Here is a 55,684-nt window from a genome sequence, read left to right as displayed (position 1 = left end):
CGGACCTGGCCGTCGGCCTGGAGCAGCAGAAGGACCACCTGTTCCGCACCCGACAGGGCTGCAAGACTTCGCAAGAGCCCGTTCACGGCATGGGCCCTCAGCTTCCCTATCTGCCGGACTGGATCCGGGACATCGTGATCTGTGGCGGCTTCGGTCATGGTGGTGGTCATCTTGCTGTTCTGATCATTTGCCTAAAATACACCCGAAACACAATGGAAATTTAGGGCGTATTCAAGTAATTGCCGATTTGCGACAGAAATCGTGCATGTGCGCAAAATACATCGAAAGTTAGCTCTTGTCTTCCTTCAAGTTGATATGCCGGCCATCCGCAGATATCCACGCATCTGCACGCGGCTTGGCGCCGTCGCAGGCTGCCGCTATGATACAGCCGCCCGTTTCACATCCGTTTCCGGTACTCCAGCGCATGACCACAGAGCCCGCCGCCGCCTCCTCTGCCCCGGCCGCCACACCGCCGCGGCCGCGGGGTGATATCTGGATCCAGCGCCTGCTGGTGATCGAAGCGGCCTTTTGCCTGGCGCTGGCGGTGACGTCGGTGAAGCTGATCCCGTTCCGTCGGCTGGCTGCCTGGTCGTCGCGGCGGCCGGAAGGCGCGCGGCTGATGCCGCCGGATACCACCGATCTGAATGTCCTGAGGGCGGATCCGGACTGGCGCCAGTCCTGGCGTATCGGCCGGCTGGTGGCGGTGGCGGCCCGCAAGGTGCCGTTCAAGGCGGTCTGTCTGCCCCAGGCGCTTGCCGGGCAGAGCATGCTCAGGCGCCGCGGCGTGCCGGTGGAGATCGTCTATGGCGTGAAGCGCGATACCGAAACCGGCGGCATCGCCGCCCATGCCTGGCTGGAATATCGCGGCTGCGGGTTTCTGGGCCAGGAGGTGGCGCCGGACCATACCGAGATCGCCCGCTTCCCTGCCGATCGGGCCCGCCGCCCGGGCTGACCGGCGCGACCCGGCCGATATGGCCTTACGTCAGCCTCGTTGACGGATGACTTGACATGGGGCCGTGCCGGCGGCCATGCTCAACGAATGACGACCGCATCCTTCGCAGCCCTGCTGCCGGCCAACCTGCTTCGACTTCGCCGCCCGGCCTCCTGAGAGGTCGGGTGATCCGGCGTGTCTGCCGGCCGAAGTGATCCAGCATCCATCCGTCGTCTGAAGTCATCCCCCATGTGTACCGCCATGTCCAAGCCGCCGGCCTGTGCCGGTGGCTCGTTGCGACCTCGTCTCCACTCTCTGCCTCGTCTCCACTCTCTGCACGTCAATGTCCGGGACTATCTGGCCCGGTTCGATCTCGCGGGTCGACTTAGCGCCGGCGGCCGGCGCAGCTGACGCCGATCGCCCGCATCCGAATGACGGCCTTCGCCGGCGGCCCAGGGTCCGCCGCACCCCTAGCTCGTGCAGAGACGAGAGCTTTCCCCATGTTGACCACTCCGCAGACCAAATACCGTCCCGCCGCCGCCGTGCCCGACATGGCCGACCGGCAATGGCCTTCGCGCAGCATCACGGCCGCGCCGCGCTGGCTGTCCACCGATCTCCGCGACGGCAACCAGGCGCTGATGAACCCCATGGATGTCGGGGCCAAGCTGAAACTGTTCCGACATCTGGTCGCGATCGGCTTCAAGGAGATCGAGGTGGCCTTTCCTGCGGCCTCCGACACCGATTTCCGCGTCGTCCGGACGCTGATCGACGAGCGGCTGATCCCCGACGACGTCACCATCCAGGTGCTGACCCAGTCCCGCCCCGATCTGATCACCCGCACCTTCGAAGCGCTGGAGGGGGTACCGCGCGCCTGCGTGCATCTGTACAACGCCATCGCGCCGGAATTCCGGCGGATGGTGTTCAATGGCGGCCGGGCCGAAGTGAAGGCGCTGGCGGTGGAGGGCACGCGGCAGATCCTGGCCGAAATGGCCCGCCGGCCGGGCACCTGCTGGACCTATCAGTATTCCCCCGAGACCTTCAGCGCCACCGAGCCCGATTTCGCGATCGAGGTCTGCGCGGCCGTGATCGATCTGGTCCGGCCGACGCCGGACGCGAAGATGATCATCAACCTGCCGGCCACGGTCGAAGTCTCGACGCCCAATATCTATGCGGATCGGATCGAGCATCTCTGCCGCCGGATTCCCCGGCGCGACGCGGTGGTGATCAGCGTGCATCCGCATAACGACCGCGGTACCGGTGTCGCGGCTGCCGAGCTGGCGGTGATGGCGGGCGCCGAGCGGGTGGAAGGCTGCCTGTTCGGCAATGGCGAGCGCACGGGCAATGTCGATCTGGTCACGCTCGCGCTCAACCTCTACACCCAGGGCGTGGCGCCGGGGCTCGATTTCTCCGACATCGATGCCAGCGTGCGTGCGGCGACCGAGGCGACCGGCCTGCCGGTCCATCCGCGCCACCCCTATGCCGGCGACCTGGTCTTCACGGCCTTCTCCGGCTCGCATCAGGATGCCATCCGCAAGGGCTTCGCCGACTGGGAACGGCGCAATACCGGCATCTGGGATCTGCCCTATCTGCCGATCGATCCGGCCGATCTGGGCCGGTCCTACGAGGCGGTGATCCGGGTGAACGGCCAGTCGGGCAAGGCGGGGGCGAGCTGGGTGCTGGAGCATGCCCAGGGGCTGTAGCTGCCGCGCTTCGTGCAGATCGATTTTGCCCGCCGCCTGCAGCAGCTGGCCGACGATACCGGCCGCGAACTCTCCGCCGCCGATATCTGGCGGGCCTTTACCGACGCCTATATGGCCGATGCCGGCCCGGCCGCGCCCGACGCTGTCTGGAGGGTGCTGCGCAGCGAGGCCCATGCCCGACGCAGCGAGGGTGCGGCGGCGGGGTTCGCCGCTTATGTCGAAATCGGTGACGAGGCGGGAGCGAGGGCGATCGGCGCCGGTTTCGGCCGCGATCGCAGGGAGGCCGAAGCCCGGGCGGAATGCGCGGCGGCAGCGAAGATCCGGCCGGTCTGCTGAGCGGGTCGCCAGAGATGCCGGATCGTGGCAGGATGCGGCACCTCTGGTTATGCGGAAGAGCGGCAAAGGCGCGTCATGATCATGGGCGCGGGCGGGCCAGGCGGCTATCTCGCCGCCTGCCTTGCCGGGGTGGCGACCGACGTCTCGGCGGCGCTTTCGGCGCGCCTGGTCGCTCTTGTCACCCGGAAGGAGGTGGCAGAGTCGGCCGATCGCCCGGATCTCTGATCAGCGGCGGCCGCCGCCTGACCCCTTGCCGTTACCGGCTGCCCGCCTTCCTCATCTTCTCGTACCGCTTGTGCAGCCGGTCGCGGCGGAGCTTGGACAGGCGGCGGGTCCAGAAAATACCGTCCAGCTGGTCGATTTCGTGCTGGAGGCAGATGGCGAGCAGGCCGTCGGCCTCGGCCTCGTGTGCAGCGCCGGTCAGGTCCTGCCAGCCGAGGCGGATGCGGGCCGGGCGTTCCACCTCTTCGCTGACGCCGGGCATGGAGACGCTGCCTTCCTCGTGGATCACGGTCTCGTCTGACGACCAGGTGATGCGCGGGTTGACATAGATGCGCACGCCTTCCGGGTCGTCGGGCAGTTCGATCACCACCACGCGATGCAAAAGGCCCAGATGCGGGGCGGTGATGCCGATGCCGGGGGCGTCGCGCATCGTGTCCAGCAGGTCTTGGGCCAGCGCGTTGAGTGCGGCGTCGAAGCTGGTGACATCGGCCGCCGGCTGTGCGAGGCGCGGGTCGGGGATCATCACGATCGGGCGGACGGGCATCGGGGGCTCCTGAGACCGGAAGGGCGGACGGCGTGGGCAGGATGTGCCACGATGGCGGCCGCATCGCAAGCCGGCATCCCCGAAGCCTGCCCCCGCTTCGGGACCCGGTGCAATCATATGAGAGGGTCGCCCGATGCTCTACGCCGTGCTCTGCTATGACCGCGAGGACCTGACCGAAGCCTGGCCCGAGGATCGGATGGCCGGAACCATGGCGCGGCTGGAGGCGGTGCAGGCCGATCTGGCTGCCGCCGGCCGCCTGGGGCCGGTCGCACGGCTGATGCCGACGGCGCATGCGAAAACGGTGACCAAGAGCGAGACGCCGACGGTCACCGACGGCCCCTTCGCCGAGACCCGCGAACAGCTGCTGGGCTTCTTCATCATCGACTGTGCCGATGCGGCGGCGGCAGAGGCCGCGGCCGCTGATCTGGCGCGGGCCAATGCCAGCGGCACGGGGGTGTACGAACTCCGCCCGCTCCGTCTTCTGAAGCCGGGCGTGCTGCCATGATCGCGGGCGATCGCCCCCGCATCATCGGCTGGACGGTGGTGGCGATGATCGCCTTCGCGGCCAATTCGGTGTTGTGCCGCTGGGCGCTGGACCGGACCGCGATCGATCCCGCCGCCTTCACCGGCATCCGGCTCGCCTCGGGCGCGGCGATGCTGTGGCTTTGCCTCAGGGCGGGGCGGCCTGTGGCGCGGGTTGCCGGCTCTTGGGCGGGGGCCGCGGCGCTGTCGGCCTATGCCGCCGCCTTCTCTTTCGCCTATGTCGCTCTGCCGGCGGCATCGGGCGCCCTGCTGCTGTTCGGCGCGGTGCAGGTGACGATGATCACGGCCGGGCTGATCCGCGGCGAGCGGCTGCGGCGGCTGCAATGGCTGGGGATCGCGCTGGCCGCCGGCGGGCTGGTGGCTCTGCTGGCCCCCGAGGCGCAGGCACCAGATCCGGGGGTGCCTGCGCCCGATCCGGTCGCGGCGGCGCTGATGCTGGCAAGCGGCGCCGCCTGGGGTGCCTATTCACTGATCGGCCGGCGGAGCCGCGACCCGCTCGCCACCACCGCCGGTAATTTCATCCGCAGCCTGCCGCTGGCGCTGCTGCTGCTGGTGCCGGCGCTGCTGCGGATGGAGATCGATCCGGCGGGGATGGCGCTTGCGCTGGCCTCGGGCGCCGTCGCCTCGGGCCTCGGCTACGCCGTCTGGTATGCGGTGCTGCCGGCGCTGGGGGCGGCACAGGCGGCTTCGGTCCAGCTGTCGGTGCCGGTGATCGCGGCGCTGGGCGGCACGCTGCTGCTGGGCGAGGCGATCACCTGGCACCTGGTCGCCGTGGCCGTGGCGGTACTGGGCGGGATCGCGCTGGTGATCAGGCCTGCTGCACGCGGCTGAGGAAATCGCCCACCGCCTTTTGCAGCACCTCCTGTTCGTGCACCACCTCTTCGACCGAGCCGGTGACTTCGGTTGCGGCCCGGCCGGTTTCGCCGCTCGATCGCGCGACCTCGGCGATGATGTCCTGAACCTCGGCGGTGGCGGTCGCGACCTGCTGGACGGAGCCCGAGATTTCGCCGGTGGCGGCGCCCTGTTCCTCCACCGCGGCGGCGATGGCGGCACTGTCCTGGTCGACCCTGCGGATCGCAGCCTGAACCTGGCCCATCGACCCCGCCGCCTCGGCCGTACGGCGCTGAATGTCGGTGATGAGGGTGGTGATTTCCTCGGTCGCCTTCGAGGTCTGGTTGGCGAGGCTCTTCACCTCCGACGCCACGACCGCGAAACCCTTGCCGGCCTCTCCGGCCCGCGCCGCCTCGATCGTGGCGTTGAGCGCCAGAAGATTGGTCTGGGCGGCGATGGCGGTGATCAGGCCCACGACATCGCCGATGCGCCGCGCCGCCTCGACCAGCGCATCGAAGCTGCGGCCGGTGGCGGCCACCTGATCCACGGCTTCGCGGGCGCCGGTGGCGCTGGCCTGGACGCGGGCGCTGATTTCAGAGATCGAGGCCGCGAGTTCCTCGGTGGCGGCGGCGACGGTCTGAACGCTGGAGGCCGCCTCGGCCGTGGCACCGGCGCCGGTGGTGGCGCGCGCGCTGGCGGCATCGGCCAGTGCGCGCATATGGGCGGCGGTGTTCCTGAGCGTGTTGCCGGCATGGCTGATGCCGGCGAGTGCCGCGGTCACCTCTCCCTCGAAGCTGCGGCTGAGATCGTGGATGGTTTTTGCACGGGCGACGTCGCGGGCCCGGGCGGTGGCGGCTTCGGCTTCCAGCCGCCCGGCTTCGCGCGCGTTGATCCTCAGATCTTCAAGCGCGATCGCGAGGCGGCCGATCTCGTCGGGATTGCGGGGCGCCGGAACCGGGGTTTCGAAATCGTGCGCGCCCAACCGGCCGACCGCAGTCATCAGGGTCGATATCGGCCGGCGGAAGCGGCGGAGGATCACCACCAGGCCCAGAACCGACAGCGCCAGTGCCAGCACGAAGCCGGCAAGGGTGAGGCCGAGATTGACGGTGGCGGCCGACTGCCGGCCTTCCGCCAGCCGGACCGCCTCGTCGAGGGCGGCGGTGCTGATCGCCAGAATGGCGTCGAAGGGGCCGTTGCACATGGCGGTATAGGCACGGGCCTCCATGGCCGGCCCGCCGCTGCCGTCGAGGCCGGCGACCAGGGCATCCATGCGCGCCTGGGTGTCGGTCACCTGGGCACGGGCGGTGCCGATCCGGGCGGCGACCGTTGCCGGCGTGCCCGGCCGGGCGATCAGGGCATCGATGCCGGCAAGCGCCGCCCGCCAGCCACCGATGCCGGCGGCCCAGGTCGTGCGGGTCTCAGGCGGGATCGGCGTGCTGGCGGCCACCAGCGGCCGGAGCAGGGAGCACTGGCTGCCGAACTGGTCGCGCAGCTGCCAGGCGAAGCGGCGGATCTGAACCAGTTCGGCGATCGTCGGATCGGTCATGCGCAGCTCGTCGCCGATCAGATCGGACAGGGCGAGCATGGCGTTGACGCTGGCATAGACGCTCTCGCGCCAGGACGCGCTGTCGGCCAGCTGGCGCTGATCCCGCGGGCGGGCGGCCAGGCTGTCGATGGTCGCCCGCTTCGTCTGCATCGCGGCAATGGCGGCGGTGACGGCCTCGGTGCCGCGGCGGGCCTCGTCCCCGGTCATGCGCCGGGCGAAATCGATGGCGCCCGCCGCTGCGGCATCGGCCTTGTCACGGACCTGGGAAATCGTGGTCTGGGGCGCGTCTTCGGTGAGCAGGGCGGTCTGGACGGCCGCGATCTGGGCTCGGGTGTCGATCACGCCTGTGAACAGCGCCCGGTCGGTGCGGGCGGCATCCACCACCCGTTCGGCCGCGGCCCGATCCCACCAGGCATTGGCCGCCAGGATCGAGGCGGCCGCCAGCAGGCCGGCCAGCATGGCGAGCTGGATGGTGGTCAACAGCCCGGAAATCGATGTCCTGAACATCCCGCATCCCCCGCCCGGCGCCGCCTGGTTGTGTTTCTGCGGCCGTAGCTGAGTTTAGGAAGCAGGTGGTTACGTGGGTGTTAATGGTGTCGTGCCATGAAACCCTGACGGAAAGGCAGCCCGGGCGGCGGCGCGACGCTCTCAACACGCCGCCGTCCGGGCTGTAACACGCAGCCGGACCCGGACCGGCTGCGCGCGACCGGGGCCGGTCAGCGCGGGGGGAGGGGCTCCCGCGCCGGGACCCTGGTGTCGATACGGCCGGGCTCGTCCAGGAAGCGGATCGGCGTGCCGACATGGAGATTGCCTTCGGCATCGCGGATCAGCATCTCGCGGGCCTGAACCTGCGGCCGGGCGAAGGCCTCGGCCAGGTCCAGCAGGGGGGCGAAACACACGTCGCGGCCTTCGAACCAGGCCTCCCAATCGGCCCGGCTGCGGGTGCGGAAAACACCGCGCAGGAATGCCGTGGTCTCGGCATGGGCGGGGCCGGGCGGGCTGGAGGCGGCGGGGATCAGATCCTCGCGGCCGAGCGCCTTCAGCAGGGTTTCGACGAATTTATGCTCGCTGCCGCCCAGCACGATGTGGCGGCCGTCGGCAGTCTCGTAGATCTGATAGAACGAGCCGCCGCCCCATTGGCGCTGTTCCTTCACCACCGGCGGCCGACCGGTGGCGAACAGATCGCCGGTGGCATTGGGCAGCCAGGCCATGGTCGCATCCAGCATCGCCATGTCGATATAGTCGCCGCGCCCGGTGGTCGTCCGCCGCAGCAGCGCCATCAGCACGCCGGCCAGGCCCAGCAGGGCCGCATTGGCATCGGCGACGGGGATATGCGGATGGGTGGGCTTGCCGTCCTGACCCAGATTGAGGCTGAGCACGCCGGCCAGCGCCTCGACCGCGATGTCATGGGCCGGGCGGTCGCGATCGGGCCCCGTCTGGCCGAAGGCCGAGATCGCGCAATAGACGATGCGCGGGTTGATCGCCCTCACCGTCTCGTAATCGATGCCGAGACGGGCGGCGACGCCGGGGCGGAAGGCCTCGACCATCACATCGGCCTCGGCCAGCATTTCGAACAGCCGCGCCTTGTCGTCGGGATGTTTGAGGTCGAGCGTGACGCAGCGCTTGCCGCGATGGGTGTTGCGGAACCAGACGCTGGTGCCGCCGGCTTTGGCGCCGATGTCGCGGGTCGGCTCCCCCGCCGGCGGTTCGACCTTGATCACCTCGGCACCGTGATCGGCCATGACCATGGTGAGATACGGGCCGGGCAGGAACAGCGACAGGTCGACGACCTTGATGCCCTGAAGCTTCATGCCACGGCCCCTTCGGCACGCAGGGCGGCGATCGCGGCCGGATCGTAGCCAAGCTCGCCCAGCAGCGCATCGGTATCGGCACCGAGCCCGGGGCCAGGCTTTGCCTTCATCACCGCCCCATCCAGCCGGATGGGGTTGGAGAGCACCCGCATGCCCGGCTTTGCCGGATGGTCGACATTCTGGATGCCGCCGCGTTCGGCCAGGAACGGGTTGTCCAGCGCCTGGGCGAGGGAGAGCACCGGTGCCGCCGGCAGCCGGCCCGCGAAGGCGGCCACCCAGTCGGCCATGGTCCGGGTGGCGAAAACCGGATCCAGGATGGCGGCGAGGGCATCGCGGTTGCGGAAACGCGACGGCACGTCGGCGAAGCGCGGATCGGCGGCAAGATCGGGCAGGCCTGCGATCTCGCAGAGCGCATGCCAGAATTTGGGCAGCATGCACATCACATAGATCGCACCATCCGCCACCGGGAACTGCTCGCAGGGCACGACCGCGGGATGGCCGCCGCGCGGCCGCCGTTCGGTGGTGGTGCCCTCGTTCAGATACCAGATCGCCGGATAGGTCAGCTGGTGCACCGCGACATCGTAGAGGGTGACGTCGACATCGCGGCCGCGGCCGGTGCGCATGGCGCCGAACAGGGCCGAGGTCAGCGCGAAGGCGGTGGTCAGCCCGGTCAGATAGTCGACCACCGACAGGCCCATCCGGGTGCCGCCGCCTTCCGGGTCGCCGGTCAGCGCGATGAAGCCGGCTTCGGCCTGCATCAGATAGTCATAGGCCGGCCAGGCTGCGCGCGGGCCACTGCGGCCATAGCCCGACAGATGGGCGCAGACGATCGACGGCTTGACCGCTTTCAGCGCCTGATGGGTGATGCCCAGCTTGTCGGGCTGGTCGCCGCGCAGATTGTTCATCACCGCATCGGCGGTTCCGACCAGTTTTTCGAACACCGTCCGGCCGGCGGGGGATTTCAGGTCGAGCGCGATGCTGCGCTTGCCCAGGTTGAAGGTCTGGAAGAACTGGCTGTCGTTCTCGCCCAGGAAATGCGGGCCGCTCTGGCGGGCGCTGTCGCCGCCTTTCTGCGTACCTGAAGGCGTGGGCTCGATCTTGATGACCTCGGCGCCCATGTCGGAAAGATAGAGGCTGGCGAAGGGGCCGGCCCCGTACTGTTCGATCGCCAGCACCCGGATGCCGGCCAGCGGACGGTCGTCGTCCGCGGCCGGGCCGGTCGGGATGGCGGCGGTGGGGATGTCGCCGCCGATGGTCATGCCGGGTTCCGCGCGATCAGCTGCTTCGCGATGATCATGCGCTGGATCTCGTTGGTGCCTTCGCCGATGCACATCAGCGGCGCGTCGCGGAAATAGCGCTCGACGTCGTATTCCTTGGAATAGCCATAGCCGCCATGGATGCGCATCGCCTCCAGGCTGTTGGCGACCGCGGCTTCCGAGGCGAAATACTTGGCCATGCCGGCTTCCATGTCGCAGCGTTCGCCGCGGTCATAGGCGCGGGCGGCATCATAGGTCAGCAGGCGCGCCGCCTGCAGGCGGGTGGCCATCTCGCCCAGCTTCAGCTGGATCGCCTGATGTTCGCAGATCGGCTTGCCGAAGGTCTTGCGGATCTGGGCATAGCGCACCGAATCCTTCAGCGAGGCCGAGGCGAGGCCGCAGCCGCGGGCGGCGATGTTGATCCGGCCCAGTTCCAGCCCGCCCAGCGCTGCCTGCATGCCCTGGCCCTCGACGCCGCCGATCAGCCGGTCGGCCGGGATGCGATAGTCCTCGAAGACCAGTTCGGCCGAATCGATGCCCTTATAGCCCAGCTTCTCCAGCTTCTTCGACACCGTGAAGCCGGGGCCCTTCTCGGCGATGAACATCGACATGCCCTTGTGGCGCGGGTTCGCCTCGGGGTCGGTCTTGACCAGCAGCGCGAAGCACGAGCCTTCGATGCCGTTGGTGATCCAGGTCTTGGTGCCGTTGACGACATAGTGGTCGCCATCGCGCCGCGCCCGGGTGCGGATGCCCTGAAGATCGGTACCGGCATCGGGCTCGGTGAGGGCCAGGCCGCCGCGCAGTTCGCCGGTCGCGAATTTCGGCAGGTAATACGCCTTCTGTTCGGGCGTGCCCTGGCGGGCGACGCAGGCCGACATGATCAGATGGCTGTTGATGATGCCCGACAGCGACATCCAGGTCTCGGCGATGGTCTCGACGATCTTCGCATAGGTGGTGGCGTTCAGGCCAAGGCCGCCATACTCGACCGGAATCGTGGCGCCGAACAGGCCCAGCTCCTTCATCTGGGCGACGATCTCGTGCGGGTACTCATCGGCATGATCGAGCTTCAGCACATGGGGCCGCACATCGCGGGCGAGCCACTTGTCGATCGTGGCGAGGATCTCGCCGTCCTCGGTGTCTGCGGCAGCGGCGGTGGTCTGGTCAACCATGTCTCGGGTCTTTCGAAGGGGCCTGGAGCGGCAGGGGGCGGCGCCGTCTGGGGCGCCAAGGAAGCAACTTTAAATGTCCGGACAAATTATGGTCCGAAAAACGGCGCCGTCAATGCCCGACCGCAGCATGCGGTACAAAGCGCTGCCGGCGCCGCGGGAGCGGCCGTGATCAGCCTTCCGAAACCATCAGTTTCGCGATCTGGCCGACATCGGTGACGTCTTCGATCTCGTCGACCATGCGCTCGATCTCGGCGCGGCGGGCATCCGGCACCGGCGGCACCGCCCAGCCGCAGCAGCGGGCGAATTTGGCGCGGTTCTCGGCATCCGTGAGCGGCGCTTCCGGATGGCCGTACACCTGGGGCAGGTCGATCACCCTGGTGCCGCCCGATACCAGGCGGATGATCACCCGCTGCGGGGCAAGCGCGTTCTGATCGGGATTGCCGTCGTCGACCACGCTGATCCGCTTTGCATAGGCATGGATTTCGGGGTCGTTCAGCACGGTGTCGCCGGCGAATTCAGGCACGTCCACCCGGCCGCGCAGCAGCAGGGTGGCGGCCACGAAAGACAGGCACAGCTTGGCGTAATTGGCCGGCGGATTGTCCAGATCGGGCCGGCCGACCAGCCGCTTCACCAGCGGCGGCGCCTGGATCTCGACCGAGGCGATGTCGGCGGCGGTAACGCCCTCTGCCATCACCCGCCGCAGCCCGTCGAGCGCGCCATGGGTCAGGCGGCCGCTGGGGAAGGGCTTGTGCGACAGCCGGGCGATCTGCCAGACCCGGCCCAGCTCGTCGGGGATGACCTCGGGCGAATACCGGCCGAGTTCGAACAGGTTGTAATAGCCGTACTGGCCGGTGAGCACGTCATGCGGCCCGTCGAACCCCGCCTCGACCAGATCGGCCGAAGTGATGGCGGCGCGGGCGTTGAAGCCGATCTGCAGCGGCAGCAGGCCCGAGCCTTCGGCATGGGGTTGCAGCGTGCCGGCGCATTGGCCGTACTGGATGCCATAGGCATCGGCCATCTGGGCGGCGGTGAAGCCCGCGGCGCTGCCGATCGCCGAGACGGCGCCGAAGCCGCCGGCAACCGCCGGGCGGAAGAAGCGGATCGGCGCCGTGGTGGCGGAGCCCAGCAGACCCGACATGTCGACACCGACGGCAAGCGAGGTCAGCAGCTGGCGGCCATCGACCGGCCGGCCGCGGCCGCCGGCGCGTTCCGCCCAGGCGAAGAAGGCCGACAGGATGGTGGCCATCGGGTGGACGACGGCGCGCTCATGTACGCAATCATATTCCAGGCAATGGATCAGATAGGCATTCACCATGGCGGCCGAGGGGGCGGGCAGCTTCAGCCCGCTGCCCCAGACCGTCGCCTCTTCACCCCGGCCCCAGGCCTCTGCCGCCCTGGAGATGCGGGCAAAATGGGGACCCGAGGTGCCGGCCAGCCCGACACCGATGGTGTCGAGCAGGAAGGTCTTGGCCTTGGCCACGGCAAGCGGCGGCAGATGCTCGTAACGGGTGCGCGCCACATGTGTCGCGAAGGCGTCGACGATATCGGCCGGCAAGGCGGGTGGGGAGGCGACGGTCATCGGAGGCTCCGGTTCTTACTTGATCTGCATGTCGACGACCTTGCCGACGGTGGCGTTCCATTCCGCCACGCAGCCGGCACCGCAGCGTGCGGCCCATTTGGGCAGCACCGCCTCGACCAGCGCCTTGCGGCGCAGCGCTTCGTCCTCTGCGCCCGGGTCGACGCGGGTCATGCCGGCGGGCTCTCCCAGCGGGCAGGGGCCGGTGGTGTTGCAGGCGATGCCCATGGCGTCTTCGTCCATGTTCAGCTGCCACATCCGCTCATTGGCCTTGTTGAGTTCGGCGGTGATGAAGCTCTGGACGGCTTCGGGCAGCTTCTTCCAGCCGCCGATATTGGCGGCGGTGACGCCGGCGCCGAAATTGATCGGCAGGGTGTAGAGATAGCGCGCGCCCTCGTTCCACTTGGCGCTGTAGCCGCCCAGCGTGCCGGTGATCGCGCAGTCGATCGTCCCCTGGGCCAGCGCCTGCTGAACTTCGCCGAAGGCCATGTCGACGGGCGAGGCGCCGAAATAGCTGACGAAATCACCCTGCGAGGCGCCCGAGGTGCGGATGCGCTTGCCCTTGAGGTCGGCCAGGCCCTTGAGTTCGCTGCGGCAATAGAGGATCTGGCTCTGGAAGGACTGCATGGTCAGGATCTCGATGCCGAACTTCTTGTTCAGGGCATCGTTCAGCGCCGGGCGGAAGGCGTCCGAGACCTTGCGGAAGGTCGCCATGTCGGGCGACAGGCCGGCCAGGTCGGTGCCGTCGTTGATCGGCGCATCGCCGGCATGATGACCGAGCTGGGCGGTGGCGATCAGCGCCTGGCCGCGGCTCAGGATCCGGAAGACCTCGGGACCCTTGAGGCCAAGCTCGTTCCAGGGCTTGAAGTTGACCGAGATCGCCCCGCCCGAGGCCTCGGGCAGTTCCTTCGTCCAGAACGGCGCCTCGATCTGGCGGCTCTGGGTGGTGATGCCCAGATTGCCGATCACGGTGACGTCGGTCTTGGGCAGATCCTGCGCCGAGGCGGCCCCGGCGGCGAGGACGAGGCCGAGCCCCGCCCCGACGAGCACTTTCCCTGTCATGGTCTTGGTTTCCGTTCTTTTTTGAGGTGCCTGATGCTTGACGAGAGGCGGCCGGTCCGGGCCAAGGCCCGGCGGGCGGTTCATCCGCCCTTGAAGGCCGCCGGCAGCCAGAGGGCGAGATCGGGCCAGACGATCAGCAGCACGATCATCACCATCATGACGAAGAGGAAGGGCAGCGAGCCCGCGACCACATCGCGGAACGGCCCGCCGCCGCGTACCGCCTGCACGATGAACAGGTTCATGCCCACGGGCGGCGTGATCAGCGCGGCCTCGATCAGGATCACGAAGACGACGCCGAACCACAGCGGGTCGAACCCGGCCTGGACCACGATCGGCACGATGATCGGCGTGGTCGCGATCATCATCGACAGCGTGTCCATAAAGCAGCCGAGGATCAGATAGAGCAGGACGATCGCGCCCAGGATCATCAGCGGCGACAGGTCGAGATCGGCGATCAGGCCGGTGACGGCCGTGGTCAGCCCGATATTGACCATGACGAAGTTGAGGAAATAGGCCGCGAGCACGATGAACATGACCATGGCCGTGGTGCGTGCCGTGCCCTCGAAGGCGGCAAGCAGCGTGGCGCGGTCGAGCCTGCGGCGGAAGGCGGCGATGGCGAAGGCGCCGAGCAGGCCCAGCGCCGCGGCTTCGGTGGGGGTGGCGAGCCCGGCATAGATCGAGCCCACGACCAGCGCGAACAGGACCAGGATCGGCAGCAGGCCCAGCAGCCCCTTGAGCGTGGGGCGGTTGCCGGTCGACCGGCCGGCGAGGGCGGGATTGATCAGGCAGGACAGGGCGATGATGCCGGAAAACAGCGCCGCCATCAGCAGCCCGGGCACCATGCCGGCGGCGTAGAGATCGCCCACCGAGACATCGGCCAGCACGCCGTAGAGGATCATGTTGATCGAGGGCGGGATCAGAATGCCCAGCGTGCCGCCGGCCGCGAGAGAGCCCAGGAACAGCGACGGGTTATAACCCAGCCGGTTCATGTTCGGCACCGCCAGCGTGCTGATCGTCGCCGCGGTCGCGACCGACGAGCCGGAGGTGGCGGCAAACAGCGCGCAGGAGGCGATGTTGGTGTGCATGATGCCGCCGGGCACGCGGCTGACATAGGGGTCGATGCCGTCATAGGTCTCTGCCGCCACGCCCGAGCGGAGCAGCAGCTCACCCATCAGGATGAACATCGGCACCGAGGTCAGCAGGAAGTCGGTCGAGGCCCCCCACATGATGTCGCCCAGCGCCGGCAGCGGCGAGAGGAAGCCGTAGAGATCGCCCAGGATCACCGCCAGGATGCCCAGCGCCACGCCGACCGGCAGGCCCAGCGCCAGAAGGATCAGAAGGGAACCGCCTGCGACGCCGATCATCCTGCGGCCTCCATCTGAAGTTTGCCGGGCCTTGTGCCTGCATCCTGGGCCAGTTCCGCAACCTCTGCCCCTTCACCGCCGAAATCCGGCAGGCCGGCGATACGGCCGATCTCGGCATCGCGGCCACGGAAGAGGGCGACGAGGGCCAGCACCGCAAGCGCCAGGGCGATGAGCGCGAACCAGGTCATGCCCATGGCCCAGATCGCTTGCGGGATCCACTGTTCCAGGCCGAGCGGGGAATTGGAGATGGCCCCCAGCTCCGCGCTCTGGATGGTCAGGTCCCAGGCATACCAGGCGATGGCACCGGCAACCGGGACGGTGGCCAGGATGGCGAAAACGTCCATCAGCGACCGCAGCCGGCCGCGGGTCAGCTTGACCAGCGGGTCGATGCGGATATGGGCGCGTTCGACCAGCGCGAAGGACAGGCCGAAGGCGACGGTGGCGCCGAACAGATAGCGCGAGATTTCGAAGCTGTAGAAGGGACTGGCCGACCAGATGTTGCGGGCGACGACGTCCCCCGCAATCAGCAGGCCGGCCGCCAGAACCAGGATCCCGGCGATCCAGGCGGACCAGCGCGACAGTCGGATGATGAGGGTCATGAGGCCGGCCTCCTTCGGCTTGGCCGCAATCGCGGCCGATGGCTGCGGGGGCGAAGCGGGTGACCGCGAGCGCCGGCCTCAGGCCGGCGGCGGAACCTCGGCGGCGAAGTGGCGGGCCATGTCGAGCCGGCTGGTCACCCAGACATCGGGGCGGCTTGCCACATGGGCCATGAAACGGTCGAGCGCCCATATCCGGCCCGGGCGGCCGATGATGCGCAGATGCAGGCCCAGCGACATCATCCGCGGCGCCTCGGCCCCTTCCTCGTACAGCTGCTCGAAGGTCGCGATGGCATAGTCCAGCCACTGCTGCGGGGTATAGCCCGGCGCCAGCCAGAACTTCATGTCGTTGGTGTCGAGCGCATAGGGCATGATCACGATCGGCCTGGGGCCCTGGGCGGTCTCCACCACATCCCAGCGCGGCATGTCGTCGCTGTAATCGTCCATGTGATAGACGAAGCCTTCTTCGGCCAGCGTCTTGCGCAGGAAGGGGGTGTGCATGTAGCGCGACAGCCAGCCATGGGGGCGGGTGCCGGTGGTCGCCTCGATGCTGGCGATCGCCTTCTTCACGAAGTCGCGCTCACGCTCTTCGCCATAGCTGAACTGGTGGATCCAGCGCCAGCCATGCGAGCAGGCCTCGTGGCCGCCCTCTGCGATCGCCTTCGCCAGCTCCGGCGCCTGTTCCAGCGCGGTGGCGGCTGCCGTGAAAGTCACCTTGAAGCCGTAGCGGTCCAGCAGCTTCAGCACCCGGGGGGCGCCGGCGCGGATGCCGTATTCGTAATTGCTCTCGTTGCCGTAATTCCGGATCGGAATCTTCAGCGACACGCCCAGCTCGTCGACCGGCTCGGGGCCCTTGTCGCCGCGCGCGATCGACATCTCCGCACCCTCTTCGACGTTCACGACGATCGACATCGCGAGCCGCGCGCCGTTCGGCCAACGGAAGCTCATCCCAGATCCCCTGTATGTGTTATTTGTCCGGACAACTCTCAGGCCGTGACGGCATGATGTCAACCTGATTGTTTGCACGCCGAAGCAGGCCCCGCCACAATCGGCCGCCGGAAATCGCCGCACCTCGCGCGGGGGTGAAACCAGCCCGCGACGTCATGCGCGGGCCGCGGTGACCGGGAACCGGAGAGGCCAGGAGACGTGCCGATGTACATCCTGTTGTTGACCTATACCGCACCGCTCGATGCGGTGGATGCCGAGCTTGAGGCGCACAAGGCCTGGGTTGGCGAACATTTCGCCACCGGCGCCTTCGTGCTGGCCGGCCGGCGGGTGCCGCGCACCGGCGGCTTCATCCTGGCGACCGGGCTGGAGCGGGAGGCGCTGGACCGGATCATCGCCGCCGACCCCTTCGTGACCGCGGGTGTCGCGGTCTACGACGTCTACGAGGTGGCGCCGACCAAAGCGGCGGATGCGTTGAAGGGCCTGCTGCCGGCCGGCTGATCCCACCGCCTTGCCGCGGCGGGGCAATTGTCTATGCTTATTCCGATCCCGCGGCGCCGGCCGCGGGCCACCGGTTTCGGGATGCCCCGCCGTGCCAGACGCGCCCGCCGCCTCGCTCCATCAGCGCATCTATGGCGACATAGAGGGCGGCATTCTGGGCGGCCGGCTGAAGCCGGGGGATCGCATCCCCTCTGAACACGAGCTGATGGAGGTCTATGGCTGCTCGCGCATGACCGTGAGCAAGGCCCTGACCGCGCTGGCCGCGGCCGGGCTGATCGAACGGCGCCGCCGCGCCGGATCTTTCGTCACCCGTCCGCGGATCGAGCGGACGGTGATGGAGATCCAGGATTTCGCGGTGGAAGCGGCGCGTGCCGGGCGCAGCTACGGCTATGAGCAGCTGTCGCGCGAGGTGCTGCGCCTGCCCGAGGCGCAGGGCAGCGCCTTTCCGGTGCCGGCCGGCACGGAAGTGCTCAGGATGGAGGGGCTGCACCGGATCGACGGCGTGGCGGTGGCGCTGGAACGGCGGCTGGTGATGCTGGATGCCGTGCCGGCGGCGCGGGGCATGGATTTCACCGCCACGGCCCCCGGCCGCTGGCTGTTGCAGCAGGTGCCGTGGTCCGATGCCGTGCATGTGATCGGCGCCGGCCTGGCCGATGCGGTGACGGCGCGGCTGCTCAACCTCGATCGCGGCGACGCCCTGCTGATCCTGGATCGCGAAACCCGGCAGGGGGCGCGGACCATCACCCAGGTCCGCCTGTTCCACCCGGCGACGCTTTACCGATTCGTCGGCCGGTTCAGCCCGGGCACCGCCGGCGGCTGATCGGCGGCCAGGATCCTGAGGTCGGTTTTCAGCACCTTGCCGTAATTGTTCTTGGGCAGGGCGTCGATGAACACATAACGCTTCGGGCGCTTGAAGGCGGCGATCTGCTGCCGGCACCAGCGGTCGAGCGTGGCGGCATCGACCGGTTCACCGGCGGCGGCGACCACGAAGGCCACCACCCGCTCGCCCCAGTCGTCGTCATGCTCGCCGATCACCGCCACCTCGAACACGGCGGGATGCATCAGCAGCACTTCTTCCACCTCGCGCGGGTAGATGTTGGTGCCGCCCGAGATGATGACGTCCTTGGACCGGTCGGTGAGATATAGAAAGCCGTCCTCGTCGAGATGGCCCAGATCGCCGGTGTGCAGCCAGCCATCCTTCAGGGTCTCTGCCGTCGCCTCGGGGCGGTTCCAGTAGCCGCGCATGACGGTGGGCCCCTGGACGCAGATTTCGCCGGTCTCTCCCGGTGCCAGCTCCCGACCGTCTGCATCCCGGATGGTGACGGCGACCGCACCATGGGCGAAGCCGACCGAGGCGCGCCTGGCCTGCCAGTTCGGATGGCTGCGGTCCGCGACCAGCGCCCGCGGCAGGACCGAAATGGTCATGGGCGACTCGCCCTGGCCGTAGATCTGCACGAAGCGCGGCCCGAAGGCATCGACGGCGTCGTCGATATCGGCCGCATACATCGGGCCGCCGCCATAGATGATGGTGCGGATGCCGCTGCCGTCATAACCCGCGGCGCGGGCGGCGGTCACCAGGCGCTTGACCATGGTGGGGGCGGCGAAGAACACCAGATCGCCATGGCTGCGCGCCAGCGCCATGATTTCGGCGGGGTCGAAACCGTGCGAGGCGGGCACAAGATGTGCGCCACCCGCACGGATCTGCGCAAACATATAGAGCCCGGCGCCATGCGACATGGGGGCGGCGTAAAGCATATGGTCGCCGGCCCGCGCCTGATCGACGTCCAGCGCATAGCACAGCGTCATCTGGCGGAGGTTTTCGTGGGTGAGCATCACCCCCTTGGGCCGGCCGGTGGTGCCCGAGGTATAGAACAGCCAGGCCAGATCGTTCCGGTCGCAGGCGACCGGCGCGGTGCGCGGGCCATCCGTCGGCACCGGTGCGCCGAGGGGCAGTTCGGTGAGGTCCGGGCAGGCGCCCAGCACGTCGCCGGTGTCGGTGAAGGCCAGTTTCGCGCCGGAATCCTGCACGATCCACGCGGCCTCGGCCGGGTGGAGCTTGCCGTTGATCGGCACCGCGACGGCGCCGATCCACCAGCAGGCATGCAGGGTTTCAAGATAGGCGGCTGCGTTCCTGGCGAAGATCGCCACGCGGTCGCCCTTGCCGATGCCATGCGCCCGGGCCAGGTGGCGGGCGCGGTCCGACACCGCGCCCGCCAGGCCGTCATAGCTGTGATGCAGGCGATCGCCTTCGAACACCGCCGGCCGGTCGGGCCAGCAGAGGGCGGTCTGGTGGAGCCAGCTTGCGATGTTCATGCGGCGCCTCTCAATTCATGCGGCGCCTCTCAAGCCCGGTCGGCCTGGAGGATGGTGGCGTAGTTGGCGACTGCCGCGCCACCCATGTTGAAGGTGAGGCCCCATTCGGCCCCGGCCCGCTGCATCTCGCCGGCCTGGCCGGTAAGCTGACGGAAGCCGAGGGCGAGCATGGAGACACCGGTGGCGCCCACCGGATGGCCCTTGGCCTTGAGCCCGCCCGAAAGATTGACCGGCAGCCGGCCGTCGGCGAAGACGGTCCCGTCTTCCAGCGCCCGTGCGCCCTGACCCTGGGGTGCCAGGCCCATGGCTTCGTAGATCAGCAGTTCGGCGATGGTGAAGCAGTCATGGACCTCGGCGAAATCCAGCTGGTCCAGGCCGATGCCGGCGGCGGCATAGGCGGCACGGATCGCCCGCGCCGGGCCTTCGAAGGCGATCAGGTCGCGCCCGGCCATCGGCAGGGTGTCGGAGACCTGTTCGGCGGCGGCGATGCGCACCCTGCGGGCGGCCGAGGCGGCATGGCCCTGATCGCTGCTGAGCACGATGGCGGCGGCACCGTCGGTCACCAGCGAGCAGTCGCTGAGCCGGAGCGGCGGGGCGATCAGCTGGTTGCGCTCGCTCACCTCGCGGCAGAACTCGTAAGGCAGCGGCTTGTGCATCTGGGCCAGCGGGTTGGCCATGGCATTGGCATGGTTCTTCGCCGCGATCCGGGCCATGGCGTCCAGCGGATCACCATGGCGATCGGCATAGGCGCGGGCGGCGATGCCGAAGACCTGCGGGAAGCTGAGCGCGGCCTCTTCGGGGTCGTTCTGATAGCCGGCGCCGGCCAGTGCCCGGGTGACGTCTTCGGTGGTGCGGTGGGTCATCTTTTCGGCGCCGACCACCAGCACATTGCGGGCCTTGCCGGCGGCGATGCGCATCATGCCGGCCTGGAAGGCCGCCGCACCCGAGGCGCAGGCATTCTCGCAACGCGAGGCGGGGGTGAAGCGCAGGGCAGGATGGGCACCCTTGACCAGCGAGGAGGCGAAGCCGTCGGAAACCAGGCCCGAATTGAAATGGCCCAGATAGATCGCGTCGATCTCGGCCGGATCGATACCGGCCTCGTCGATCGCCTCCCGCGCGGCTTCGACGATCAGCTCTTCCAGGGTCTGGGACAGGCGGCCGAAACGGGTATGGCCGCTGCCGGTGATGTAGATCTGCGGGTCCATGGGCGCTCTCCGTGTCACGATCCGACCGATGTCGGTGGTGGTGTTGACCCGATAGGTAAACTTTTGCAGCGCGCCCGACAATCAGGGGATATACGTAGAAGGCTACGTAAGCGGGAGGCTGGCGATGCAGCCGGAAGATCTGTCCGGGGATTTGTCGACCGACGGGCTGGAGCTTGCCGGGTTCATGAACGCGCCGGTCGGCATCATGGTGCTGTCCCACCGCCGCATCCTGCGGGTGAATGCCGAAATCGAGGCGATTTTCGGCTGGCGCCGCGCCGAGCTGGAGGGGCAGTCGGTGCGCATGCTCTATCCCTCCACCGTCGATTACGAAAAGACCGGCGCCCGCTGGCATCGCTGGCTGGAGAACGGCCCCCGCTACGAGGATGAGCGGTTCATGCAGTGCAAAAGCGGCGAGATCATCTGGACCCGCGCCCGCGGCCGCACGCTCACCCCGGACGAGCCGTTCCGGCTGATCGTCTGGACCTTCGACCGGCTTGAAAACCGGGCGCCGGGCTCAGCGGCACTGACCCCGCGCGAACGCGAAGTGACCCGCTATGTCGTCAACGGCCTGACCAGCAGACAGATCGCCCAGGCGCTGGCCATCTCGCCGCGCACGGTGGAGGTGCATCGCAGCGCGATCATGCGCAAGCTGGGCGTCGCCAACACCGCGGAGCTGATCGCCAAGGTCATCGTGGAGCGGTGACCGCCGCCAGTTCAGCCAGCTGCCGTCGCCAGAAGCTGCCATGGCGGTGCAGGAAGATGCCGTCGGGGAAATGGTGGCGGGCGGCGTGGCTGATCGGGATCGCATCCCAGCCCAGATGTTCGACCGTCACCCTTGTGCCGTCCTCGACCGGGTCGAAGGCGACGAACACGCGGGTTTCCTGGTCGCTGGCGAAGCTTGCCTGGCGCCAGGTCAGGGCCAGGCGGCCGGGTGTGCCGGGGCCGGGCGGGGCGTCCCATTTGAGGATGCGGCCGATTTCGAACCGGCCGCCATCGGGTTTTTCCTCGATCAGCCGCCCCTCAGGCCCCTTGGGATCGAAAGCGAGACGGCCGGGCGGGCCGGGGGTGAAGGCAAACAGCCCGTCCGCCTGCCACCAGAGGCCGATCTCGTCGGTGAAGGCGCGGAAGACCCGCGGTGTGGGGGCGGCGATGCGCAGCGCGACCAGGATTTTGGAGCCGGTCATTCTTCCCCCGCCTCCGCTTCCAGATGCGCCTTCAGGGCCAGCAGCTGGTGCGACCACATCCGTTCGGTCTCGTCGACCCAGGATTTGAGCGCCGAGAAGGGGGCGGGGCACAGCCGGTAGATCCGCACCCGGGCATCGAAATCGGGATGGCTTTCCTCGATCAGCCCCGCCCGGCGCAGCGCCTTCAGATGGCGGCTGGCCGCGGGCGGGCTGAGGCCGATGGCCTCCGCCAGCTCGCCCGCCCGTTGCGGGCGGGCGCGCAGCAGCTCCACCACCTGCCGGCGATACGGATCGGCGAGTGCGGCGAGCACGGTATCGAGAGAGGGGGCGGCCGTCATTCGGTGTCGGTCTCGAACCAGCCGTCGATCTTCAGCCCGCTTGCCGCTTCGGCCTCGGCGCGACCGACCACGGCGACGGTCTGGCCGAAGCTCCAGACATGCCCCTCGGGATCGCGGGCGGAATAGGTGAGATCGCCATAGAACTGCCGCGCCAGCGGCCGGGTGATCACCGCACCGGCTTTGACCGCCCGGTCGTGATGCGCCTCGATCCCGTCTTTCAGCTGGACATGCACGGTCTGGGTATTGCGCCCACCGGTCTGGCGGGGGCTGGCCACGCCATCGGTCCAGACCGGGCCGATCATGACGTAGCCGTCGCCGAAGCTCATCTCGGAATGGGCGAGATTGCCGTCGGTATCGGTGATCACCAGGCTGCGCTCGAAGCCGAAGGCGGCCTCCAGCCAGTCGAGGGCGGCGAAGGGATCTTCATAGAACACGGCGGACCCGAAGGTCGGCCGGCGGAAGGGGTCGTCCATGGCGGTCACTCCCTATCGGTTTCTGATAATATTTAACGATTGGATTAATTATATCGTCAAGCGTAATTGTTGAGCCTGAGATGACCGGGTCAGATGGACGAGGAAAGGCGGAGCGCCGCTTCGACGAGAGGCTTGGCCCAGTCGGGCGTTCTCGCGATGTCCGTGAGGTCGACGGGGTAGAGCCGCCGGGTGCCCTCCACGTGGAGGATCAGTAAGGGATCCGGGATGTCCTCGCCGGGTTCCGCCTCGGCGCTATTGTCGAAGACCTGCAATCGTGCAAGGTATGGCATGAGATCGATGAGATTTTGGCGGGATGTCGTCCAGCGTTCTTGGATCTTGTCTACCGGGATATCGTGGCCGCCCAGGGCGACGCGCGCCTGTACACGGCGTATGTGATGTTCCGGGCTGGGCAGACCGCAGAACATGATCATGACGTCATGGGTCTGTACTGCTTGCAACAGCAGCCTGGTTATCGTCCGCCCGCCGAGCGTGGTTTCAAAAAAATAGGAGGTGCCGCCGGCTATCGCGGCTTTCAATTGGGTGTGGCCGTAATTCCAGGCACGGGCATTGGCGTCGTGCACCGATAGCCCCGGGATCTGCTTCATGGCTTCGCGGGCAAACGCATCGGGGTTGAACCAGTCTGTTCCGGAATCCGTGAGCAAATGACCAAGTAGAGAACTTTTGCCGGCGCCATTCACGCCGGCAAGCACCACGATCTGCGGCCGACCCGCCATCTTCAGAACGACGTTCCAGCTTTCGGACGCGTGCGCAACCTGCCACGTGCAGCAAATGCATCGTCCACGGCTTTCCGGGCTTCAGCTGTCTGCATCCGGGCAATACGCGCGTCGAAGGCCGCATGCAGGTTCTCAAGATGTGCCTGCATCTTCGTATTGCCTGCTTCTGCGGCTCTCGCCAGATCTTCATAATGGGCGATGTCGAGGATGACGAAGTCGACGGTTCCGTGATTGGTCACGTCAACCCGGCCAGCACGACGCACATCACGCTGCAACTTCCCCCAATGATTCCTGGCTTCGGATGCGCTGTAGCTTGGAACCTGCTGATCGTCGGTGGTGTCATGCTCATGCACAAGCATCGTAGACGCGTCCTGTTCTGTGTCCGGCAACCAGACTTTAGCTGAAATGCTCAAATGCGTCAATTTTGCGGAATAACGCATTTTAGAGGCAATGTAGGATCAAAGATCGTGTTGTCCACATGCCCTAATGATATATTCATATAGCATTATGCCATCACCCGCGCTAAGCTCCCCTCCATGAGCGACACCGGGGGTGGGATCCGGGATATGGATGAAGGCGGAGCGGTCGGGGAAGGCGGGCGTGCGGCGCTGGGGCGCGAGGGGCCGACGCCGCTCTATCACCGGCTCTATGTCATCTTTCGCGAGAAGATTCTGGGCGGGGAGCTGCGCGACGGCGATGTGCTGCCGGCGGAGCTGGATATCGCGCGGGATTACGGCGTGTCGCGGATCACCGCCAAGCGGGCGCTGGACGATCTGGCGGCGGAAGGGCTGGTCTCGCGCCAGCGCGGGCGCGGCACCATGGTGACGCATCACTACCGGCCGGCGCCGATCCGGGCGCCGCTCGACGGGCTGATTGCGACCATTCAGAACATCGGCGCGCGGTCCGGCGTGCGGCTGGTGTCGCTGGCGCGGGTTGCGGCGCCGGCGGCCATCGCCGAGGAACTGACGATCGATCCGGGCACGGAGCTGGTCGCCGCCGAGCGGGTGCGCTCGGCCGACGGGCGGCCCTTCGCCCTGCTTGCGACCCATACCCTGCCGGCGGCGGCCGCCGCCTTTACCGAGCGGAGCCTGGCGCATCGGCCGCGCCTGGGCCTGTTCGAGGAGGCGGGTTTCGCGGTTGCGGCGGCGCGCCAGAGATTGTCGGCGCAGCTGGCTGACGACCGGCTGGCGGTGCTTCTGGAGGTCGAGCCCGGGGCGGCGCTGCTCCGGCTGACCCGAACCATGTACGACCAGGCCATGCGGCCCTTCGACCATCTGGTCTCGCTCTACGTCCCCGGACGGTTCGAATACCGCATGGACCTGACCCGCAGCGACGACGAAGACGGCGGCTGGAAGCCGGCCCGCCTCTCCGTCGGCGAATGACCGATCAGACCGCATAAGAAATCAGAACGCGTCGGCGGCCGTCGATACCGCCGGCCGGATGCATGCCCCTGGGAGACCACGTGACGTGAGTGCCATCGATCCCGTGACGCTGGCGGTGCTCGCCGGCCGCATGGAGCAGATCGCCGACGAAATGGACGCGACCCTGTTCCGCAGCGCCTTCAATCCGATCATCGCCGAGGCGCATGACGCCTCTCACGGGCTCTACGACCCGGAAAGCGGTGCCACCCTGGTTCAGGGCAAGTCGGGACTGCCGATCTTCGTGGGCGTGATGGCCTTCGCGGTCAAATCGGTGATCGACAAGGCCGCCCGCGACGGCGACCTGGAAGACGGCGACGTCTACATCTTCAACGAGGCCTATGCCGGCGGCACCCATTTCTCGGACATGCGGCTGGTCCGGCCCTATTTCCGCGACGGCCGGGTCTTCTGCTATCTGGCCTCGGTCGGTCACTGGCATGACGTGGGCGGCAATGTGCCGGGCAATTACAACCCGGTCGCGACCGAGGCCTTCCAGGAGGCGGTGGTCATCCCGCCGGTGAAGGTGATGCGGGCGGGGAAGCTCAACCGCGACATCGTCGACATCCTGCTGATGAATTCCCGCCAGCCGAATTCGGCCTTCGGCGACCTGAACGGCCAGCTGAACGCGCTGGATCTGGGCGTGAAGCGGCTGGATGCGCTGCTCGACGAATACGGGCCCGATCTGGTCAAGGCGGCGCTGGATGCGCTGGGCGACCGGGCCGAGACGCTGATGCGTGCCGCAATCTCGGGCCTGCCCGACGGCAGCTGGGAGGCCGAAGACTTCCTGGACAATGACGGCATTTCCGACGAGCCGCTGCCGATCCGGCTGAAGCTGACCATCAGGGGCGACCGGCTGACGCTGGACTTCACCGGCTCGGCCGGGCCGGCGCAGGGGCCGATCAACATCAGCCGGTCCACCTCCATCGCCTGCTGCTATGTGGCGATCAAGCACATCTTCCCGGACCTGCCGGCCAATGCCGGCGTGATGCGGCCGATCGACTTCGTGATCCCGGACAAGTCGCTGCTCTCGGCCGAGTTCCCCAAGCCGGTCGGCGGCTATACCGAGACGATTTTGCGAATGATCGACGTGATCTTCGCAACCTTCGCAAACGCTGCCCCCGACCGGGTGAACGGCAATGCCTATGGCACGATCAACGCCCTGTCGCTGGCCGGGCATCGTGCCGACGGCCGGCGCTGGGTGATGTTCTCGTTCTATGGCGGCGGGCTGGGCGGCAGCCCGGCCGGCGACGGGCTGAACCACGGCAATGCGCCGATTTCGACCGCCACCATCCCCCCGGTCGAGATCCTGGAAGCGGCCTATCCGGTGATGTTCACCGAATGGGCGCTGCGCCCCGACAGCGCCGGCCCCGGCCAGGCACGCGGCGGCGTGGGGGCGGTCTACGAGATCGAACTGCTGGAGAAGGATGCCCAGGTCTTCCTGTTCGGCGAGCGCGGCAAGTTCGCGCCCAAGGGCGTGGTCGGCGGCGGCGAGGCGGCGCTCAACCGCTTCCACTATCAGCAGGATGACGGCTGGCACGAGCCGGAGAAGGTCTCGAAGACCATCGGCGTGAAGCTGGTCCGCGGCCAGCGGGTGCGGCTGGAAACCCCGGGCGGCGGCGGTTATGGCGACCCGGCGAAGCGCGACCCCCGGGCCATCGCCCGCGACATCCGGCTGGGCTATCTCACGCCCGAGGCGGCCGCCCGCGATTACGGCTACGCACCCGAGTAACCCACGCCAGACACGGATATTGCGACCCATGAGCAAGGATTTCGTCATCGGCGTGGACGTCGGCGGCACCTTCACCGACGTCTTCTTCCTGAACGAGGCCGAGGGCACCGCCCAGGTCTCGAAGGTGCCGACCTCGCGCCCCGATCAGTCGACGGGTTTCCTGGACGGCATTTCGACCCGGGTGCCCGACAAGGCGCGGATCGCCACCGTCGTTCACGGCACCACCGCCGGCACCAATGCGCTGCTGGAGCGCAAGGGCGCCCGGATCGGCGTGATCACCACGCGCGGCTTCCGCGACGTGCTGGAGATGCGCCGCCGCGACCGGCCCAAAACCTGGGGCCTGTGGGGCGCGTTCGAGCCGGTGGTCCCGCGCGATCTGCGCCGCGAGGTGCCCGAGCGCGTGCTGGCCGACGGCACGCTGCGCGAGGCGGTGGACCTGGCCGCGGTGGAGGCCGAGGCCCGCGCGTTGATCGAGGCGGGCTGTGCCGCCATCGCCATCCTGTTCGTCAACGCCTATGCCAACCCGGCCAATGAGCGGGCGGCGGTGGCGGCGGTGCGCGCGCTCTGGCCCAACGACCATGTCACCTGCTCGACCGAGATCCTGCCCGAGATCCGCGAATTCGAGCGCTTCTCCACCACCGCGCTCAACGCCTATCTTCAGCCCGAGGTCGGCGGCTATCTGAAGCGGCTGGAAGACGCGCTGGTCGCCGACGGCTTCGGCGGCGAATTCCTGATCGTGCAGTCGAATGGCGGCGTGATGTCGGTGGACACCGCCCGCCGGCTGCCGGTGCGGACCGCGCTGTCGGGCCCGGCGGCGGGCGTGATCGCGGCCGGCTATATCGCCGGACAGGCCGGATTCCCGAACGTCATCACCGGCGATATCGGCGGCACCAGTTTCGACGTGTCGCTGATCGCCGACGGCCGCACGGTGCTGTCGCCCCAGACCTCGATCGATTATGGCATGGTCGTGCGCACGCCGATGATCGAGATCACCACCATCGGTGCCGGCGGCGGATCGATCGCCTGGGTCGACAAGGGCGGCATGCTGAATATCGGCCCGGAAAGCGCCGGATCGACCCCGGGCCCGGTCTGCTATGGCAATGGCGGCGACCGGCCGACGGTGACCGATGCCAATGTCGTGCTGGGCCGGATCAATGCCGACCGGCCGATCGGCGGCAAGCTTGCCCGGCTGGACCGCGCCGCGGCGCTGGCGGCGATCGAGGCGCAGGTGGCGACACCGCTGGGGCTGGAGCCGATGGCGGCGGCGGAAGCCATCATCCGGGTTGCGAATTCGCGCATGGCCGGCGCCATCCGCCTGGTGTCGATCGAGCGCGGCTATGATCCGAAGCGCTTTGCGCTGATGCCCTTCGGCGGCGGCGGCTCGCTGCATGTCGGCGCGCTGATGAAGGATGTCGGGCTGGGCCAGGCCCTGGTGCCACGCTATCCGGGGGTCACCTCGGCGCTGGGCTGTGTGATCGCCGACATGCGTCACGATTATGTCCAGACGATCAATGCCGTGCTGGATGCGGTGGACCCGGCCATGCTGGCGGCGGCGATGCGCGAGCATGCGGCCGGCGGGTTGAAGCTGCTGGCCGCGGCGGGCGTGACGCTTGAGGCCAAGACCGTGCGCTTCGAATTCGACATGGCCTATCTGGGCCAGACCCATACCGTGCCGGTGCCGTTCGAGATTGCGGTGGATGCGGCGGGCAATCCGGCCGCTTTCGGCACGGCCGACATCGCGGCGGCCTTCGAGGATGCCTATCGCGGCGTCTATGGCCGGCTGCTGGAGGGTGGCACCATGCGGGTGCTGAACCTGCGCACCGCCGTGATCGGCACCCGGCCCAAATTCGATCTGGGCGTGCTGGCCCCCACCACCACCGGCGGGATCGATCAGGCCCGCACCGGCACGCGCCCGGTCTATGTCGACGGCGCCTGGCATGATGCCGCCATCTATGCCCGGCTGGACCTGCCGGTCGACAGCGTGGTGGAGGGGCCGGCGATGCTGGAGCAGCCCGACACCACCATCTTCGTCGAACCCGACCTTTATGCCACCGTCGACCGGTTCGGCAACCTGGTCATCGCCCGCAAGAGCGACCGCGAGGGAGCCTGATCCATGGCCGATTTCTTCGCCGATTTCCAGCCCGCGCGCACCGCGCTGCTGATCGTCGATCTGCAGAACGATTTCCTGCACCCCGAGGGCGCCTATGCCCGCGGCGGTGCGGGGGCCCCCGAAATCGCCGCCCTGCCGGCACGGGTGAAGCCGGTCGCCGATGCGCTGCGTGCCGCCGGCGGCTTCGTCATCTCCACCCAGTTCACCCTGGTGCCCGGCCGGGGCGGCGAGCCGATGATCGCCGATCATCTGCGCCAGATCCGGCCCTTCCTGCGCAAGGGCGATTTCATGCCGGGCGGCTGGGGCCATGCCCTTGTCGACCTGCTGCAGCCGGCCGATTTCACCGTCGAGAAGGTCGCCTACAGCGCCTTCTATCAGACGCGGCTCGATTTCGTGCTGGCGCGTGCCGGCATCGACCGGCTGATCGCCTGCGGCATCGTCACCAATGGCGGCGTGGCGAGCACGGTGCGGGACGCCCATGTCCGCGGCCTGCCCACGCTGCTACTCTCGGACGGCTGTGCGGCGATGAAGCCCGATCTGCACGACGCCACCATCACCGTGCTGTCCTCCGTGGGGCCGGTGATGAGCTGCGCCGAGGCCGAAACCCGCATCCGCGCCGCAATCTGAGCTGCCCGATCTGAGCCCTCCCCGACCTGACCCGAGGACAACACCCCATGGCCCGTGAAACCCGCCCCGCCTTCCAGTGGGAAGATCCGTTGAACCTTGCCGGCGAGCTGTCGGAAGAGGAGCGGATGATCCGCGACACCGCGCATGACTATGCGCAGGAAAAGCTTCAGACCCGTGTGCTGGAGGCCAATCGTCACGAGATCTTCCATCGCGAGATCATGACCGAGATGGGCGCGCTGGGCCTGCTGGGCTGCACCCTGCCCGAAGACTATGGCTGCGCGGGCCTGTCTTACGTGGCCTATGGCCTGGTGGCGCGCGAGGTGGAGCGGGTCGACAGCGGCTATCGCTCGGCGATGAGCGTGCAGTCCTCGCTGGTGATGTATCCGATCTATGCCTTCGGCACCGAAGAGCAGCGCCGCAAATACCTGCCGCGCCTGGCCACCGGCGAACTGGTCGGCTGCTTCGGCCTGACCGAGCCGGATGCCGGTTCCGACCCCTCGTCGATGCGCACCCGCGCCCGCAAGGTGGACGGCGGCTACGAGATTTCGGGCACCAAGACCTGGATCACCAATGCGCCGATCGCCGATGTCTTCGTGGTCTGGGCCAAGGATGATCACGGCTCGATCCGCGGCTTCGTGCTGGAAAAGGGCATGACGGGCCTGACCGCGCCCAAGATCGAGGGCAAGTTCTCGCTGCGCGCCTCGATCACCGGCCAGATCGCCATGGATCAGGTCTTCGTGCCCGAAGAGAACGCCTTCCCCGAGGTCCGCGGCCTGACCGGCCCGTTCTCGTGCCTGAACAATGCCCGCTACGGCATCGCCTGGGGGGCGATGGGGGCGGCGGAATTCTGCTGGCACGCCGCGCGGCAGTACACCATGGACCGGATCATGTTCGGCCGGCCGCTGGCCGCCACCCAGCTGATCCAGAAGAAGCTGGCCGATATGCAGACCGAGATTGCCCTTGGCCTGACCGCGGCGCTGCAGCTGGGCCGGCTGAAGGATCGCGGCACCGCGGCGCCCGAGGCGATCAGCCTGCTGAAGCGCAACAATTGCGGCAAGGCGCTGGAGATTGCGCGGGTCGCCCGCGACATGCATGGCGGCAACGGCATCGCCGACGAGTATCATGTGATCCGTCACATGTGCAATCTGGAGGCCGTGAATACCTATGAAGGCACCCACGACGTCCATGCGCTGATCCTGGGCCGCGCGCAGACCGGCATCGCCGCCTTCGGCTGATCCGGCCCGCCGGCAACGCCTCCCGCCACTGACCGCCCGCCACTGACCCACGGAGCCCGACCCTATGGCGACCCCCCGAGCCGAAGGTGCCCTCTCTCATATCCGCGTGCTCGATCTCAGCCGCGTCCTCGCCGGCCCCTGGGCCAGCCAGATCCTGGGCGATCTGGGGGCCGAGGTGCTGAAGATCGAACGGCCGGGTGCGGGCGACGACACCCGCGGCTGGGGGCCGCCCTATGCCGAGGCGGCCGACGGGTCGGCGCGGGAGGCGGCCTATTTCCTGACCACCAACCGCAACAAATCCTCGGTCGCGATCGACATGGGCACCGACGAGGGGGCGGCGCTGATCCGCCGCCTGGCCGCGGAATCCGATGTGGTGATCGAGAATTTCAAGGTCGGCGGCCTGAAGAAATACGGGCTCGACCAGGAGAGCCTCAGGGCGCTCAATCCGCGGCTGATCTATTGCTCGATCACCGGTTTCGGGCAGACGGGGCCCTATGCGCCGCGCGCCGGCTATGACTTCATGATCCAGGCCATGGGCGGGCTGATGTCGGTGACCGGAGAGCCCGACGAGGTGCCGGGCGGCGGGCCGGTCAAGGTGGGGGTCGCCCTGGTCGACGTGATGACCGGGCTTTACGCCACCATCGGCGTTCTGGCGGCGCTGGCCCATCGCGAGCGGACGGGGGAGGGGCAGCATATCGATCTGGCCCTGCTCGACGTCTCGGTTGCGACGCTCGCCAATCAGGCGATGAACTATCTGGTCTCGGGCAAGGCGCCGGGGCGGATGGGCAATGCCCATCCCAACATCGTGCCCTATCAGGCCTTCGCGACGCAGGACGGCCATCTGGTGCTGGCCATCGGCAATGACGAGCAGTTCCGCCGCTTCGCCGTCGAGGCCGGCCATCCGGAATGGAGCACCGATCCGCGGTTCGCGACCAATGCCCAGCGTGTCGCCAACCGTGCCGCCCTGGTGCCGCTGGTGGCGGGGGCGGTCGCCACCCGCACCACCGACGACTGGATCGCGGCGCTGGAAAGCAAGGCCGTGCCCTGCGGGCCGATCAACACGCTCGACCGGGTGTTTGCCGATCCGCAGGTGCAGGCCCGCGGCCTGGCGCGGCAGATCGCCCATCCGGCGCTGGGATCGGTGCCGACGGTGGCCAATCCGCTCAATCTGTCGGCGACGCCGGTGGCGTACGCCCGCGCCGCACCAGGCCTCGGTGCCGATACCGACGAGACGCTGGGCCGGCTGCTGGGGCTGGACGACGCCACCCTTGCCGATCTTCGCAAAAGAGGTGTCATCGGATGACCCTGCCCGCGACCGTTTCGGGGGCGCCGCGCACGCTGTTCGACCGGATCTGGGATGCCCATGTCGTGCAGGCCCATCCGGCCGGTCAGCGCCTGCTGTGGATCGACCGCCATTTCACGCATGAGGGCAGCTTTCACGCCTATGGCAATCTGGCTGGGATGGGCCGGCGGGTCGCGCGGCCGGATCTGACCTTCGGCATTGCCGATCATTACGTGCCGACGCGCAACCGCGATGCCGAGCCGGCGGATCCCGATGTCGGCCGGGTGATCCGGCTGCTGCGCGACAACACGGCGGCCAATGCGGTGCGGCTGTTCGATCTGGGCGACGAGGAACAGGGCATCGTTCATGTGGTGGGGCCCGAACAGGGGCTGACCCTGCCGGGGCTGACCATCGTCTGCGGCGACAGCCATACCTCCACCCACGGTGCCTTCGGGGCGCTGGCCTTCGGCATCGGCGCGTCGGAAGTCGCCCATGTTCTGGCCACCCAGACGCTGTGGCAGCGCCGGCCGAAGACCTTCCGGGTGCGGGTGGACGGCCGGTTGGGTGTCGGCGTCTCTGCCAAGGATCTGATCCTGCATCTGATTTCGGTGATCGGCACCGACGGTGCTACCGGCCATGTGATCGAATATGCCGGGCCGGCGATCCGGGCGCTTGGCATGGAAGCGCGCATGACGGTGTGCAACATGTCGATCGAGGCCGGCGCCCGCGCCGGGATGATCGCCCCCGACGAGACCACATTCGCCTGGCTGAAGGGCCGCCCCGCCGCCCCGGCGGGGGCGCTGTTCGACCAGGCGGTCGCGCATTGGTCGGCGCTGCGCAGCGATGACGAGGCGGTGTTCGACCGCGAGATCGTGATCGACGGCAGCGCCGTCGCACCCGTCGTCACCTGGGGCACGGCGCCCGAAGAGGCGGTGGCGATCGACGGCCATGTGCCGGGCGACGCCGACCCGGCGACGCTCGACTATATGGGGCTGGTGCCGGGGCAGAAGCTGGAAGGCCTGCCGGTCGACCGGGTGTTCATCGGATCCTGCACCAATGGCCGGATCGAGGATCTGCGTGCGGCGGCCGGCCTGCTGAAGGGCCGGCGGCTGAAGGTGCCGATGCTGGTCTCGCCCGGGTCCACCCGGGTCAAGCGCCAGGCCGAGGCCGAAGGGCTGGCCCGGATCTTCGTCGAGGCCGGTGCCGACTGGGTGGAGAGCGGCTGTTCGATGTGCGTGGGCATGAATGGTGATCTGGCGGCACCCGGCGAGCGGGTGGCATCGACCACCAACCGCAATTTCCGCGGCCGGCAGGGCCCGGGTGCCCGCACCCATCTGATGAGCCCGGCCATGGCCGCGGTTGCGGGCGTGACCGGCCGGCTGGCCGATATCCGCCGGCTGGTGGAGGGCTGATCCCATGGCGCAGGCAATGCTCCGCCCGCTCACCCGGCTGACCGCGATCGCGGCGCCGCTGCCGCTCGCCAATGTCGATACCGACCAGCTGCTGCCGGCCCGCTTCATGCGCCGGCCGCGCGGCGACGGTTATCACCCCTATCTGCTGCACGATCTGGCCCATGATGCCGAGGGCCGGCCGGACCCGGATTTCGTGCTTAACCGTCCGGATTATGCCGGGGCCGAGATACTGGTCGCACGGCGCAATTTCGGCGGCGGGTCGTCGCGCGAAGGCGCCGTCTATGCCCTGGCCGATGCCGGCTTCCGGGTGGTGATCGCGCCCGGCTTCGGCGATATCTTCCGCGCCAATGCGCTGAAGAACGGCATGCTGCCGGTGGTACTGGACGAGGCGGTGGTCGACCGGCTGCTGGCCGCTCTGGCCGCAAGCCCCGGTGCCACCATCTCGGTCGATCTGCCCGAACAGACCGTCACCCTGCCGATGGGGGCGGGCAGGGCCGAGGTCTTCGGCTTCGAGGTCGACCCCTTCCGCAAGGATCTGCTGATCCGGGGCCTGGACGAGATCGGGCTGACCCTGTCGCTGGCGGATGAGATCGCCGGTTATGCGGCGACACGGGCCGCGGACGAGCCCTGGGCGGTGCCGGTTCTGCACAAAACTTGAGGCAGATCAAAGTCGTATCGGAGGCGGGGGCGCATCCTTGGCGATGATCCGGAGCGGATCATCACCGACGAGCCGGATCATGTGTCGAGGAGACAGAGACATGTCCGAGACCCAGGTCGAGATCAAAGCCGAGCCTGCTGCGCCGGCACCACAACCGCAAGCCGTGACCCCCGGTCCCAGTCAGTCCGATCACAGGCCGTCCGATCCAGGGCAGCCCGACGCCTGGCAGAGTTTCCGCCGCGAGATGGCCCAGTTGTTCGACCGCTTCGACGGAAACATCCGGCTGCCGTCGATTCGGGCTCTGTTCGACCCGGCCCCGGCCGGGATATTCGGGGCATCCATGCCGGCCGTGGACGTCCATGAAGAGGTGGCGGCCTATGTCGTCACCGCCGAACTGCCGGGGCTGGATGCTGCGGATGTGACGCTTACCCTGGCGGGCGACCAGCTGGTACTGGCAGGGGAGAAACGCCAGGAAAGCGAGCGCAAGGACGCCGATCGCCACGTATCCGAGCGGGTCTATGGGACGTTCCGGCGCAGTTTCCTGCTGCCGCGCGACGTCGCCCCCGACGGCATCGCCGCAACCTTCGCCAAGGGTGTACTGACCATCACCCTGCCGAAGACCGCCGAGGCGGCGGCACGCAGGACCATCGAGGTCAAGGCTGCCTGACGCCCGGGGCCACCTGACGCCCGCCGCTTCTTCAACGGAGGTTCCGATGTCCCGGACCCTGCACCCGCATACCACCATCCTGGTCGCCGACGGTCGCAGGGCGCTGTTCCTGCGACCGTCGGACGATCCGGACGCATCCGGCCCGGTCGTGTTCCTGGAGATGGGGGCGCCGGGCGAGGAGACGGTGTCCGATCGGGCCGTCCGTGCGCCGGGCACGTTGCAGAACCGCATCGGCCCGCGCAGTGCGATCGAGCATCCGAGCGCCCATGACGCGCTGGAACATGCCTTCGGCCGCATGGTGGCCGAGAAGGCGGGCGCCCTTCATGTCGCGGGAGAGATCGGCCGGCTGGTGCTGGTGGCGCCGCCGCGCATGCTCGCCGATCTGCGCGCCCATCTGCCCGAAGGACTGCATGGCGCGGTGGTCGCCGAGATCGACAGGGAACTGGTCAACCGGCCGGTGTCCGAGATCCTGGAGATCGTGACCGCCCGCCTGGGGTAACCCCCGCCTTTCGACGCCGACCCGGCCCGGCCAGCCTGACGCTGGCCGGGCCTTTTTCAGTGTCGGCTGCACCACATCTTCATTGCCGGCTGCAACACATCCGCACGTAATAGTGCTTCAATGAAGGCGTGTGTTTCCGTTATGGTGCACACGCAGCGGCGGCATCACGCCGCGGCATGTCCTCTCCCGCTCCCCCCAGCCGATATCCGGAGCCGGCTCTCGATCGATCTTTGCGAGATGCCACCCCCGGCCTGCACCCATGTTCAGATTACGGAACAAGAAGCGAACATCACGCCGCCGGAAATCCCCGCCACGCCGCCGGGCCCCCGCCAGACGGGCGCCGCGGCGACGGCTGTCGTTGACCGACTGGATGTTCCGGAAGCTGCGCCGATACCTGAAGATGGGCTGGCGGCTGCTGATGCTTTACTACATGTCGCATATGGGGGACTGACCGCAGAACGAACTTCAGGCCGCGGACAATTGTTCGTCTTACGAATCTGCCGCGAGTTCGGCGCAGCCGGTGCGCAGAAGGGCGATGACATGCGGCGCGAAGGAGCGCCACATGTCCAGCCGGAAGCGGTCGGCCGCATCGCGGCGGAGCAGGACCGTTACCCCGTCCATGATGGTCCGGCAGCCCCGGCCGGGCTGAATGCGGTCGATGTCGCGCGGGCAGCCGAGGGTGAGCAGTTCGGCAGCCCCTGGCCCCTCGATCGCGACCGTGACCTCCCGGTCGGAAATGTCGGTCAGGCTGTGGGGCGTGGCGTCACGGATGGCCGCCGCGGCCGCGGCCAGACCCGCGGCATCGGCCTCGGCAGCCAGGATGTGCCAGTCGTCGGGGCCGAGGCACAGCACCTCGGTGGTTCCGGCACCGGCCCGGTCGCCGATCTTCCGCGGCAGGTCGAGCCCGAGCGCGTGCGACAGCGCCGGCAGATCGGCCACGCGCGCCCGCAGCGAAAAGCGGGCGACCGGGGCAAGGAGGGCGACCGAGACCGCAGCGCTGCGGGCGATCGGGCCGGGTTCGAAGGTCGGATCGGGGGTCATGGTCAGGGCCTCTCCCTGTCAGAGCTTCAGCCGGTCGCCGGCGGGGTCGTAGAAGACGGTGCCGGTCACCTCGGCCTCGATCACCCGGTCGGGCATGGGGATGAAGACCGTTTCTCCCATCCGGTCATGGCCGCCTTCCAGCAGAGCCAGCGCGATCGGCCGGCCGAGGGTCGCGCTCTGATAGGAAGAGGTGACGTGACCGACCATCTTCATCGGCACCGGCCGGGCCGGGTCGAGCACGATCTGCGCGCCTTCCTCCAGCCGGGTTCTGCCGTCGCGGGTCAGCAGCCCGACCAGCTGCCGGCGGCCGGGGGCCGTCAGATCCGGGCGCTGCAGGCCGCGCTTGCCGACGAAATCCGGCTTCTTCTGCCCCACCGCCCAGCCGAGGCCGGCATCGAAGGGGGTGACGGTGCCGTCGGTGTCCTGGCCGACGATGATATAGCCCTTCTCGGCCCGCAGCACATGCATGGTCTCTGTCCCATAGGCACAGATGCCGTGGCGCTGGCCGGCCGCCCACAGCATCTCCCACAGCGCCCGGCCGTGGCGGGCGGGGACGTTGACCTCGAAACCAAGTTCACCGGTGAAGCTCACCCGGAACAGACGGGCCGGAAAGCCGCCGACGCGGCATTCGGCAACGGACATATGCGGGAAGGCGGCATCCGAGATGTCCAGCCCCTCGACGAAGGGGCTGAGCAGGGTGCGGGCATTGGGGCCGTTGAGGGCGATGGTCGCCCAATGTTCGGTGGTGGAGGTCAGCCAGACCTTGAGGTCGGGCCATTCGGTCTGGAGATAGTCCTCCATCATGTTGAGCACGCGGGCGGCACCGCCGGTGGTGGTGGTGACGTGGAAGCGGTCGGTGCTCAGCCGCCCGATGACGCCGTCGTCGCGGATGAAACCGTCATCGCCCAGCAGCAGGCCATACCGGGCCCGGCCGGGGGCCAGGCTGTTCCAGGCATTGCTGTACATCCGGTTCATGAACGCGACCGCATCGGGGCCCACCACCTCGATCTTGCCGAGCGTCGAGGCGTCGAAGATGCCGAGGCTTGCCCGGGTGGCGCGGCATTCGCGGGCGACCGCCGCCTCCATATCCTCGCCCGGTTGCGGGAAATAGCGCGCCCGGCGCCACAGCCCGACCGGTTCGAAGACGGCGCCATGATCGACGGCCCAGCCGTCGATCGGCGTCTTGCGGATGGCATCGAAATGATCGCCGCGGTGATAGCCGGCCAGCGCGCCGAAGGTGGTGGGGGTATAGGGCGGGCGGAAGGTGGTCAGCCCGACCTCGGGCTGGCTGCGGCCCAGCGCATCGGCGGCGATGTTCAGGCCGTTGATGTTCGACAGCTTGCCCTGGTCGGTGGCCATGCCGTTGGTGGTGTAGCGCTTCACATGCTCGATCGAGCGCATGCCCTCGCGCACCGCCAGCCGCAGATCCTTGGCGGTGACGTCGTTCTGATAATCGACGAAGGCCCGCGCCCGGCCCGGATCGCGGTCGGTCGGCAACTCGGTCAGGCTCTCGCCCGCACCCGGCCGGTCGCCGGTGACGGCGTGGCGGCGGGGGGAGGCGGGATCCCCGCCCAACTCGCGGACCGCCGCTGCCCCCATCGCGGCGCCGTCGTCCAGCGCGGCGGCGATGCCCCAGAGCCCGCGGGCCGCCCCGGCGATCTGGCAGGCCTCGGTGCGGGTGCCGGGCAGGAAGGTCTGTGCCGCCGCATCCCAGACCAGGCTGCCCTTCGTGTGCGAGAACAGATGCAGCGACGGCGTCCAGCCGCCCGAGACCAGCAGGCAGTCGCAATCCAGCGTGGTTGCAGACCCGACCCGGCCGGCCGTCACCGGGTTGACCCGCACCGCGCGGATCCGCAGCCGGCCGGAGGTGCCGGTAACGGTGTGGCCGGCAAGGACGGGGATGTTCCGGGCCTCTGCCCCGGCCCTGAGGGCGGCAGGGGGGATGGTGCGGGTGTCGACGATCGCGGCGATGGCGGTGCCGGCATCGGCCAGATCGAAGGCGGCGTACCAGGCGCTGTCATGGCTGGTGACGATGACCGCGCGCCTGCCCACCCGCACGCCATAGCGGTTCAGATAGGTTTGGGCGGCGCCGGCCAGCATCACGCCCGGCCGGTCGTTGCCGTCGAAGACCAGCGGTTTTTCAAGGGCGCCCTGGGCCAGCACCACCTGGCCCGCCCGCACCCGCCACAGCCGTTCGCGCGGCTGGCCGGCGGCCGGCGCGTCCAGGTGATCGGTCAGCCGCTGGCAGAGCCCGACCATGTTCTGATGGTAATAGCCGATCGCGGTGGTGCGGGTCAGGACCCGCACGCCGAGGCCGGCAAGCTCGGCCAGGGCCGCCGCCAGCCAGTCCCAGGCCGGGCGGCCGTCGATCACCGCCTGCGGCTCGCTGAGCAGGCTGCCGCCGGCCTCGGCGGTCTCGTCGACCAGGGTGACCCGCCGCCCGGCCCGGGCCGCGGTCAGCGCCGCCGCCAGGCCGGCGGGGCCGGCGCCCACCACCAGCACGTCGGTGTGCAGATAGCGCGAGGCATAACTGTCCGGGTCGGGTTCGGTGGGCGAGACGCCCAGCCCCGCCGCCGCGCGGATGACGGGCTCGTAGAACCGGTCCCAGAAGCTCTTCGGCCACATGAAGGTTTTGTAGTAGAAGCCGGCCGGCAGCAGCATGTGCAGGCGGTCGTTGATCGCGCCCAGATCCAGCTTCAGGGTCGGATAGCGGTTCTGGCTGGTCACCTCCAGCCCGGCGCGGAGTTCCTGAACCGTGGCGCGGGTGTTGGGCTCGGCGCGGCCGGGGCCGCGGCGGGTGCCGACCAGGGCGTTCGGCTCTTCCGATCCGGCGGTCAGCACGCCGCGCGGACGGTGATATTTGAACGACCGGCCGACCAGGTGCACGCCATTGGCCAGCAGCGCCGAGGCGACCGTGTCGCCGGCAAGGCCCTGATAGGATGTGCCATCGAAGGTGAAGGTGACCGGGCGGCCGTAATCGACCCGGCCGCGGCCCGGAACGCGAAAACCGGCGGGGCTCATTCCGCGCCCTCCTTCAGGCTCGCAGGATCCGGGCGGGGATCGCCGACCCGGTAGGTGGCAAGAAACCGGTCGCTCACCGTGTCGCGCACCGCGTTGAAGAACCGGCCGCAGCCATGGACATGGCGCCAGCGTTCGAAATGGGGCCCGCGGATGTTGTTGCGGATGAACAGGAAGTCGCGCCAGGCGTCGTCGGTGGCCGTGGCGGGGTCGGGCCGGGCGATATGGGCCTCGCCCGCATAGACGAATTCCGGCTCGGGCAGGGTTTCGCCGCAATAGGGGCAGTGGATCAGAAGCATGGGGCGATCCTCAATGCGCGACGGCGGCGGCCGCGGCTTCGTCGATCAGACGGCCGGTGGTGAACCGCTCCAGCGTGAAGGGGGCGTTGATCGGGTGCGGCTCGTCTTTCGCCACCGTCCAGGCCAGCGTATGGGCGGCGCCGGGCGTCGCCTTGAAGCCGCCGGTGCCCCAGCCGCAATTGACATAGAGCCCCGGTACCGGCGTCTTGCCCAGGATGGCCGAGCGGTCGGGCGTGACATCGACGATGCCGCCCCATTTGCGCAGCATCCGCATGCGGTTGAAGATCGGGAAGATCTCGCAGATCGCCGCCACCGTGTGCTCGATCAACGGCAGGCCGCCGCGCTGGGAATAGCTGGTGTACTGATCGGTGCCCGAGCCGATGACCAGTTCGCCCTTGTCGGACTGGCTGATATAGGCATGCACGGTGTTCGACATCACCACGCAGGGGAAGACCGGCTTCACCGGCTCCGACACCAGCGCCTGCAGCGGGAAGCTTTCCAGCGGCAGCCGGACGCCGGCGCTCTGCATCACCACGCTGGTATTGCCGGCGGCCGAAACCGCCACCTTCTTCGCGCGGATGAAACCCTTCGCGGTCTCGACCCCGGTCACCCGGCCATCGGGGCCGCGGCGGATTTCGGTCACCGGGCAGTTCTGGATGATGTCGACCCCGCGCGCGGCCGCGGCGCGGGCATAGCCCCAGGCGACCGCATCATGGCGGGCGGTGCCGGCGCGTTCCTGCAGGGCGGCGCCCAGCACCGGATAGCGGGCGCGGGGAGAGATGTCGAGTGGCGGGCAATAGGCTTTGGCCTCTTCGGGCGTCAACCAGCGGTTGTCGACGCCGTTCAGGCGGTTGGCGTGGATGTGGCGCTTGAAACTCTGGATGTCGTGCACGGTATGCGCCAGCATCAGCACGCCGCGCTTTGAATACATGACGTTGTAGTTCAGGTCCTGCGACAGCCCGTCCCAGAGATCGACGGCGTGATCATAGAGCCGGGCGCTTTCGTCATAGAGATAGTTGGAGCGGATGATGGTGGTGTTGCGGCCGGTATTGCCGCCGCCCAGCCAGCCCTTGTCGATGACCGCGACATTGGTGATGCCGTGCTCTTTCGCCAGGTAATAGGCGGCGCCAAGACCATGGCCGCCGGCGCCGACGATGACCACGTCGTATTCCGGCTTGGGCGCGCTTTCGGGCCATTGTGCCGTCCAGCCCTTGTGGCCGGTCAGGGCATTCTTCAACAGCGACATGGCGGAAAAACGGGTCATGCGGGCTTGCCCCCCAACACTCTGGTGTCAGACAGTCTAGGCGCAGGACGGGGGCAAAGGACTGGAGGTCTGCGACAGATGTATTGTATGATTGCGTCATGACCCCTGCCCGGAAACGCCTGCGTGTCGCCTTCCTGCTCGCGGATCGGTTCACCCTCTCGGCCTTCGCAAATTTCGTGGATGTTCTGCGACTTGCGGCCGACGAGGCGGACCGCTCGCGGCCGATCCTGTGCGACTGGACGGTGCTCTCCGACGATATGGGCCCGATCCGGTCGAGCTGCGGCGTGAAGGTGCAGCCCGATACCCGTCTCGACCGCGCCGGCACCTATGATTATCTCGTGGTGGTGGGCGGGCTGATCCGCGAGGCGAGCGGGCTGCCACCGGCCGGCATGCAGTTCCTGCAGGCGGCGGCAGGGCGGGGGGTGAAGCTGGTCGGCCTGTGTACGGGGGTATTCCTGCTGCACGAGGCCGGGCTGCTCGACGGCTATCGCTGCTGCGTCAGCTGGTTCCACCACGACGATTTTCTTGAACGCTTCGGCTCGGCCCGGCCGGTCTCGGATCAGATCTTCGTCGTCGACCGCGACCGGCTGACCTGTTCGGGTGGCCACAGCGCCGCGCATCTGGCGGCATATCTGGTCGAAACCCATATCGGCCGGGTGGCGGCGATCAAAAGCCTCAGCATCATGATCATCGACGAGGCGATGACCGGCGACAAGCCCCAGCCCGGCGCCGGCGGCTCGCTCACCGCCCGCGACCCGCTGGTGCGCAAGGCGCTGATCCGCATGCGCCAGCGACTGGAAGACCCCGCAACCATCGACGAACTGGCCGCCGATCTGGGCGTGGGCCGCCGCAAGCTGGAACGCAGCTTCCAGTCCGATCTCGGCCTCTCCCCGGCCCGGGCCGGCCAACGCCTGCGACTGGAGGCCGCCCGCCACCTGCTGGAAACGACCCCCCGCACCGTCACCCAGATCGCCCATGCGACGGGTTTTTGCGATGCGTCGCATCTGATCAATATGTTCAGGGGGGCGTTTGGGGTGTCGCCGGCGGAGTATCGGCGGGGTGAACTGTTACCTATGTCTCCGGTCTGAAGTGTTACCAGTCTTTCCGGTTGCTCAGGGTGAGGAGGGCAGGCGGTGGCGATCGGCAGACAATTAACCCGCTGGCCGGCTGTCAAATCGTCAACTAATAGGAGAATTACATACCGTTTTATCTACTTAATTGAGGCCGAGATCATGGGGCCGATTGACACCCTGGCAGTTCGCGCTGCCGGTGCTCCTCCTTGAGCGGCAACAGGAAACGATCCAAAACAGAATGTCGGTTAGCTAGCTTCGGTATTAAATGAATGCTGAGCAGAGTCATTTATAAGTGTTGGCGAAGCGACCGACACGTACGCTATAAAAATAGGGGAGGTGCATTTTTATGAATTTCTGTCCTCGCGAGAAATATAAGATGAAAAATAGGATCTCTACTTCTCTTAAATTGGTCTCACATTAAGACGTCTGGTCTAATACAAGGATGGTATACTGGGATCGCATCTCTGACCATTCGAGTGAGCTAGAATTCTTCCAGCAGGTGTGACATGTAATCCAAATGGAATATTGTCCCACCATGTTCTAATTTCTTTCAATTTTGTTCTCTTGTCCCATTCATTTATGAATGAAGCTATATTTCCTTCTTTTTCTCCTGGAATTTTAGAATACATTTCGTAAATTCGCTTCACAGCGGCCTTTTGTGCCTCGGAGAGTTTTTGAGATTTATAAATCCCATCTGGCTGCAAGCTTATTACTTGTATTTTGCCAATGAACTCAACTCTAGAGAGATTCAGGCGAACAAATTTTTGATTGAAACTATTCTCCACAAGAATATTTTGGGGGATTCTATTCTCCACTAAAATATTAATGGCTGTCTTATGTGTATCTGAATCCTTCAAAATCCCAACATCAATAAATCCCGGCAACTTTTGTGGATAAAATTTTGAAAATGGCGTAATGCGCATCATAGGATTGACTCGAATGGCAGCTAATGCATCCAAATCATGGAGCCATTCTTCTCCGGTAGGAAGCTCGCAGTAGATTATTCTCTTGAATATCTCCTCCAAAGTATCAAGCGCCCGCGTGATGTCACCTATCAGGGGGACAAAGCATTGTAGAGCTTGCGCCGCAGTAAGACCCAGCAAGGCCTCATCGGTAATTTTATCGACGATGTTGACAGCAAGGCTTATGCTTGCTCGCGCACTACGATTCTCTCCCTTCTTGAAACGCTCTACGAGCAACTGAGACAGTAGTTCATGGTCGACAGCCCTTTCAGTGGCGGCGGCCGCTTTCTGAGCTTGAGCTAATAGTAACTGAAAGCCCGGATCAGCAAACGCGCTCATCGCGCCATCAACCTGATCCATTTTGCTCATTAGTTTATTCTCAAATTCTTCCACTCGAGATTTGGCTATTTCCATTGCCTCCTGTGTATAAGATGCGCGTAATTGAGAATTTATCTCTTGACAAATTTCACGTGCGCGTTTTTCATCAATTCCAGTGTTGATTATGATCTGCTGTGTTTGTATATTTGTAGAGCTATCTCCTCCTTTTTGTCTTTGGTTATTTGTCATCTTTATTTACCTTGATTTCTATGTTCTTGCCAACCTGTATATTAGTCGAATTCCGTCCACCCCGTTGAAATTGTCGGCTCGACCGGTTGGAGAGAATCCAACCCAAGCATGCCAATGGTATCGTTACGGCAATTCCGCTGAATAGCCATTCCTTGTTTTCAATTATCCATCTCATGCATTCGCTCCGATCGCACGTTATACCAATCTGCAATAATTAGAACCCATGAGCCCAGCACCTCAATCTGAGGGACATGATCTTCCATGGATGGCTGATGAGCTTGTTCTAGGCACGGCAACATATGGCGATGATCTGATCGTCGAGATCCCCTATCGTGAGTCGTGATCAGCGTTTAGCCATCTTACACCTAACCATGGTTAGGTGCCAGCAGCCACCGTATTCATGGTAGAATTTCTGATCGTCACTTACCAAAGCAAGACCTGAAACAGGCTCCAAGAACGACAGCTTGCGGCGCCTCACCTCCCCCTGCTTGGCAGGGTGTAGCCGTATGTTTCACGCCATCAACCTCGCTACACGATGATTTCCCGGCTCAGCCATCTGCTCTTCGCCACAACCCCCCGATACCCCGCCGGCGTCCACCCCGTATGCCGGTGGAAAACGCGTGTCAGGTGGCTCTGGCTTGAAAAGCCGCAGGCGGCGGCGATGCCGGCGATGGGTCGGTCGGTTCGAAGCAGGATGCGGGCCCGGGCGACGCGTTTCCAGGTGATCCAGGCATGCGGGGCGATGCCGCGGGACAGGCGGAACATGCGGTGGAAGTGATAGCCCGACAGGTCGGCCAGGGCGGCGAGGTCGTCCAGCGTGATCGTCTGGTCCAGATGGGCGTCGATCCAGTCGTCGACCCGGCGCAGGATATGCGGGGCAAGGCCCGCGCGCAGGGGGCCCGCCTGCGTGGTGCCGGCCCGCGTGGGACCAGGCTTCCGGCGCAGGGCGCCGAACAGCTCTGCGAGGGCGGTTTCGGCGTGCAGAACATCCCCGTCGGCGCCGGCTGCGGCAAGGCGGGCGAGCGGGGCGGCGAGGTCCGGGTTGCGGATGAAGGTCGCTTCCGGCAGGTCCAGGCTGCGGGCGTCGCCGTCATGGGTGCGGGCGAAGCCGCTGCGCAGCCTGGCTTCCGACAGATAGAGATGCACGAAGCGGAAGGGGGCGTTGATCTCCCAGTCCGAGCCGCAGCCCTCGGGCATCACGCAGATCGCCCCCGGATAGCCGGCTACCCCGCCGGCATCCAGCCGCCGCGTTCCGGTCCCGCCCTGAAGATAAAGGCTGAAGGTCGTATGGGCCGGCGCCTGATAGCACACCCGATTGCGGGTGTTTTCCCAGACCGTGACCGCACAGCCTTCGCCCAGCTCCATGCCGGCGAGCGCCCTTGCGACCGGTGATCTGCGCAGGACGTCGTAGATGGTGTCGGGCGTGGAAGGGGCGGGAAGTCGCGATGTGAGACATGGGGGGCCGGCCGTTGGGTGCGTCGGCCGATGTCAGGTCGGCCGGCGCCCCGGGAAAAGTGGCGGCCTGCGGATTTGCCCAAGAAGATGCAAAACTGCCGGGGGTCGCCCGGCTTATGCTGCGCCGATGAACACATCCCTTCTCTTCGTCGCCACCGTGCTGATCTGGGGCACGACGTGGATCGCGATCGCCCTGCAGATCGGTGCCGTGCCGGTCATGGTGTCGATCTTCTATCGCTTTGCGCTGGCCGGGCTGGTCCTGCTGTTCTGGCACGACCTGTTCACCACGCTCGACGGCAACAGCCTGCGCGGCATTGCCTGGGCGGGGTTCGGCACGCTGATGTTCTCGTTCGGCAATATGGCTTCGCGCCGGAACACTGCGCTCGGCACCTCTCCGGTCACCGCGAATGCCTGGGGGATGGGCATGGGGGCTGCCGTCCTGCTGACGCTGATCCTGGCGACCGGGCAGCCGGTGGTTCTGCCCGACGGCATCACCTATTGGGCGGCGCTCGCCTATCTGGCGGTGATCGGCCCGGTCACCGGCTTCACCACCTATCTGCTGCTGGTGCAGAAGATCGGCTCGGCCCGGGCCGGCTATGCCACGGCGGTTTTCCCGATGGTCGCGCTTCTGATCTCGACCCTGTTCGAAGGCTATCAGTGGGCCTGGACGGCCGCCGCCGGCCCGGGCTGCCTTAGTCGGGAACCAGCAGGCTTCCCCGGATCAGGCCGATGATGGTTCGCAGGCCGACCAGGATCAGCAGGCCGGTCGCCATCAGCAGCACGGCGCCGGCGGCGGCGGTGCCGCCGGGCATCAGGCCCAGCTCCGCCTGACGGAGGCAGGCCAGGGCCAGGGCGGCGCTGGGGAAGGTATAGGCCCACCAGGCCATGGAGAACGGGGCGGCTGCGAGGTGGCGGGCGCGGCTGATCAGGATCAGGGCCAGGAACAGGGCCGCGGCGAACAGGATCCGCGACACGACGTCGTCGCCTCCGCCCGTCAGTGCCTGCCAGGACAGGTAGCCGACGGCCGGGGGCGCGACCAGGATGGCCAGCGTCGGCCACAGCTTCGGCGGCATGCGGGCATGGAACAGGATGCGGTTCATCAGCACCGGCATCAATGTCAGCCAGAAGAACAGCCCCACCGCAAACATGAACCACGATAGCGCCAGATGGCCGAAGGCGACGCCGCCGACCGGGGCCAGGATCGTGCCGACCACGGGGATGAACCAGGCCGGGTTGGCCGCGGCGACGGGCTGTTCCTGCGTGATCCACCGACCGATGATCCAGAGGGCGGCGAGCAGCTGCGCCAGCGCGCCCGCGATCCACAGCATCCCGGCCCAGCTACCGTAGCCCGACAGGCCGCTGCCCAGGATCATCAGCCCGATGGCGGCGGCGGGGAGGAAATTGACCGTCACCGGATGGCGCAGATCCGCCGCCACCATGGCCGGATGGCGGATCGCCTTGGCAATATAGGCGCCGGCGATGACGACGAACAGCCCGGCGGCCAGCAGCAGCAGAACATCGCCGATGCCGGCCGGCATGCCAGGTATCCGGCCGGCCCTGCTCCAGGCCAGACCCAGCCCGCCGGTTCCCATCACGATGGTGAACAGGGCCGGCGGGGCATAGGCCAGGGCGCCCCGACCTTCAGAAGCCGAGATAGCGGACATCGGGGCGATCCATATGCTCGCCGATCACCGGCGGTGTCACAGGGGCCACGCCGTCGATCAGATCGGCCGCGGTCAGGCCGTTGCTGTTCGGCAGATAGAGCGCGCAAAGCTCTGCATGGGCGCCGGCCTGGATCACCCCCTGGAGCATCTGCTGCGGCGTCTTGCCGGAAGGCTTCAGGGCAGGCCCCTGGTAATCCTTCCGCGCAAGATCGCCGCCGGGGCCGCAGAGCAGAATGCGCACCGGCGTCTGCCGTTGCAGGGCCTGCTGCGACAGAACCATGGCCATGGCCTGGGTCTGGGGGTCGCCGCTGGTCACGGTAACGAACAGGCTGTCCCTGGCCGCAACCGGCGCGGCGACGAGGCAGAGGCCGGCAAGAAGCGCGGCGGCACGCAGAACGGTCATTTCATGTCTCCTTCCGGGCGTTTCCAGGCTTTGGCGGGGTCGATCCGGTATCCCCAGGGCAGGCCGGAATTGCGCCAGCCGCCGACGAGTCGAACGCCCTTGTGGGGGCCGTCTTTCGCCGGCTCGCCTTCGAACCCGTCCACCATGCTGTAAACTGCCGCATAGCCGTGCTCGTAAAGCAGGTCGGCGACCGGGGCGCTGCGGGTGCTGCCCGACCGGCACATGATGATCAGCGGCGTGGACCTGTCCGCCTTCAGCGCCGCCAGCCGGCTTTCCAGCTCCGGCAGGAAGTGCGGATTGCGGACCATTTCGTAGCCTCCCTTCCCGGCATCGAACGCCGTGGGGTCGGCCGTCATCCAGGGCAGCTGGATATCCGCCATCGCCGTGCTGCCGGTGAACATGGTCTCGATGGGGTCGCGCACATCGACCAGGATGTATCGCGCCTGTCCGCCGGTCATCAGGGCATGGGCCTCGGATGCGGTGACATACAGCCCGTATCTGGTTTGCTGTGCCGGGTTCGCGGGGCGGTCCGCGCCCTGGGCGGGCAGGGCCAGCACCATGAGGATCAGGGGAAGAAAAAGCCGGCTGCGCATGGCGTCTTCCGTCTTCAATCGGCCCGGAGCGGCCACCGGCCGCTCCGGGATGTTGTCAGAGCGATTTTTGCGAGAAGTACCAGTCCGTCGTCTCATAGCCCTGACCGGCGCGGGCCTCGGCCTCGGCCGCCGTTTTCGGGGGCGACACGATCACCTTGTCCCCCGGGCACCAGGCTTCCGGGGTGGCCACGCCGTGGGTGTCGCTCGTCTGCAGGGCGGTGACCAGGCGCAGGATCTCTTCGATGGAGCGGCCATTGCTCATCGGATAATAGATCATCGCGCGCAGGCGGCTTTCCGGGTCGATGACGAAGGTGGCGCGCACGGCCTGGGTGTCGGCGGCGCCTGGATGAACCATGCCATAGGCATTGGCGACGTTCATCGAGATGTCCTCGATGATCGGAAAGGGGATCTCGACCCCGAACTTTTCCTTGATGTTGCGGGTCCAGGCGAGATGCGCAAAGACGCTGTCGATCGACAGGCCCAGCAGGTCGCAATTCAGGGTCTGGAACCGGTCATGGGCGCGGGCGAAGGCGATGAATTCGGTCGTGCAGACCGGCGTGAAATCCGCCGGATGGGCGAACAGCACCAGCCAGCGGCCCCTGTAACTGGCGAGGGAAACGGGCCCATGCGTCGTCCGCGCCTCGAAATGCGGGGCGGGCTCGTTCAGGCGCGGAAAACCGGGGGGGATGGTCATGGCGGTCGATCCTTCGGCTTCGGGTTTCGATGACGATCGCCGTTTACCGGCGTCATCGTGAGCCAAGGATGAGGGCCGCCCCGGCCCCGCGCTTTGACATTTGATAAATTCTAAACTGCGATATGCGCTTTATCCCGCGCGGCCATCCGTTTCCCGTCAACCATGTATTAAGCTTTCATGGTTATCTTTCCAATATATTTTACTCTGGATGCGCGAATTCGTCTTCCAATATTGAAAAACTCCTACGAAGGTCCTCAATGTCTTCTTGAGATACGGACCCTGCATGTGCGTCTTTTCTTCCTTTTTGATTTATGTGGTTCATTGCATTAAGAATGTCAGGCCTTCTATCATTAATGTATGGTAGAATTAGTTCAGATTTTAAAATAGATATTAGGTCCGTCCAATATAATGGGGATCCACCTCTTGAGAATAGAATTCTCGGTTCGATTGAATCGAGTTGGCCAAATCGTTTATTTGTAAGACAATCTTTGAGTAACGCATCCCAATCTGTTGCTGAGAATGTTTTAGAGGCAAAATATATTTCTCGACGAATCTCTATCTCGATACGATTTCGTCTCTTCATACACTCTGTCCAGAATTCTTCAATGCTCGGTTCTGAGAATATACGCTTCAAAGCATGTTCTATGGCTTCGAACCTCACGTCAAAACTATCGTTCCGCTTCTCGATCAGCCCATAACCAATCAGATGATCGACTAACTCCGGCGCCTCTCTTCCAAACTCAGATATTTCAGTTTTATCTCCAGACACGACTCTTTTTAGTAGATTGAACTCGTCAGGATAGAAAGCTTCCAGATTTTGTAATATATCTTGAAGATACGAATCGAGCTGATTTCCGAACTGTTCTATAGCGGTGGCCATAATGCTGTTCGGAATTTTGGTGGGACGCTTGCCTCCGATTAGACGATTAACATTGCTACATACTTGTCTTATAAAAAAGGGGTGACCTCCATAATTTTTCTGTAGGGTTGCAATCTGTATTGCATCGAACTCGAGCCCCATGAAAAAACCTAAACGTTCAATCATTTCTTTTGTCTCATCAAACGAAAACGACGGTATGAATCGCTTTTGAGAGAATAAATACATAGGATTGGCAACGTCATGTAATTTTGGTTGTTCTAGAAGCACTGGGCTCGTTCCAACTATACAAATTGATAGATTATTGTTGGCATCCTGTTGGATGAATGATCTAATATTCTGCCAAAATAAAAGCCCATCACGATCATTTTCCCAGTGAGGTGATGATGCCGTTTTGGGTGAAATGTTTTCGATTTCATCAAAAAGTATGAGTATTTTGGATCTATTCTGCCCAAGTATACTTTTCATCTCCGTGCGAAAAGCTTCAGAGATGTCGGCATCCCCTCCGCTCAGGGAGAATTCCCTCCTTCTGAATCCTGTTGATTTTCTCGTTTCATTGATTATAAAGGAAAGCAGTTCATGATACCGACGGCTATGAACAGCTGGAGATTGACAATCAATTAGTATCGGTGTAAAGCCGAACGATTTTGATTTTCGCATAATTGCATAAATCGAAGAAGTCTTCCCTGATTTCCTCAGGCCGAATATACTAGAGCTTTGTCCTGACTTAGCTAAATCCAATACGGCGTGGACCTGCTCTTGCCGTCCAAAGAAAAATGTTTCCTCTCTGAGGGCATTTTGATATCCGAATAAATCCCTCACAATATAATTGCGGCGTATTGAAGAAAGAACATCAGATTTCTTACTATTTATTTGATTAAGATTCATTGGTATTATAATGGGATACTCCGGATTCTGATTTAAATAATGTTGTATTATACTTTCAATTCTATCATCTTTTGAAATTAAAAACCTAATACTTCTATCTATTCTCTGTTGATCAAGGTCGCAGTAAAATTTATCGAATGCTTCGAGAGTTCTTATTTCAAAGTTTTCGTATGTTGATAATACGAAAAGTATTTCACGATCGGCATTAAGATAAACTGAAAAATCAGACGACGGCCTGCCGAGTATTCCCCAGTATGCACTATTTCCAATAGTGACTTGATTAAAGGATCTTGTTACATAAAAATCCCGACCAACGGCCTCAATTGCGGCACGTAGTATAGCCGGATATTGTGTAAAATTTGTGCTAGGATGAAATCCTGGACGAGTTGCCATGGTCTATCTCCGAACCAGTCGACCGAGTCTAAAAATAATTATGTTACAGATTCTTCCCGAAGTCACGCTCGCACCAGGGCCATCGCATCCACCAGCGCCTGCCCCCGCGCATTCAACAGCAACCCCGCCCCCAGCTTCGTCATGGTATAGCCGAACGCCATCCCGCGTTCCGGGTCTGCGAAGCCGATCGAGCCGCCGGCGCCGACATGGCCGTAGGCGCGGTGGCCGATGATCACGCTGTCGGCCGGTTGCGGGCGGCGGCGGTTGTCCATGCGGAGCATGAAGCCCGGGCCGAAGCGGGTGGGTTGCAGCAGGGTGGCGTCGATCTGGGTGGCGGAGCTGGCCTCGGCGAAGCCGGCGACGGTGTCGGCGTCGAAGCCGAGCGCCGCGCCGGGCAGGGTGGCGGCATAGAGCGAGGCGAGCGCGCGGGCATTGGTGATGCCGCCGGCGGCACCGATTTCGGCGGCATGGCCCTCTCGCGTGTTCGCGCCACGGCTGCTGTACGTGCCGTTGTTGAACACGAACAGATGCTGGATCGTGCCCGGCTGCTTCGCCGCGGCGAGGAAAGGCGTGAGCTCGGCACCGCGCCGGGCGCGGCGGACGATCACCGGGGCGACGCGCGGCTCGACGCTTTCGGGCAGGCCGATCCAGAAATCGAGGCCGAGCGGCCCCGCGATCTCTTCGGCGAAAAAGCGGCCCAGGCTGCGGCCGTCCACCCGGCGCAGCACCTCTGCCGCCATGAAACCCATGGTGATCGGGTGATAGCCGGTGCGGGTGCCGGGCTGCCAGAGCGGCGCCTCTTCCTCGATCCGCGCGATCATATAGGCGTAGTCGGTGACGCAATCGGCCTTCAGCGGCGCGGTCAGCACCGGCAGGCCGATGCTGTGGTCCAGGATCATCCGCACCGTGGCTTCGCGCTTGGGCGCGGGGTCGGGGGCGCGGCCGGCGAATTCCGGCCAGATCTCGACCACCTTCTGATCCAGATCGAGCAGGCCGCGCGCCGCCGCCAGATGCAGCGCGATCGCCGTCGCGCCCTTGGTGGCAGAGAAGATCACCGAAACCGTGTCTTCCGCCCAGGCGCGGACCGGGCTGTCGCCATCCGCCCGCACCGCCAGCCCGCCCCAGAGATCGACCATCAGCCGGCCGTCCTGCACCAGCGCCACCGAGGCGCCGACCTCGTCGCGTCCGGCGAAATTTGCGGCGAAAGCCCGGGCCACCGCCTCGTATGCCGGGTGGCAGCGCCCCTCGATCCGCAGCGCCCCGTGTTCGGCGCTGTCGACGGTGGCGGTCCAGGCGGCGGCATCGGGGTGGAGCGGGGCGGTCATGGGTGGCGTGTATCCCTGGGATAAGGAAGGTGGTGAGCGGGTCCGTTATAGCCCATCCGCCCTGCGGATCGCCATTGAAGCCGCCCGCGGCTGGCCTCATGATCGCGGGCGGTCACGCATGGGCGAAGCGATGCGGATCGCGAGACACAGGGGCGGGAGGATGGGCCATATGCCGATGGGCCGGATGGTCAGGAACGGGCGGGGCATGATGCTCATGGTCCTGGCGGGTGTGATGTGGCTGATGCTGGCGAGCGGCGGCAGCCCGGCCGCGGCAGCCATGCCCCAGATGATGCTGGTCCAGCAACAGAGCGCCGCGGCCCCGGCGGCGCCGGCCCCCACCCCGGCCCCAACCCCGGCCGATCCCGAGCGGGTGCGCGAATTGATGGGGCTTCTGGCCGACCCCACGATCCAGGCCTGGATCGCCGCACAGGCGGCGGCCGGGACCGCCGCGCCCGGGTCACCCCCTGCCCGGACGACCATTCTGCCGGCCGATGCGGCCGAGCGCCGGATGATGGCCGAACGCCTGCTGACGGCGCGCATCGACGGCATCCGCGCCTTTCTCGCCACGCTCAGCGACGGGTTGCCGCGCGTTCCGGCCGAACTTGCCGCCGCCGGATCCACCTTCCGTGACCGGATCGGTGCCCGCACCGGCGCGGTGATCCTGCCGCTGCTGGGTTTCGCGCTGCTCGGCTGCGGCTTCGAATGGGCCTTTACCCGGGCGACACGGCCGCTGCGCCAGAGGATCGAGGCGCACCCGACCGACCGGCCGCGCATGCGGTTGCGTGTGGCAGGGCTGCGTTCGCTCTATGGTCTGGGCGTGCTCGCGGCCTTCGCCCTCGGCAGCATCGGCGCCTTCGCGGTGATGCCCTGGCCGCCGATGCTGCGCCAGGTGGTGGCGTCCTATCTGCTGATCGTGCTGCTGCTGCGGCTGGTCACCGGGCTTGGCCGTATCCTGCTCTCCCCCCGGGTGCCGCGCTTCCGCATCGTGCCGATGAGCGATGCCGCCGCCCGGCACTGGATGCTGTGGTCGGCCGTGCTGGTCGGCTGGTACGGGCTGGGGGATGTCACGCTCGACCTGCTGCACGGGCTGGGCATGGCGCCGGGGCCCTGGGCGGCGCTGGGGCTGGGCATCGGCCTGGTCCTGCTGCTGCTGACCCTGATCGCCACCTGGACCCGGCCCGAAATCGACGGCGAGGGCCGCGCCCATCGCAGCCGGTCGCTTGCCACCTGGCTGTTCTCGATCTATCTGGTCGGCGTCTGGATGCTGCTGTTCACCGGCTCCATCCAGCCCTTCCAGGTGGCGATCGTGCTGCTGGTGCTGTTCGTGGTGCTGCTGCCGGCCACGCGTCGGGCGGTCTCTCATATCGTCCGGCCCGACGACCAGCCGGAGGGCGTGGTGGCGGAACCCGTGGCCGCGGCGCCGGTGCATGGCGGCGGCGAGGGCGGCGGGGTGATCGTCTCGGCCGGCCCCGCGCCGTCGATGATCGCGATTTCGGTCGGCCGCGGGCTCAGGGCGTTCTGGCTGCTGGGGGCGGCGGTGCTGATTGCCGGGATCATCGATTACGATCTGGCCGAACTCACCCGGCGGGAGACGCCGTTGCAGCGGGTGATGGGCGGCATCTTCCAGGCGGTGATGATCGTGCTCCTTGCCGACATCGCCTGGCGGCTGGCGGCGGCCTGGATCGACCACCGGCTGATGCGCGCCGCCCATGACGGCGCGACCGGCGGCGAGGACGCCCTGCGCCGGCAGGCAAGGCTGCGCACCCTGCTGCCGATTCTGCGCAATCTGCTGCTGGCGGTGCTGGGGGTGATCACCATCCTGATGGTGCTGTCGTCGCTGGGGGTGGAAATCGGCCCGCTGATCGCCGGTGCCGGCGTGGTCGGCGTCGCGATCGGCTTCGGCGCCCAGACCCTGGTCAAGGACATCATCTCGGGCATGTTCTTCCTGTTCGACGATGCCTTCCGGGTGGGCGAATACATCGAAAGCGGCAGCATCCGCGGCACGGTGGAAAGCTTCTCGCTGCGCTCGATGAAGCTGCGCCACCACCGCGGCGCGCTGCACACCATCCCCTTCGGCTCTCTGGACAAGATCACCAATTATTCGCGCGACTGGGTGATCGACAAGCTGACGGTGAAGGTCACCTATGCCGCCGATCTCGACAAGGTGAAGAAGATCATCAAACAGGTGGGCCGCGACCTGCAGCAGGATCCGGAATTCGCCCCCAACATCATCGAAACCCTGAAGATGCAGGGCGTGGAGCAGTTCGGCGATTATGCCATCCAGCTGCGCCTGAAGATGATGACCAAGCCCGGCGAACAATTCGTCATCCGCCGCCGCGCCTATGCGCTGATCAAGAAGGCGTTCGAGGCCAACGACATCGCTTTCGCCTTCCCGACCGTCTCGGTCTCGGGCCAGGGCGGCGATGCGGCCGCGGCGGCCCAGGCGACGCTGGCCGCTTCCGCGGCGGGGGAGGATGGGAAGGCGGGGTGAGAGAGATGAGGCGGGCGGCTCAGCGGATGAGATGACGTTCGCGCATCCGCAGCTTGAAGGCCTCGACGTCGAGCGCCTGCGGCTCGCCGCTTTCGATGCCGTCGGTGACCGCGGTCTGAAGGGCGGCGATCGCTTCCCTGCGGGCGCGGTCGCGGCGGATCAGGTCACGCACATAGTCGCTTGCGTCGCCGTACCGGCCGCCGTCGACCTGGCCTTCGACCCAGGCCTTCATCGCATCGGGCAGGGATACGTTCATCGTTGCCATTGCCGATCTCCTCTGATGCAGAGAGTCTCGTCGCGACGGCGGCCTCACCCCGGCAACATCGCCGCCACCTCGGGCGAAAGCGGCGCTTCCAGCGCGCCGCAGAGCGATTCGACCAGGCAGTCGAGCGCATAGGGCTTGCCCCAGAGCCCGCCGCCGGTGGGGTCGGCCTCGAAGGCGGTTTCGCGCACGGCGAGGCTGGTGTTCATGAACAGCACCATATGGGCCAGACGCTGGCTGATCACCGCCGCCGGCAGGGGCGCCATCAGCCGGCGCAGATGTTCGATACAGCGCATATAGCTGGACCGCCAGCGATCGCCCACCGCATCCAGGAACATGGCGCGGTGGTTGATCTGCATGGCGACGATGAAGCGCATATGGCCGAAGCCGATCGGCAGCGTGCGATGGGCATCCGGGTCGCCGGCCCCGGTGGTTTCCACATCCAGCAGCAGGCGGACGATGTCGGCCACCCGGCGCGGGCCGCCTTCGGCTTCCATCCGGTCCAGACAGGCATTGCGGGCCCGGTCGCTGCGCTGGGCCGCCTCGACCACCAGTTCGCGGATCAGCCCTTCCTTCGAGCCGAAATAATAGTGGAGCGAGGCGCCGTTGCGCATGCCGGCTTCGGTGACGATGTTGCGCACCGATACCCCGTCGATGCCGCGGGTGGAGAACAGGCGCATGGCCGCGAGCTTGAGCTTTTCGCGCGTGGGATCGGTCTGAATGGGCTCCCCGGCGAGGGGGGCGGGTTCGGCGGACATGCGCTACTCCTGGGGTCTTCCGGCGGCAGTCTACGGATCTTCCGACCATTGGTTATCCGAAACGGCCCGGAAGATACATGATCAAATCAGGCACCAGCATCAGCAATGCCAGGACGGCCAGATCCATGACCAGGAACCAGAGGATGCCACGGAAGATGGCGGAGGTTCTGACCAGATCGCCGACCACGCTTTTGATCACGAAGACATTCATGCCGACCGGCGGGGTGATCATGCCGATCTCCAGCAGCTTGGTCAGGATCACGCCGAACCAGAGCAGGCTGAAGCCGGTGCCGTCGACGATCGGCAGCACGATCGGCAGGGTGAGCAGCATGGCGCCCACCGGTTCCAGGAACAGGCCGAGCAGCAGATACACGATCACCACCCCGGCCATGATCAGCACCGGATCGGCGCCCAGCGCCAGCACCTGTTCCGAGAGATAGTCGGCCGATCCCGACAGCGCCAGGAAGCGGGTGAGCAGGGTGGCGCCGATGCCGATGATGATCAGGGTGGAAGTGGTGAGCACCGTGTCGACGATGGCGGCCCCGAACCGCGCGCGGGTGAGGCTGCCCTTGGCCAGTGCGATCACCACCGCCATCAGCGCACCGACCGCCCCGGCCTCGGTTGCGGTGAACACGCCCGAGAACAGGCCGCCGAAGATGCCGATCATCAGCAGGATCACCGGCCAGGTGTCCTTGAGCGCCGCGATCCGTTCCGCGGCGGGCGTGCGGACATCCACCTGCGGCGCCAGCGCCGGGTTCAGCTTCACCCGGATCACGATCACCAGCACATAGCCGATCGCGGTGATGACGCCCGCGGCGATACCGCCCAGAAACAGGCCGG

At 66.4% G+C, this 55,684-nt stretch carries 53 protein-coding genes and 1 pseudogene (2 of these 54 running past the window's edge); 21 read left to right on the top strand and 33 right to left on the bottom strand.

Translation table 11 applies throughout. The features are described from left to right. Positions 1-86, bottom strand: partial view of a sensor histidine kinase gene (locus P7L68_RS03045; RefSeq protein WP_371998950.1) — the 5' portion only. 1,066 nt of this gene lie to the left of the window's left edge; the window shows 86 of its 1,152 coding nt (coding positions 1-86); the start codon lies at positions 84-86; its stop codon lies off the left edge, out of view. A gap of 338 nt (positions 87-424) precedes the next feature. Here P7L68_RS03045 and P7L68_RS03040 point away from each other — a divergent pair, with 338 nt between their 5' ends. The 3 genes and pseudogenes from P7L68_RS03040 (at position 425) to P7L68_RS03030 (ending at position 3,192) form a co-directional block, all read left to right on the top strand. Beyond that, positions 425-952 carry a lasso peptide biosynthesis B2 protein gene (locus tag P7L68_RS03040; protein WP_371998949.1) on the top strand — a complete coding sequence of 176 codons (528 nt, stop codon included), beginning with the start codon at positions 425-427 and terminating at the stop codon, positions 950-952. A 479-nt stretch (positions 953-1,431) separates the two neighbouring features. After that, positions 1,432-2,967 (top strand): annotated as a pseudogene (locus tag P7L68_RS03035) (2-isopropylmalate synthase). Between the two features lie 75 nt (positions 2,968-3,042). Then, positions 3,043-3,192 (top strand): hypothetical protein, encoded by a 150-nt coding sequence (locus P7L68_RS03030; protein ID WP_371998948.1) that lies wholly within the window; start codon positions 3,043-3,045, stop codon positions 3,190-3,192. 31 nt (positions 3,193-3,223) lie between these two features. Here P7L68_RS03030 and P7L68_RS03025 read toward each other — a convergent pair whose 3' ends face one another. Beyond that, positions 3,224-3,733 (bottom strand): peptide deformylase, encoded by a 510-nt coding sequence (locus tag P7L68_RS03025; protein WP_371998947.1) that lies wholly within the window; start codon positions 3,731-3,733, stop codon positions 3,224-3,226. Between the two features lie 133 nt (positions 3,734-3,866). Here P7L68_RS03025 and P7L68_RS03020 point away from each other — a divergent pair, with 133 nt between their 5' ends. Continuing rightward, positions 3,867-4,238 carry a YciI family protein gene (locus tag P7L68_RS03020; protein WP_371998946.1) on the top strand — a complete coding sequence of 124 codons (372 nt, stop codon included), beginning with the start codon at positions 3,867-3,869 and terminating at the stop codon, positions 4,236-4,238. Continuing rightward, positions 4,235-5,107 (top strand): DMT family transporter, encoded by an 873-nt coding sequence (locus tag P7L68_RS03015; protein WP_371998945.1) that lies wholly within the window; start codon positions 4,235-4,237, stop codon positions 5,105-5,107. Before P7L68_RS03020 ends, P7L68_RS03015 begins: the two co-directional genes overlap by 4 nt. On the opposite strand, the gene P7L68_RS03010 is transcribed toward P7L68_RS03015, so the two are convergent. The 9 genes from P7L68_RS03010 to P7L68_RS02970 form a co-directional block, all read right to left on the bottom strand. Then, the gene (locus P7L68_RS03010) at positions 5,085-7,160 is read right to left on the bottom strand and encodes a methyl-accepting chemotaxis protein (RefSeq protein WP_371998944.1); all 2,076 of its coding nucleotides are present in this window, start codon (positions 7,158-7,160) and stop codon (positions 5,085-5,087) included. The genes P7L68_RS03015 and P7L68_RS03010 overlap by 23 nt on opposite strands. A 209-nt stretch (positions 7,161-7,369) precedes the next feature. Then, entirely contained in the window at positions 7,370-8,464 is a 1,095-nt protein-coding gene (locus tag P7L68_RS03005) for a CaiB/BaiF CoA transferase family protein (protein WP_371998943.1), read from the bottom strand. Continuing rightward, positions 8,461-9,723 (bottom strand): CaiB/BaiF CoA transferase family protein, encoded by a 1,263-nt coding sequence (locus P7L68_RS03000; RefSeq protein WP_371998942.1) that lies wholly within the window; start codon positions 9,721-9,723, stop codon positions 8,461-8,463. Before P7L68_RS03000 ends, P7L68_RS03005 begins: the two co-directional genes overlap by 4 nt. After that, the gene (locus P7L68_RS02995) at positions 9,720-10,889 is read right to left on the bottom strand and encodes an acyl-CoA dehydrogenase family protein (protein ID WP_371998941.1); all 1,170 of its coding nucleotides are present in this window, start codon (positions 10,887-10,889) and stop codon (positions 9,720-9,722) included. Before P7L68_RS02995 ends, P7L68_RS03000 begins: the two co-directional genes overlap by 4 nt. A 169-nt stretch (positions 10,890-11,058) precedes the next feature. After that, positions 11,059-12,468 (bottom strand): MmgE/PrpD family protein, encoded by a 1,410-nt coding sequence (locus P7L68_RS02990; protein WP_371998940.1) that lies wholly within the window; start codon positions 12,466-12,468, stop codon positions 11,059-11,061. Between the two features lie 15 nt (positions 12,469-12,483). Continuing rightward, on the bottom strand, positions 12,484-13,527 hold the full coding sequence (locus P7L68_RS02985) for a TRAP transporter substrate-binding protein (RefSeq protein WP_371998939.1): 1,044 nt from the start codon (positions 13,525-13,527) through the stop codon (positions 12,484-12,486). 80 nt (positions 13,528-13,607) lie between these two features. After that, positions 13,608-14,891 (bottom strand): TRAP transporter large permease, encoded by a 1,284-nt coding sequence (locus tag P7L68_RS02980; protein ID WP_371998938.1) that lies wholly within the window; start codon positions 14,889-14,891, stop codon positions 13,608-13,610. Beyond that, complete coding sequence (locus tag P7L68_RS02975) at positions 14,888-15,490, bottom strand: TRAP transporter small permease subunit (RefSeq protein ID WP_371998937.1); 603 nt, start codon at positions 15,488-15,490, stop codon at positions 14,888-14,890. The genes P7L68_RS02980 and P7L68_RS02975 overlap by 4 nt, the downstream gene beginning before the upstream one ends. A gap of 78 nt (positions 15,491-15,568) precedes the next feature. Beyond that, on the bottom strand, positions 15,569-16,435 hold the full coding sequence (locus tag P7L68_RS02970; RefSeq protein WP_371998936.1) for a polysaccharide deacetylase family protein: 867 nt from the start codon (positions 16,433-16,435) through the stop codon (positions 15,569-15,571). Positions 16,436-16,639: 204 nt separating this feature from the next. On the opposite strand from P7L68_RS02970, the gene P7L68_RS02965 reads away from it, so the two are divergent. Continuing rightward, on the top strand, positions 16,640-16,933 hold the full coding sequence (locus P7L68_RS02965; protein ID WP_371998935.1) for a YciI family protein: 294 nt from the start codon (positions 16,640-16,642) through the stop codon (positions 16,931-16,933). Between the two features lie 91 nt (positions 16,934-17,024). Beyond that, positions 17,025-17,753 (top strand): UTRA domain-containing protein, encoded by a 729-nt coding sequence (locus P7L68_RS02960; protein ID WP_371998934.1) that lies wholly within the window; start codon positions 17,025-17,027, stop codon positions 17,751-17,753. On the opposite strand, the gene P7L68_RS02955 is transcribed toward P7L68_RS02960, so the two are convergent. Both P7L68_RS02955 and P7L68_RS02950 read right to left on the bottom strand, forming a co-directional pair. After that, positions 17,708-19,246 (bottom strand): class I adenylate-forming enzyme family protein, encoded by a 1,539-nt coding sequence (locus P7L68_RS02955; protein ID WP_371998933.1) that lies wholly within the window; start codon positions 19,244-19,246, stop codon positions 17,708-17,710. The genes P7L68_RS02960 and P7L68_RS02955 overlap by 46 nt on opposite strands. 29 nt (positions 19,247-19,275) lie before the next feature. Continuing rightward, on the bottom strand, positions 19,276-20,451 hold the full coding sequence (locus tag P7L68_RS02950; RefSeq protein WP_371998932.1) for a thiolase domain-containing protein: 1,176 nt from the start codon (positions 20,449-20,451) through the stop codon (positions 19,276-19,278). A 124-nt stretch (positions 20,452-20,575) separates the two neighbouring features. Between P7L68_RS02950 and P7L68_RS02945 the strand changes: the two genes are divergently transcribed. Next, a complete protein-coding gene (locus P7L68_RS02945) occupies positions 20,576-21,154 on the top strand; it encodes a LuxR C-terminal-related transcriptional regulator (RefSeq protein ID WP_371998931.1) in 579 nt (192 codons plus the stop codon). On the opposite strand, the gene P7L68_RS02940 is transcribed toward P7L68_RS02945, so the two are convergent. The 5 genes from P7L68_RS02940 to P7L68_RS02920 all read right to left on the bottom strand — a co-directional run bounded on the left by P7L68_RS02940 (position 21,138) and on the right by P7L68_RS02920 (position 23,539). After that, positions 21,138-21,635, bottom strand: a complete 498-nt coding sequence (locus P7L68_RS02940; RefSeq protein WP_371998930.1) for an SRPBCC domain-containing protein — start codon at positions 21,633-21,635, stop codon at positions 21,138-21,140. The genes P7L68_RS02945 and P7L68_RS02940 overlap by 17 nt on opposite strands. Continuing rightward, complete coding sequence (locus tag P7L68_RS02935) at positions 21,632-21,973, bottom strand: ArsR/SmtB family transcription factor (RefSeq protein WP_371998929.1); 342 nt, start codon at positions 21,971-21,973, stop codon at positions 21,632-21,634. The genes P7L68_RS02940 and P7L68_RS02935 overlap by 4 nt, the downstream gene beginning before the upstream one ends. Then, positions 21,970-22,446 carry a VOC family protein gene (locus P7L68_RS02930; protein WP_371998928.1) on the bottom strand — a complete coding sequence of 159 codons (477 nt, stop codon included), beginning with the start codon at positions 22,444-22,446 and terminating at the stop codon, positions 21,970-21,972. The genes P7L68_RS02935 and P7L68_RS02930 overlap by 4 nt, the downstream gene beginning before the upstream one ends. An 89-nt stretch (positions 22,447-22,535) precedes the next feature. Then, a complete protein-coding gene (locus P7L68_RS02925; RefSeq protein WP_371998927.1) occupies positions 22,536-23,180 on the bottom strand; it encodes an AAA family ATPase in 645 nt (214 codons plus the stop codon). 2 nt (positions 23,181-23,182) lie between these two features. After that, positions 23,183-23,539, bottom strand: a complete 357-nt coding sequence (locus tag P7L68_RS02920) for a type II toxin-antitoxin system prevent-host-death family antitoxin (protein ID WP_371998926.1) — start codon at positions 23,537-23,539, stop codon at positions 23,183-23,185. Between the two features lie 207 nt (positions 23,540-23,746). Here P7L68_RS02920 and P7L68_RS02915 point away from each other — a divergent pair, with 207 nt between their 5' ends. The 10 genes from P7L68_RS02915 (at position 23,747) to P7L68_RS02870 (ending at position 34,817) form a co-directional block, all read left to right on the top strand. Continuing rightward, complete coding sequence (locus tag P7L68_RS02915) at positions 23,747-24,562, top strand: GntR family transcriptional regulator (protein WP_371998925.1); 816 nt, start codon at positions 23,747-23,749, stop codon at positions 24,560-24,562. An 85-nt stretch (positions 24,563-24,647) separates the two neighbouring features. Next, positions 24,648-26,327, top strand: a complete 1,680-nt coding sequence (locus P7L68_RS02910; RefSeq protein ID WP_371998924.1) for a hydantoinase B/oxoprolinase family protein — start codon at positions 24,648-24,650, stop codon at positions 26,325-26,327. Positions 26,328-26,355: 28 nt separating this feature from the next. Then, a complete protein-coding gene (locus P7L68_RS02905) occupies positions 26,356-28,437 on the top strand; it encodes a hydantoinase/oxoprolinase family protein (RefSeq protein ID WP_371998923.1) in 2,082 nt (693 codons plus the stop codon). A 3-nt stretch (positions 28,438-28,440) separates the two neighbouring features. Beyond that, on the top strand, positions 28,441-29,064 hold the full coding sequence (locus tag P7L68_RS02900) for a cysteine hydrolase family protein (RefSeq protein WP_371998922.1): 624 nt from the start codon (positions 28,441-28,443) through the stop codon (positions 29,062-29,064). A gap of 47 nt (positions 29,065-29,111) precedes the next feature. After that, positions 29,112-30,299, top strand: coding sequence for an acyl-CoA dehydrogenase (locus P7L68_RS02895; protein WP_371998921.1), 1,188 nt, complete (start codon positions 29,112-29,114; stop codon positions 30,297-30,299). A 64-nt stretch (positions 30,300-30,363) separates the two neighbouring features. After that, on the top strand, positions 30,364-31,602 hold the full coding sequence (locus tag P7L68_RS02890) for a CaiB/BaiF CoA transferase family protein (RefSeq protein ID WP_371998920.1): 1,239 nt from the start codon (positions 30,364-30,366) through the stop codon (positions 31,600-31,602). Next, positions 31,599-32,993: a 3-isopropylmalate dehydratase large subunit gene (gene leuC, locus P7L68_RS02885; protein ID WP_371998919.1), complete on the top strand. Its 1,395-nt coding sequence runs from the start codon at positions 31,599-31,601 to the stop codon at positions 32,991-32,993. Before P7L68_RS02890 ends, leuC begins: the two co-directional genes overlap by 4 nt. 4 nt (positions 32,994-32,997) lie before the next feature. Then, on the top strand, positions 32,998-33,651 hold the full coding sequence (gene leuD, locus P7L68_RS02880) for a 3-isopropylmalate dehydratase small subunit (protein WP_371998918.1): 654 nt from the start codon (positions 32,998-33,000) through the stop codon (positions 33,649-33,651). A gap of 100 nt (positions 33,652-33,751) precedes the next feature. Next, positions 33,752-34,318, top strand: a complete 567-nt coding sequence (locus P7L68_RS02875) for an Hsp20/alpha crystallin family protein (RefSeq protein WP_371998917.1) — start codon at positions 33,752-33,754, stop codon at positions 34,316-34,318. Between the two features lie 46 nt (positions 34,319-34,364). Continuing rightward, positions 34,365-34,817, top strand: coding sequence for a host attachment protein (locus P7L68_RS02870; protein WP_371998916.1), 453 nt, complete (start codon positions 34,365-34,367; stop codon positions 34,815-34,817). Positions 34,818-35,306: 489 nt separating this feature from the next. Here the strand turns inward: P7L68_RS02870 and P7L68_RS02865 are convergent, their stop codons facing one another. From P7L68_RS02865 to P7L68_RS02850, 4 genes are read right to left on the bottom strand one after another with little or no spacing between them, the layout of a single operon-like run. Continuing rightward, a complete protein-coding gene (locus tag P7L68_RS02865; protein ID WP_371998915.1) occupies positions 35,307-35,858 on the bottom strand; it encodes a sarcosine oxidase subunit gamma in 552 nt (183 codons plus the stop codon). Between the two features lie 18 nt (positions 35,859-35,876). Further along, complete coding sequence (locus P7L68_RS02860) at positions 35,877-38,879, bottom strand: sarcosine oxidase subunit alpha (protein ID WP_371998914.1); 3,003 nt, start codon at positions 38,877-38,879, stop codon at positions 35,877-35,879. Next, positions 38,876-39,175, bottom strand: coding sequence for a sarcosine oxidase subunit delta (locus P7L68_RS02855; RefSeq protein ID WP_371998913.1), 300 nt, complete (start codon positions 39,173-39,175; stop codon positions 38,876-38,878). Before P7L68_RS02855 ends, P7L68_RS02860 begins: the two co-directional genes overlap by 4 nt. Before the next feature lie 10 nt (positions 39,176-39,185). Beyond that, on the bottom strand, positions 39,186-40,439 hold the full coding sequence (locus P7L68_RS02850) for a sarcosine oxidase subunit beta family protein (RefSeq protein ID WP_371998912.1): 1,254 nt from the start codon (positions 40,437-40,439) through the stop codon (positions 39,186-39,188). A gap of 98 nt (positions 40,440-40,537) precedes the next feature. Here P7L68_RS02850 and P7L68_RS02845 point away from each other — a divergent pair, with 98 nt between their 5' ends. Continuing rightward, a complete protein-coding gene (locus P7L68_RS02845) occupies positions 40,538-41,527 on the top strand; it encodes a GlxA family transcriptional regulator (RefSeq protein WP_371998911.1) in 990 nt (329 codons plus the stop codon). Between the two features lie 416 nt (positions 41,528-41,943). On the opposite strand, the gene P7L68_RS02840 is transcribed toward P7L68_RS02845, so the two are convergent. Together P7L68_RS02840 and P7L68_RS02835 are read right to left on the bottom strand one after the other, a co-directional pair. Next, positions 41,944-43,041 carry an LPO_1073/Vpar_1526 family protein gene (locus P7L68_RS02840; protein ID WP_371998910.1) on the bottom strand — a complete coding sequence of 366 codons (1,098 nt, stop codon included), beginning with the start codon at positions 43,039-43,041 and terminating at the stop codon, positions 41,944-41,946. A gap of 528 nt (positions 43,042-43,569) precedes the next feature. Next, a complete protein-coding gene (locus P7L68_RS02835) occupies positions 43,570-44,406 on the bottom strand; it encodes a helix-turn-helix transcriptional regulator (RefSeq protein WP_371998909.1) in 837 nt (278 codons plus the stop codon). A gap of 217 nt (positions 44,407-44,623) precedes the next feature. On the opposite strand from P7L68_RS02835, the gene P7L68_RS02830 reads away from it, so the two are divergent. Then, positions 44,624-45,229 carry an EamA family transporter gene (locus P7L68_RS02830; protein WP_371998908.1) on the top strand — a complete coding sequence of 202 codons (606 nt, stop codon included), beginning with the start codon at positions 44,624-44,626 and terminating at the stop codon, positions 45,227-45,229. Here P7L68_RS02830 and P7L68_RS02825 read toward each other — a convergent pair. The 6 genes from P7L68_RS02825 to P7L68_RS02800 all read right to left on the bottom strand — a co-directional run bounded on the left by P7L68_RS02825 (position 45,189) and on the right by P7L68_RS02800 (position 51,333). Beyond that, positions 45,189-46,160, bottom strand: coding sequence for an SLAC1 anion channel family protein (locus P7L68_RS02825; RefSeq protein WP_371998907.1), 972 nt, complete (start codon positions 46,158-46,160; stop codon positions 45,189-45,191). The genes P7L68_RS02830 and P7L68_RS02825 overlap by 41 nt on opposite strands. After that, positions 46,138-46,563: a hypothetical protein gene (locus tag P7L68_RS02820; RefSeq protein WP_371998906.1), complete on the bottom strand. Its 426-nt coding sequence runs from the start codon at positions 46,561-46,563 to the stop codon at positions 46,138-46,140. Before P7L68_RS02820 ends, P7L68_RS02825 begins: the two co-directional genes overlap by 23 nt. Further along, a complete protein-coding gene (locus P7L68_RS02815; protein WP_371998905.1) occupies positions 46,560-47,156 on the bottom strand; it encodes a rhodanese-like domain-containing protein in 597 nt (198 codons plus the stop codon). The genes P7L68_RS02820 and P7L68_RS02815 overlap by 4 nt, the downstream gene beginning before the upstream one ends. A gap of 55 nt (positions 47,157-47,211) precedes the next feature. Then, the gene (locus P7L68_RS02810) at positions 47,212-47,850 is read right to left on the bottom strand and encodes a peroxiredoxin (protein WP_371998904.1); all 639 of its coding nucleotides are present in this window, start codon (positions 47,848-47,850) and stop codon (positions 47,212-47,214) included. Between the two features lie 199 nt (positions 47,851-48,049). Next, entirely contained in the window at positions 48,050-50,008 is a 1,959-nt protein-coding gene (locus tag P7L68_RS02805; RefSeq protein WP_371998903.1) for a hypothetical protein, read from the bottom strand. A gap of 62 nt (positions 50,009-50,070) precedes the next feature. After that, positions 50,071-51,333: a serine hydrolase domain-containing protein gene (locus P7L68_RS02800; RefSeq protein WP_371998902.1), complete on the bottom strand. Its 1,263-nt coding sequence runs from the start codon at positions 51,331-51,333 to the stop codon at positions 50,071-50,073. Between the two features lie 205 nt (positions 51,334-51,538). On the opposite strand from P7L68_RS02800, the gene P7L68_RS02795 reads away from it, so the two are divergent. Beyond that, positions 51,539-53,824 carry a mechanosensitive ion channel domain-containing protein gene (locus tag P7L68_RS02795; protein ID WP_371998901.1) on the top strand — a complete coding sequence of 762 codons (2,286 nt, stop codon included), beginning with the start codon at positions 51,539-51,541 and terminating at the stop codon, positions 53,822-53,824. Positions 53,825-53,843: 19 nt separating this feature from the next. Here the strand turns inward: P7L68_RS02795 and P7L68_RS02790 are convergent, their stop codons facing one another. The 3 genes in view from P7L68_RS02790 to P7L68_RS02780 are tightly spaced (at most 52 nt apart) and all read right to left on the bottom strand, a layout consistent with a single transcriptional unit that may run on beyond the window. Further along, on the bottom strand, positions 53,844-54,089 hold the full coding sequence (locus P7L68_RS02790; protein ID WP_371998900.1) for a type II toxin-antitoxin system ParD family antitoxin: 246 nt from the start codon (positions 54,087-54,089) through the stop codon (positions 53,844-53,846). A gap of 44 nt (positions 54,090-54,133) precedes the next feature. Further along, entirely contained in the window at positions 54,134-54,844 is a 711-nt protein-coding gene (locus P7L68_RS02785) for a TetR/AcrR family transcriptional regulator (protein ID WP_371998899.1), read from the bottom strand. Between the two features lie 52 nt (positions 54,845-54,896). Beyond that, positions 54,897-55,684: the 3' portion of a TRAP transporter large permease gene (locus P7L68_RS02780; protein WP_371998898.1), read on the bottom strand. Its footprint extends 520 nt past the window's final position; only the last 788 of its 1,308 coding nucleotides appear in the window; its start codon lies off the right edge, out of view — the gene reads right to left on this strand; its stop codon occupies positions 54,897-54,899.

It is taken from the genome of Tistrella mobilis, assembly GCF_041468085.1.
Lineage (GTDB): Bacteria > Pseudomonadota > Alphaproteobacteria > Tistrellales > Tistrellaceae > Tistrella > Tistrella mobilis_A.
This window is presented reverse-complemented; position numbering and strand designations above follow the sequence as displayed.

Coding starts and splice junctions, on each gene's coding strand:
- P7L68_RS03040 (WP_371998949.1), top strand. CDS start 425: ATGACCACAGAGCCCGCCGCCGCCTCCTCTGCCCCGGCCGCCACACCG.
- P7L68_RS03030 (WP_371998948.1), top strand. CDS start 3,043: ATGATCATGGGCGCGGGCGGGCCAGGCGGCTATCTCGCCGCCTGCCTT.
- P7L68_RS03025 (WP_371998947.1), bottom strand. CDS start 3,733: ATGCCCGTCCGCCCGATCGTGATGATCCCCGACCCGCGCCTCGCACAG.
- P7L68_RS03020 (WP_371998946.1), top strand. CDS start 3,867: ATGCTCTACGCCGTGCTCTGCTATGACCGCGAGGACCTGACCGAAGCC.
- P7L68_RS03015 (WP_371998945.1), top strand. CDS start 4,235: ATGATCGCGGGCGATCGCCCCCGCATCATCGGCTGGACGGTGGTGGCG.
- P7L68_RS03010 (WP_371998944.1), bottom strand. CDS start 7,160: ATGTTCAGGACATCGATTTCCGGGCTGTTGACCACCATCCAGCTCGCC.
- P7L68_RS03005 (WP_371998943.1), bottom strand. CDS start 8,464: ATGAAGCTTCAGGGCATCAAGGTCGTCGACCTGTCGCTGTTCCTGCCC.
- P7L68_RS03000 (WP_371998942.1), bottom strand. CDS start 9,723: ATGACCATCGGCGGCGACATCCCCACCGCCGCCATCCCGACCGGCCCG.
- P7L68_RS02995 (WP_371998941.1), bottom strand. CDS start 10,889: ATGGTTGACCAGACCACCGCCGCTGCCGCAGACACCGAGGACGGCGAG.
- P7L68_RS02990 (WP_371998940.1), bottom strand. CDS start 12,468: ATGACCGTCGCCTCCCCACCCGCCTTGCCGGCCGATATCGTCGACGCC.
- P7L68_RS02985 (WP_371998939.1), bottom strand. CDS start 13,527: ATGACAGGGAAAGTGCTCGTCGGGGCGGGGCTCGGCCTCGTCCTCGCC.
- P7L68_RS02980 (WP_371998938.1), bottom strand. CDS start 14,891: ATGATCGGCGTCGCAGGCGGTTCCCTTCTGATCCTTCTGGCGCTGGGC.
- P7L68_RS02975 (WP_371998937.1), bottom strand. CDS start 15,490: ATGACCCTCATCATCCGACTGTCGCGCTGGTCCGCCTGGATCGCCGGG.
- P7L68_RS02970 (WP_371998936.1), bottom strand. CDS start 16,435: ATGAGCTTCCGTTGGCCGAACGGCGCGCGGCTCGCGATGTCGATCGTC.
- P7L68_RS02965 (WP_371998935.1), top strand. CDS start 16,640: ATGTACATCCTGTTGTTGACCTATACCGCACCGCTCGATGCGGTGGAT.
- P7L68_RS02955 (WP_371998933.1), bottom strand. CDS start 19,246: ATGAACATCGCAAGCTGGCTCCACCAGACCGCCCTCTGCTGGCCCGAC.
- P7L68_RS02950 (WP_371998932.1), bottom strand. CDS start 20,451: ATGGACCCGCAGATCTACATCACCGGCAGCGGCCATACCCGTTTCGGC.
- P7L68_RS02945 (WP_371998931.1), top strand. CDS start 20,576: ATGCAGCCGGAAGATCTGTCCGGGGATTTGTCGACCGACGGGCTGGAG.
- P7L68_RS02940 (WP_371998930.1), bottom strand. CDS start 21,635: ATGACCGGCTCCAAAATCCTGGTCGCGCTGCGCATCGCCGCCCCCACA.
- P7L68_RS02935 (WP_371998929.1), bottom strand. CDS start 21,973: ATGACGGCCGCCCCCTCTCTCGATACCGTGCTCGCCGCACTCGCCGAT.
- P7L68_RS02930 (WP_371998928.1), bottom strand. CDS start 22,446: ATGGACGACCCCTTCCGCCGGCCGACCTTCGGGTCCGCCGTGTTCTAT.
- P7L68_RS02925 (WP_371998927.1), bottom strand. CDS start 23,180: ATGGCGGGTCGGCCGCAGATCGTGGTGCTTGCCGGCGTGAATGGCGCC.
- P7L68_RS02920 (WP_371998926.1), bottom strand. CDS start 23,539: ATGCTTGTGCATGAGCATGACACCACCGACGATCAGCAGGTTCCAAGC.
- P7L68_RS02915 (WP_371998925.1), top strand. CDS start 23,747: ATGGATGAAGGCGGAGCGGTCGGGGAAGGCGGGCGTGCGGCGCTGGGG.
- P7L68_RS02905 (WP_371998923.1), top strand. CDS start 26,356: ATGAGCAAGGATTTCGTCATCGGCGTGGACGTCGGCGGCACCTTCACC.
- P7L68_RS02900 (WP_371998922.1), top strand. CDS start 28,441: ATGGCCGATTTCTTCGCCGATTTCCAGCCCGCGCGCACCGCGCTGCTG.
- P7L68_RS02895 (WP_371998921.1), top strand. CDS start 29,112: ATGGCCCGTGAAACCCGCCCCGCCTTCCAGTGGGAAGATCCGTTGAAC.
- P7L68_RS02890 (WP_371998920.1), top strand. CDS start 30,364: ATGGCGACCCCCCGAGCCGAAGGTGCCCTCTCTCATATCCGCGTGCTC.
- leuC (WP_371998919.1), top strand. CDS start 31,599: ATGACCCTGCCCGCGACCGTTTCGGGGGCGCCGCGCACGCTGTTCGAC.
- leuD (WP_371998918.1), top strand. CDS start 32,998: ATGGCGCAGGCAATGCTCCGCCCGCTCACCCGGCTGACCGCGATCGCG.
- P7L68_RS02875 (WP_371998917.1), top strand. CDS start 33,752: ATGTCCGAGACCCAGGTCGAGATCAAAGCCGAGCCTGCTGCGCCGGCA.
- P7L68_RS02870 (WP_371998916.1), top strand. CDS start 34,365: ATGTCCCGGACCCTGCACCCGCATACCACCATCCTGGTCGCCGACGGT.
- P7L68_RS02865 (WP_371998915.1), bottom strand. CDS start 35,858: ATGACCCCCGATCCGACCTTCGAACCCGGCCCGATCGCCCGCAGCGCT.
- P7L68_RS02860 (WP_371998914.1), bottom strand. CDS start 38,879: ATGAGCCCCGCCGGTTTTCGCGTTCCGGGCCGCGGCCGGGTCGATTAC.
- P7L68_RS02855 (WP_371998913.1), bottom strand. CDS start 39,175: ATGCTTCTGATCCACTGCCCCTATTGCGGCGAAACCCTGCCCGAGCCG.
- P7L68_RS02850 (WP_371998912.1), bottom strand. CDS start 40,439: ATGACCCGTTTTTCCGCCATGTCGCTGTTGAAGAATGCCCTGACCGGC.
- P7L68_RS02845 (WP_371998911.1), top strand. CDS start 40,538: ATGACCCCTGCCCGGAAACGCCTGCGTGTCGCCTTCCTGCTCGCGGAT.
- P7L68_RS02840 (WP_371998910.1), bottom strand. CDS start 43,041: ATGACAAATAACCAAAGACAAAAAGGAGGAGATAGCTCTACAAATATA.
- P7L68_RS02835 (WP_371998909.1), bottom strand. CDS start 44,406: ATGGAGCTGGGCGAAGGCTGTGCGGTCACGGTCTGGGAAAACACCCGC.
- P7L68_RS02830 (WP_371998908.1), top strand. CDS start 44,624: ATGAACACATCCCTTCTCTTCGTCGCCACCGTGCTGATCTGGGGCACG.
- P7L68_RS02825 (WP_371998907.1), bottom strand. CDS start 46,160: ATGTCCGCTATCTCGGCTTCTGAAGGTCGGGGCGCCCTGGCCTATGCC.
- P7L68_RS02820 (WP_371998906.1), bottom strand. CDS start 46,563: ATGACCGTTCTGCGTGCCGCCGCGCTTCTTGCCGGCCTCTGCCTCGTC.
- P7L68_RS02815 (WP_371998905.1), bottom strand. CDS start 47,156: ATGCGCAGCCGGCTTTTTCTTCCCCTGATCCTCATGGTGCTGGCCCTG.
- P7L68_RS02810 (WP_371998904.1), bottom strand. CDS start 47,850: ATGACCATCCCCCCCGGTTTTCCGCGCCTGAACGAGCCCGCCCCGCAT.
- P7L68_RS02805 (WP_371998903.1), bottom strand. CDS start 50,008: ATGGCAACTCGTCCAGGATTTCATCCTAGCACAAATTTTACACAATAT.
- P7L68_RS02800 (WP_371998902.1), bottom strand. CDS start 51,333: ATGACCGCCCCGCTCCACCCCGATGCCGCCGCCTGGACCGCCACCGTC.
- P7L68_RS02795 (WP_371998901.1), top strand. CDS start 51,539: ATGATGCTCATGGTCCTGGCGGGTGTGATGTGGCTGATGCTGGCGAGC.
- P7L68_RS02790 (WP_371998900.1), bottom strand. CDS start 54,089: ATGGCAACGATGAACGTATCCCTGCCCGATGCGATGAAGGCCTGGGTC.
- P7L68_RS02785 (WP_371998899.1), bottom strand. CDS start 54,844: ATGTCCGCCGAACCCGCCCCCCTCGCCGGGGAGCCCATTCAGACCGAT.